Here is a 57,671-nt window from a genome sequence, read left to right as displayed (position 1 = left end):
TCCAGCTCATTATCTGACGTATCAGAGGATACTGACGCAGCACTTCCCCCGCGCCCGCGCCTGATACCAGCACAATCGCACTGGCCGCGATACATCCGCCCAGAATAGCAGGTACGGTATTTTTTACGCCAAAGTGCTGGCTGTTCGTCAGCACGAGAATATTGGTCGGCCCCGGCGTAATGGAGGCGACAAATGCGAACAACAGAAAGGGTATCAAACTCACAGGTGGCTCCTTTTTATTAGAGCCATGAATGTGCCGTTATTTTTTGGAAACGTCTGGAAGGTTTGTGCACAACCGTCGGTAGTGTGCAGGAGAGATACGGTAAGCACGCTGAAACCAACGTCCCAGATGGCTTTGATCGGCAAAACCCACTGTGGCAGCCACATCAACGGGCTGGTCCCCACGCGCCAGCAGCTGTCGGGCCTTTGCCAGACGAAGCTGAATAAGCCATGCGTGTGGCGCCAGGTTGAACTCGCGCTTAAAACAGCGCGTCAGGGTAAAGCGATCCGTGCCCGTCTCGCGCGCAAGGTCTGACAGCCCTACGTTCTCGCCGATATGAGCAAACAGATAGTCGCGCGCACGGTGCGCCACGGCAGCGCTTTGTAACTGCGACGGCAGTTTTTTACGCCAGTGGCAATGGGCGGTGATCCGGGAGAGCAGATTATCCATAGTGCTCTGCTGAACGATTTTCATCTCGTCATTATGCAGGGTGGAGAATGTCTCACCGATAGCGCGCACCAGCTGCGGCTCCCGCGTTAGCGTTCGGGCAAAGTGGAGTGAATAACTCCCGGGAGTAGATTCGTAAAGCCCTTGTAGCGCACGGGTAAGCCAGCGCTCATCCAGATAGAAGGTCAAATAGGTAAAGCCGCCCTCTACAGGCGCATCACCGTCGTGGATCTCGCCAGGTTCGAGGAGAAATGCGTCGCCCGGCTGGCTACGATGACGCTCACGGCGGCAGTGAAACTGCTGCGTGCCGGAGAGGGTTATCCCTACCAGATAGCTATCGTGCCAGTGCGGATCAAAGGCATGCCCTTCGAAATGCGCTTTAATCGTCTCAATACCCGTATCTGCATGCTGACGCAGTTCAAGCCAGTCATTCGCCATACTGTCCTCCTCTTGCTATCAGCATTGCCGTATTACGCTGGTTGTGTCTGGAAGATTTGTGCATTTTCACGGCGAAAGCGGACAGATTGCCGCAAACTTAAGCAGTTGAACAGCTTTTCCCGAAATAATGTTGACGATCGAGCGTGATTGCGGTTTAATGCGCTCCGTTGCCCGGATAGCTCAGTCGGTAGAGCAGGGGATTGAAAATCCCCGTGTCCTTGGTTCGATTCCGAGTCCGGGCACCACTATTTAAAGAACCCAGCCTATGGCTGGGTTTTTGCTTTTCTGCGTTTATACATCCCTTCTTTGTATTCTTATTTCTCTTTGCCGTGGGATCGTGCGGTCTGCGTTGCCGGATGGCGGCTTTGCCTTATCCGGCCTACTAAACGCCATCGGGCTTTTCTGCGCGCACAAAGCAAAAAACCCCGCACCTTTCGGTACGGGGTTCTTATAATTGATGCCTGGCAGTTCCCTACTCTCACATGGGGAGACCCCACACTACCATCGGCGCTACGGCGTTTCACTTCTGAGTTCGGCATGGGGTCAGGTGGGACCACCGCGCTAAAGCCGCCAGGCAAATTCTGTTAATCTGTATCAGGCTGAAAATCGTGTCTCTCTCTTCGCCGAAACAGCTTCGGCGTTGTAAGGTTAAGCCTCACGGTTCATTAGTATCGGTTAGCTCAACGCATCGCTGCGCTTACACACCCGACCTATCAACGTCGTAGTCTTCAACGTTCCTTCAGGACCCTTAAAGGGTCAGGGAGAACTCATCTCGGGGCAAGTTTCGTGCTTAGATGCTTTCAGCACTTATCTTTTCCGCATTTAGCTACCGGGCAGTGCCATTGGCATGACAACCCGAACACCAGTGATGCGTCCACTCCGGTCCTCTCGTACTAGGAGCAGCCCCCCTCAATTCTCCAGCGCCCACGGCAGATAGGGACCGAACTGTCTCACGACGTTCTAAACCCAGCTCGCGTACCACTTTAAATGGCGAACAGCCATACCCTTGGGACCTACTTCAGCCCCAGGATGTGATGAGCCGACATCGAGGTGCCAAACACCGCCGTCGATATGAACTCTTGGGCGGTATCAGCCTGTTATCCCCGGAGTACCTTTTATCCGTTGAGCGATGGCCCTTCCATTCAGAACCACCGGATCACTATGACCTGCTTTCGCACCTGCTCGAGCCGTCACTCTCGCAGTCAAGCTAGCTTATGCCATTGCACTAACCTCCTGATGTCCGACCAGGATTAGCTAACCTTCGTGCTCCTCCGTTACTCTTTGGGAGGAGACCGCCCCAGTCAAACTACCCACCAGACACTGTCCGCAACCCGGATTACGGGTCTACGTTAGAACACCAGCCATTAAAGGGTGGTATTTCAAGGTTGGCTCCACGCAGACTGGCGTCCACGCTTCAAAGCCTCCCACCTATCCTACACATCAAGGACCAGTGTTCAGTGTCAAGCTATAGTAAAGGTTCACGGGGTCTTTCCGTCTTGCCGCGGGTACACTGCATCTTCACAGCGAGTTCAATTTCACTGAGTCTCGGGTGGAGACAGCCTGGCCATCATTACGCCATTCGTGCAGGTCGGAACTTACCCGACAAGGAATTTCGCTACCTTAGGACCGTTATAGTTACGGCCGCCGTTTACCGGGGCTTCGATCAAGAGCTTCGCGTTGCCGCTAACCCCATCAATTAACCTTCCGGCACCGGGCAGGCGTCACACCGTATACGTCCACTTTCGTGTTTGCACAGTGCTGTGTTTTTAATAAACAGTTGCAGCCAGCTGGTATCTTCGACTGATTTCAGCTCCACCCGCAGGGGCTTCACCTACATATCAGCGTGCCTTCTCCCGAAGTTACGGCACCATTTTGCCTAGTTCCTTCACCCGAGTTCTCTCAAGCGCCTTGGTATTCTCTACCTGACCACCTGTGTCGGTTTGGGGTACGATTTGATGTTACCTGATGCTTAGAGGCTTTTCCTGGAAGCAGGGCATTTGTTACTTCAGCACCGTAGTGCCTCGTCATCACACCTCAGCGTTAAAAGGTACCGGATTTACCTGGAACCTCCGCCTACATGCTTAAACCGGGACAACCGTCGCCCGGCTAACATAGCCTTCTCCGTCCCCCTTCGCAGTAACACCAAGTACAGGAATATTAACCTGTTTCCCATCGACTACGCCTTTCGGCCTCGCCTTAGGGGTCGACTCACCCTGCCCCGATTAACGTTGGACAGGAACCCTTGGTCTTCCGGCGAGCGGGCTTTTCACCCGCTTTATCGTTACTTATGTCAGCATTCGCACTTCTGATACCTCCAGCACCCCTCACAGGACACCTTCAACGGCTTACAGAACGCTCCCCTACCCAACAACGCCTAAGCGTCGCTGCCGCAGCTTCGGTGCATGGTTTAGCCCCGTTACATCTTCCGCGCAGGCCGACTCGACCAGTGAGCTATTACGCTTTCTTTAAATGATGGCTGCTTCTAAGCCAACATCCTGGCTGTCTGTGCCTTCCCACATCGTTTCCCACTTAACCATGACTTTGGGACCTTAGCTGGCGGTCTGGGTTGTTTCCCTCTTCACGACGGACGTTAGCACCCGCCGTGTGTCTCCCGTGATAACATTCTTCGGTATTCGTAGTTTGCATCGGGTTGGTAAGCCGGGATGGCCCCCTAGCCGAAACAGTGCTCTACCCCGAAGATGAGTTCACGAGGCGCTACCTAAATAGCTTTCGGGGAGAACCAGCTATCTCCCGGTTTGATTGGCCTTTCACCCCCAGCCACAAGTCATCCGCTAATTTTTCAACATTAGTCGGTTCGGTCCTCCAGTTAGTGTTACCCAACCTTCAACCTGCCCATGGCTAGATCACCGGGTTTCGGGTCTATACCCTGCAACTTAACGCCCAGTTAAGACTCGGTTTCCCTTCGGCTCCCCTATACGGTTAACCTTGCTACAGAATATAAGTCGCTGACCCATTATACAAAAGGTACGCAGTCACACCACGAAGGTGCTCCCACTGCTTGTACGTACACGGTTTCAGGTTCTTTTTCACTCCCCTCGCCGGGGTTCTTTTCGCCTTTCCCTCACGGTACTGGTTCACTATCGGTCAGTCAGGAGTATTTAGCCTTGGAGGATGGTCCCCCATATTCAGACAGGATACCACGTGTCCCGCCCTACTCTTCGAGTTCACAACCTGTGTGCTTTCGTGTACGGGGCTGTCACCCTGTATCGCCGGACTTTCCAGACCGTTCCACTAACACACAAGCTGATTCAGACTCTGGGCTGCTCCCCGTTCGCTCGCCGCTACTGGGGAATCTCGGTTGATTTCTTTTCCTCGGGGTACTTAGATGTTTCAGTTCCCCCGGTTCGCCTCGTTAACCTATGTATTCAGTTAACGATAGTGCAACGAATTGCACTGGGTTTCCCCATTCGGACATCGCCGGGTCAAAGGTTCATATCACCTCGCCGGCGCTTTTCGCAGATTAGCACGTCCTTCATCGCCTCTGACTGCCAGGGCATCCACCGTGTACGCTTAGTCGCTTAACCTCACAACCCGAAGATGTTTCACTTCTGATTGCGAAAATTTGAGAGACTCGAACACACATAACATGTGTGTCGTTTCAATTTTCAGCTTGATCCAGATTTTTAAAGAGCAAATATCTCAAACGTCACCCGAAGATGAGTTTTGAGATATGACGGCAGGTGACTTTCACTCACGAACCAGCAAGTGGCGTCCCCTAGGGGATTCGAACCCCTGTTACCGCCGTGAAAGGGCGGTGTCCTGGGCCTCTAGACGAAGGGGACGTGTAAGTCTCAATCGCAAGACGCCTTGCTATTTACTTTTCATCAGACAATCTGTGTGAGCACTACAAAGGCAGGTTCTTTAAGGTAAGGAGGTGATCCAACCGCAGGTTCCCCTACGATTACCTTGTTACGACTTCACCCCAGTCATGAATCACAAAGTGGTAAGCGCCCTCCCGAAGGTTAAGCTACCTACTTCTTTTGCAACCCACTCCCATGGTGTGACGGGCGGTGTGTACAAGGCCCGGGAACGTATTCACCGTAGCATTCTGATCTACGATTACTAGCGATTCCGACTTCATGGAGTCGAGTTGCAGACTCCAATCCGGACTACGACGCACTTTATGAGGTCCGCTTGCTCTCGCGAGGTCGCTTCTCTTTGTATGCGCCATTGTAGCACGTGTGTAGCCCTACTCGTAAGGGCCATGATGACTTGACGTCATCCCCACCTTCCTCCAGTTTATCACTGGCAGTCTCCTTTGAGTTCCCGGCCTAACCGCTGGCAACAAAGGATAAGGGTTGCGCTCGTTGCGGGACTTAACCCAACATTTCACAACACGAGCTGACGACAGCCATGCAGCACCTGTCTCAGAGTTCCCGAAGGCACCAAAGCATCTCTGCTAAGTTCTCTGGATGTCAAGAGTAGGTAAGGTTCTTCGCGTTGCATCGAATTAAACCACATGCTCCACCGCTTGTGCGGGCCCCCGTCAATTCATTTGAGTTTTAACCTTGCGGCCGTACTCCCCAGGCGGTCGACTTAACGCGTTAGCTCCGGAAGCCACTCCTCAAGGGAACAACCTCCAAGTCGACATCGTTTACGGCGTGGACTACCAGGGTATCTAATCCTGTTTGCTCCCCACGCTTTCGCACCTGAGCGTCAGTCTTTGTCCAGGGGGCCGCCTTCGCCACCGGTATTCCTCCAGATCTCTACGCATTTCACCGCTACACCTGGAATTCTACCCCCTCTACAAGACTCTAGCCTGCCAGTTTCGAATGCAGTTCCCAGGTTGAGCCCGGGGATTTCACATCCGACTTGACAGACCGCCTGCGTGCGCTTTACGCCCAGTAATTCCGATTAACGCTTGCACCCTCCGTATTACCGCGGCTGCTGGCACGGAGTTAGCCGGTGCTTCTTCTGCGGGTAACGTCAATTGCTGTGGTTATTAACCACAACACCTTCCTCCCCGCTGAAAGTACTTTACAACCCGAAGGCCTTCTTCATACACGCGGCATGGCTGCATCAGGCTTGCGCCCATTGTGCAATATTCCCCACTGCTGCCTCCCGTAGGAGTCTGGACCGTGTCTCAGTTCCAGTGTGGCTGGTCATCCTCTCAGACCAGCTAGGGATCGTCGCCTAGGTGAGCCGTTACCCCACCTACTAGCTAATCCCATCTGGGCACATCTGATGGCAAGAGGCCCTAAGGTCCCCCTCTTTGGTCTTGCGACGTTATGCGGTATTAGCTACCGTTTCCAGTAGTTATCCCCCTCCATCAGGCAGTTTCCCAGACATTACTCACCCGTCCGCCGCTCGTCACCCGAGAGCAAGCTCTCTGTGCTACCGCTCGACTTGCATGTGTTAGGCCTGCCGCCAGCGTTCAATCTGAGCCATGATCAAACTCTTCAATTTAAGTTTGATGCTCGTGAATTAAACTTCGTAATGAATTACGTATGTTCACTCAGAGACTTGGTATTCATTTTTCGTCTTGCGACGTTAAGAATCCATGTCACTTTGAGTGCCCACACAGATTGTCTGATAAATTGTTAAAGAGCAGTGCAACGCGGCTTTCGCTCACCGTTGCGAGGTGGCGTATATTACGCTTTCCTCTTTCAGAGTCAACCCGTTATTTCAGAATTTTTCTCTTCAACCGAACCGCTTGTTGTGTGAAGTGATTCACATCCGCCGTGTCGATGGAGGCGCATTATAGGGAGTTCTCAGCAGGCCGCAACAGCTAAATGACAGAAAAATGACTGACTGCTGCATTCCACAGCAAAACCCCGCCTTATACCCTTTTATGCACAAAGTTATCCACAATCATGAGCGGTTCGCGATGCGATCCTACGAATTGAGCGGGAAGATCAACTATACTAGCGGCAAATAATCTCCCCTGTGCAGGCCCCCCTCATGACCACACAACGCCTCGCCCGCGACTGGCGTCTCCCTACCGCAGGTTTGATGCTGCTGGCAATCCTCTTTGCGGGTTTTACCCTGCATGCGCACTGGAACGCTTTTATCCAGTGGTGTCTCGCCACGCAAATTACGCTGCACCGCTATCTGGTGATGTATCTGCTGCAGCTTAATAACCACCAGTACAGCGGCGGATTATGGCTGTTAACGGGGGCTTTCCTTTATGGTGTCCTTCACGCCATCGGACCCGGACACGGAAAGTTCATCGTGACGACCTATCTGACCACCAATAAGGAAAGCGAACTGGCAGCCCGGTTTGTCCCCTTCCTGGGTAGCCTGATGCAGGGCGTCAGCGCCATTCTGTTTGTCTTTATTCTGGCGGTGGGGTTTAACCTCGCCTCAGGGGATATCAGCGCCAGCCGCTGGTACGTGGAGAAGATAAGCGCAGTGCTTATTGGCGCATTCGGTGCTTTTGTCATTTACCAGGCGCTGAAGAGCCTGCGCCCGCGCAGGATGACTATCTCCGCCATCAAGCCGCTTCATCAGCATGATGAACACTGTGGCTGCGGCCACCACGGCGTGGGGGTAAACCTGACACAAGGCGACTGGAAAACGCGCCTGGGCGTCATTCTGGCGATTGGCGCACGCCCGTGCAGCGGGGCGATCATGATTCTGATGTTTTCGAACGCGCTGGGCATTGTCACCTGGGGAGTGGCTGCGGTCATGACCATGTCTTTGGGCACCGCACTTTCTATTGTGGGGCTTTCCCTGGCTGTACGTTACGCCCGCGAGCGCACGGTGACCTGGTTCGGAGAAAGCGCCTCATTAAGATGGCTGGTACCGGCAGTCAAAATAGCCGGAGGGATAGTCCTGATCCTGTTCGCGACGGTGCTGTTCCTGACGGTGATCCCCGTCAGCGCCAATGGCGACTACATCGCTGCCGGATGTTAATAAAAGAAAACCCGCCGTTGGCGGGTTTCTTTATTACTCGTTGATGCGTGGATGCTGGTCCACCAGTCGGGAGCGTTTTTTCTGCAGCTCTTCAATCTCTGCGTCAATATCCTCAATCTTCTGCTCTACGTTATCGTAGTGCTCGCGCAGGATCTCTTTCGCTTCCTGGATGTCAGACGCCGCAGGCGTTGCGCCTTTCAGAGGGCGATTCGCCGTCTCCTTCATGGTAAGACCTGTAATCAAACCAATCACCGCAATCACCATCAGGTAATAAGCCGGCATCATCAGGTTCTGCGTGCTCTCGACCAGCGAGGCGGCAAGCGTCGGGGTCAGACCGGCAATCAGCACCGAGATGTTAAAGGCCGCGGCCAGCGCGCTGTAGCGAATATGCGTCGGGAACATCGCGGGCAACGTGGAGGCCATCACCCCGATAAAGCAGTTAAGGATCACCGCCAGCATCAGCAGACCGGCAAAAATCAGCCCCAGCACATCACTGTTAATCAGAATGAATGCCGGAATTGCCAGAGCAAACAGCGCAACGCTTCCCAGGATAATGAACGGTCGACGACCAAAACGGTCACTCAACAGGCCCATAATCGGCTGGACAAACAGCATACCCACCATGATGGCGATAATAATCAGCACACCGTGATCTTCCGAGTAGTGCAGGTTATGCGACAGATAGCTCGGCATGTAGGTCAACAGCATGTAGTAGGTCACGTTGGTCGAAATCACCAGACCAATACAGGTCAGCAGGCTGCGCCAGTGCTTAGTGGCAATCTCTTTGAACGACACCTTCGGACCATCCTGCAGCCCTTCGCGGTCACCCTGTTCCAGTTTTTCGACGTGCTGCTGGAAAGCAGGCGTCTCTTCCAGCGCATGACGCAGGTAAAGACCAATAATCCCCAGCGGCAATGCCAGGAAGAACGGGATACGCCAGCCCCAGTCGAGGAAGTTATCTTCACCCACCACGGTTGAAATCAGCACGACTACGCCCGCGCCCATGACAAACCCGGCAATCGAGCCGAAGTCCAGCCAGCTCCCCATAAATCCGCGCTTACGGTCCGGGGAATACTCGGCAACGAAGATCGAGGCACCGGTATATTCACCGCCTACGGAGAAGCCCTGCGCCATCTTACATATCAGCAGGAGAATGGGTGCCCAAATGCCGATGGTGGCGTAAGACGGTATAAGGCCGATACAGAATGTACTGATCGACATAATGACGATGGTGATGGCCAGGATCTTCTGACGACCATATTTATCGCCGAGCATACCGAAGAACAGACCGCCCAGCGGGCGAATCAGGAAGGGAACGGAGAACGTACCCAGTGCGGCAATCATCTGCAGGCTGGGATCGGCCCCGGGGAAAAACACTTTACCTAACGCATAGGCCACAAAGCCGTAGACACCAAAATCGAACCATTCCATCGCATTACCGAGCGAGGCTGCGGTAATGGCTTTACGCAGCTTTGCGTCATCAATAATGGTGACGTCGCGAAGCGTGATGGGTTTAATCTTTTTCCTTCTTAGCATAGCTATCCTCGTTGACTCGGCCCTGTCTGTTTCACAGTTCAGTTAGCGTTCTGTGAACCATGGGATCCGCTCCATGCGAATCGCCTTATTCAAGCGTAGCAGGTTTACTTACATTGACGTTTTACGTCGATACAACCGAACCTGTTGACGCCTGCCTGGGCAGTTAATGACCTTTTTACCCTACCAGCGTTTATATTTGTGATCAACTTCACACATATTTTCGTGTCTGGTCAACTCAGGCAAATTTTTGTCAAGGAGTGCCAATAAGTACTTCCTTACCCCACCTAAAGAACATCCTCCCGCACGTCATTATTTCTTTCGTAACAGAAAAACAAACCACGTTAATTCACATCAGGTTTACATAAATTTTCATCAGCAGGAACCGGCCTCAAGTTTTACATTGAATATGTGATAAAGATAACTAAAACGGTGTTTTATTTTCATTGAATCAATATTCCAATGATCGCATCATAAATCCGAATTCAGCGTTTTACGTGTTTAAGGAAAAGGTTAATTGAGAGCACGCATTTAATTTTGTTGCAGGGCTTTCGAAAAAACACCACAAGCAATACGAGCAATCAATTGAATTTATTGACTAATTTTTAACACCCATCCCCCGTACTGCGGGATCCGATGTGAGGTTTGTCTATGAAGATTAAAGCCACGATAGAACGTATACCCGGCGGCATGATGCTGGTTCCGCTGGTACTGGGCGCGATCCTGAATACCCTTGCTCCCAATACCGGAGCTTATTTTGGCGGTTTCACAAAAGGCATGATAACAGGCACGGTTCCCATTCTTGCCGTCTGGTTTTTTTGTATCGGCGCATCCATTAATTTACGGGCAACGGGGACAGTATTACGGAAATCCGGCACGCTGGTGATCACCAAAATAGCGGTAGCCTGGGCGGTGGCAATGATATGCGCGATGTTCATTCCGGAGAATGGAATTCAGACCGGGTTCTTTGCGGGTTTATCGGTCCTGGCGATCGTCTCGGCGATGGATATGACCAACGGCGGATTGTACGCCAGCCTGATGAATCAGTACGGGACGAAAGAAGAGTCCGGCGCATTTGTGTTGATGTCTCTGGAGTCCGGCCCATTGATGACGATGCTGATCCTGGGGTCTGCTGGCCTGGCCTCGTTTGAACCGCACCACTTTGTCGGCGCAATCCTGCCCTTCCTGGTCGGTTTCGCCCTTGGCAATCTCGACCGCGATCTGCGTGATTTCTTCAGCAAAGCCACGCCGGTGTTGATCCCGTTCTTCGGTTTCGCACTGGGGAACACCATCAACCTGAAGGTCATTCTCGATACCGGCCTGCTGGGCATTGTGCTGGGTGTCGCCGTGATCGTCATCACCGGTATTCCGCTGATTATTGCCGACCGCATAATCGGAGGAGGAAACGGCACGGCCGGCGTCGCCGCCTCTTCAGCCGCCGGTGCTGCAGTCGCAAACCCGGTGATTATCGCCCAAATTAACCCGGCCTTCGAACCGGTCGCCGCTTCAGCGACGGCGCTGGTTGCCGCGAGCGTGATCGTCACCGCAATTCTGGTCCCCATCATCACGGCGCTGTATGCGAAACGCTACGGGAATATGCAAGAGACCCTGCCTGAACCGAAGCCGATAGAAATGAATCATTAACACACAGCACCGTTCCCTCTCCCAATGGGGAGAGGGGGAGAGATTTAGCCAAAAATCTCTTCCACCATCCCGTCCACCAGCCGTTTTGCCGAACAGAGCCTCGGCATGCCCAGAGCGACGGTCTGCCAGTTTTGCGTCACTGACCAGCTCACCGGATGTTGATCCGCCTGACACCAGTCCCCCAGCCACCCCAGCATGTCTTTATGATCGATTAACCCCGGAGAGGCTGGCGTTGTCAGCCACTGGTGATAGAAATGGCGGGTCGTGGGTGACGCATTGATGCCCTGTGCCAGATAGTTAGACGCCATGCTGCGCAGGTTATCCTTAAGCATTGCCGCCACATCTTCATTCGCGAGGCGGCATGCGTCACCAAATGCCCCCCAGCGCAGCTCTTCCAGGACGATAAAACAGCGCCCGGCCAGCGACCAGCCATCATAATGCCCGGCCCGCCAGCGGGTAAAAATCTGCTCGCTATGCTCACCCGCCTGCACCGTCAGCCCGCGCTGGGTTAGCGCCTTCTCTTTATAGGCGGCGCGTTGGGTAAAATGAGAAGCGAGTTCAGCGTACTGCTGCATCAGACCGGGGGACTGCTGGGCGCGCGGGTGCGTCTGCTGGCGCAAAGCAATCAGTTTCTCTGCCATCAGCGTCAGCGCGAGATGACCCGGGTCAAGCATGCCGGCCAGTTTTTCCGCCAGCCCCAGGCGCAGCGCCGCATTTTCATTAAGCATACCCGCCATCGCCCAGGGGCGCAGCCGGGTATGCGTCATGATTTCCTGAGTCAAACGCTCACGAAACTGAAGCTGTTGTGGTCCCAGGTGAGGATGACGCGCCGCGTCCACTCCCTGAACCAGATCGACCATAAATTTTGGATTAATACACTCCAGCGTTCGCCCGGGGCCGTCCAGTAGTGGTGTTGTCATGGTTGCTCTGCCGCGAATAGAGTTTGAATATCATCGCGTAACAGTCGGGTATCTTCCTGTATCCACGCCGCAGTCGTAATACTTTGCTTCAACAGCTGGCAGAGCGCTCGGGTTGAATGCTCATTCTGTTGACGCACTGCGAGGCTATCACGCAAGCTTTCCTGTAACCCGGTCAGGCACAGCGAGAATTCTGCAAAGAACGTCGCCATTCCTGCCGTAACAGAGACATCGACCTGCGCGGACAAAGCTTTACGTATTTGTTCACAAAACAGCTCAATATGTTGCTTAAATTTGTCATGTAGCTGCGCAATATCGATAACATAGCGCGTGCGCGTTTCCACATATTCATCCCAGCCCCAGCCCGGATTATTGAGCCAGCGAGAGACCGTTTCTCGCATGCTGCTCCCGCCTGATGACGGGCCTGCCTGGCTGTCATCCTGCGCTATCGCATCGTTAAACAGCGCCCGCGTATTGAAGTTGAGCTGGTGAGCCTGAAACGCCGGGAAACTGATTCGCGCCCGAAAACCCGCATGGCTCAGATGCTCTTTAATACGCGTTTCGATGGGGCGCATGGCTTCGTTCAGGGAACGCGCCAGCGTAGATTCAAGCTGGTCGAAGCGTAACGCCAGCTCCCGGCAGATTTTCGTCTGTGCATCCAGCATCACCAATTCGCAGGAGGAGCGGATTTTACTCAGCGCGATCTGCGCCTGCCCTTCATCGTCCAGAACCAGCTGCTTCAGCTCGTCACCGTGAGGGTTCTGCCGATCGATGCCTGCCAAATCAAGAATATGCTGAGCGCTGAACACCTCGCCAATCGCCTGGTTAAGCGCGGTTTTTTGGGCGCCCATAAAGTCCGCGGTAGCGTTCAGCGCCTCCTCAACTTCATGTTTCACCTCATCGCTCACCACGCTCTGGCGCGTCTGGAGAAGCGCCATGTCCTCTTCCAGACGTGCGATATTCAGTTCCAGCGCCTCAAAGGCAACCGTCAGCCCCTGATAGCGGAAGTCGAGGTACTCCCGGGCATTTTGTGCGTAGTTGAGCAGCTTATGCGAGGCCGAACGCAGCGCGTAAAGCGAGGCATTGGCATAGGCGGCGTAAATCAGTTTGCGTATCGGTTGTTCGAAAAGCGAATCTTCCCAGAGCAAATCGGCAGCATGACGAATATGGTCTATATCGTCCAGGTCCGCCGTACGCCAGCGTCGCCCAAGCGCCGCTTCGGCAAAGTCCTGCACCCAGGGTTGCTCCTGATGATCCGGCAGTTGTCCGTGGGTACTCATCTCGTAGCGAGCGCGGTTCGCCAGATAGGCCCACATGGACGAAACGGGGTAGATCTGGCCAGGCGAAATATTGCCTTTCATTAAGGTGCCGGAGATCATCGCCCGGATCTGCTCTTCATCGTCGCTATTGCGATCTTTCTGATCGAATTTATTGACCAGCGCATACAGCGGCACGGATTTTCCCGCCGCGGAAATAGCCTGGCGGACTTCTTCATCAGAGATGGATTTAAGCTGGGTATAATCCATCACGGCCAGCACCGCCGACGCGGGGGACAACTGCTCGCTGAGCATTTTTTGCAGGTGCGGCTGTCCGGCCTCATTCGGTCCGGGCGTATCGAGCAGCGTCAGCTGTCCGAGGTGAGCATCAAGACCCGCAAGATGCACGAACTCCACTTCAATCACCGGAATATGTTCGATAGCCGCATACTCAGAGAACGGAAACTCCACCCCTAACGCCTGGGAAAGCCTCACCAGATCGTTGAGGCTTTTCAGACAATGAAATATCGGCTGCGCGCCCAGGTGATGCTTCTCAAAAGCCTCTCCTTTTTCAATGCGCTCCAGCAGCGTATTCATGTCTTTATCAATTTCCAGATGCTGGGCCAGCTTTCCGCGATCGTAATCGCATAGCTTTTTCTGAAGCAGTTGAATCAATTCATCAATGGGCGAGGCATGTGAGAAATGCAGCACCGGCTCCTTCTGACCCGGCGTGTGGCGAATCAGAGTAGGAAGCGCCGTCATCGGACGATTGCGGTTCGGCAACACTTCGGTCCCCACAATCGCATTAATGGTGGTCGATTTCCCCGCTTTCATAGTGCCAACAATAGCCAGGACCATTTCCAGCCGGGTTATTTTTCGTAATTCATTATTCAGCATCGCCTGCTGCGCTTCGACACCGCGCGCGCTAAAATGTAAAGGTAAAACGTTGTTCTTTTCACCCGTAATAGCAGCCGCGGTGCTCTCCAGCATCGCAGTCGGCATTGATTTCAACGTATCAAGGTTTTGCCGGGCGAGCTGTAGCAAACGCTCAGCTTCCTGGCTTAATTCAAAAATGGTCTGTGTGTGCATGATAAAAGCCTTTCCTTAACGCAAATTTATTACTTTTATTAAGCCACTGGTATTAATTATGTTGTTCAGGCTTATATGATCACGTGTGGAAAACATGTCCGCCGAAATATAACTGATTGATGATAATCAGAAATAATTCGCTATCCTTGCATGGCGTGTATAGCTCCCCTCCTGGCCTGACGGCCAAAGGAAAAAAGCGTAGCCCAATTTTAAGAAACTTCAGGATATATCATCATTATTTACCCACCTAAAAAGAGAGGTAATACGCCCCTGCCAAAAGATATGGATGGCAGCGAAGTCAGGAGATAAATAACAATGTGTCGCTTCACCTTATCCGAAATGAAGGAGCGTAGCAATTTGCTGCAATAAAATATTCGATATATTTAGCGTCATATCTTCCCAACGTGTTAATGAGGTAAGCATCGCTTAACTGACTGACAGGAAGTGTCACTCCCGATACGCTTTTTGCATTTTTTTAATTCACAATGTCACCGACAAACGTGTGGATTTGCGCTATACTTGCCGCCTTTTTCGGCACGCTGCCGTCATTTAGCTGGCACTTTCCAGCGCGTTTACACTTTTTGAGGATACCGATATGTCACTCCCACATTGCCCAAAATGCAATTCTGAATACACCTATGAAGATAATGGCATGTTCATCTGCCCGGAATGCGCTCACGAATGGAATGATGCCGAACCATCACACGATGCTGATGCACTTGTCGTAAAAGATGCGAACGGCAATTTGCTGGCGGACGGCGACAGCGTAACCGTGATTAAAGATCTGAAAGTGAAAGGCAGTTCTTCCATGCTGAAGATCGGCACCAAAGTGAAGAATATCCGTCTGGTTGAAGGCGATCATAATATCGACTGCAAAATTGACGGCTTCGGTCCGATGAAGCTGAAATCAGAGTTCGTGAAAAAGAACTGATTTACCCGCCCGGTGGCGCTTCGCTTACCGGGTTTTCGGGAACTACACTTAACGGGCTTTTCTTACGTGAGGTAAAGATTATGCCGTTAAGTCCCTACATCTCTTTTGCCGGCAACTGTGCAGAAGCCACTTCTTTCTACCAGCAAGCCGTCGGCGCAGAGCTTCTCTATAAAATCACCTTCGGCGAAATGCCAAAAAGCGATAACAGCGAAGAAGGCTGTCCGTCCGGTATGCAATTTCCGGATTCGGCTATCGCTCACTCCAACGTCCGCATTGCGGGCAGCGATATCATGATGAGCGACGGGATGCCGCCGGGAAGCAACGCGCAGTACGCGGGCTTCACGCTGGTTCTCGACACCCAGGACGTTAATGAAGGCAAACGCTGGTTCGACAACCTCGCCGCGGGCGGGAATATCGACATGGCCTGGCAGGAAACCTTCTGGGCACACGGTTTCGGTAAAGTCACCGATAAATACGGCGTGCCGTGGATGATTAACGTCGTTAAGCAGCAGCACTAATTTTCGGGCGGTGGGCGCTCTGCCTCCGCCTGTCATCAAACTCCGCTCAACTCTTCAAACTCCCGCAACCCAGACTTAACCCAAATGTCACATTGATGCGCCAGCATGAGGCCACATTTATCGTGAGGCCCAGCACATGCAAACCGTCATCCGCGTCGAGAAACTGAGCAAGACCTTCCATCACAATAAGGCTCTGCATGCCGTTGATCTGACCGTCCAGCAGGGCGAAATGGTGGCGCTGCTGGGGCCATCCGGTTCCGGTAAATCCACCCTTCTGCGTCATTTAAGCGGTCTTATCACCTGCGATAAAACGCCGGAAAGCCACGTCGAGCTGCTGGGCAATACCGTGCAGCGCGCGGGGCGTCTCGCCAGTGATATCCGCAAGAGCCGCGCCCAGACGGGCTACATCTTCCAGCAGTTCAACCTGGTGAACCGCCTGACGGTGCTTGAGAACGTGCTGATTGGCGCGCTCGGCAGCACCCCGTTCTGGCGCACCTGTCTGCGCTGGTTCTCCCCTTCGCAGAAGCAGGAAGCCTTGCAGGCTCTGACCCGCGTCGGCATGGCGCATTTTGCCCACCAGCGCGTCTCCACCCTGTCCGGTGGGCAACAGCAGCGCGTGGCGATTGCGCGCGCGCTGATGCAGAAAGCGCAAATCATTCTTGCAGACGAACCCATTGCCTCGCTGGACCCGGAGTCCGCCCGCATCGTGATGGAAACCCTGCGCGACATTAACCAGAACGACGGCATCACCGTAGTGGTCACGCTGCATCAGGTGGATTACGCCCTTCGCTACTGCGAACGCATTGTCGCCCTGCGTCAGGGACATGTGTTCTTTGATGGCGCGAGCCATCAGTTTGATAACGAACGTTTTGACCATCTCTACCGCAGCATTAACCGCGTCGAAGAGAACGCGCAGGCTGCTTAATTAAACCCGATCCGAGGAAAGTACATGAGCTACAAAGCCGTTGCCGCGCTGGCCTTTACCAGCATGTTCAGCCTCAGCACCCTGTTAAGCCCGGCGTATGCACAAGAGCAGGAAAAAGCGCTGAACTTCGGCATTATTTCGACGGAATCACAGCAGAATCTGAAGCCTCAGTGGGAACCGTTCCTGAAAGATATGGAAACTAAGCTGGGGATCAAAGTGAACGCCTTCTTCGCCCCGGACTACGCGGGCATCATCCAGGGGATGCGCTTTAATAAGGTGGACATCGCCTGGTACGGCAACCTCTCCGCCATGGAAGCGGTGGACCGCGCGAACGGCCAGGTCTTTGCCCAGACCGTCGCGGCAGATGGCTCCCCGGGCTACTGGAGCGTGCTGATCGTCAACAAAGACAGCCCGATCAACAACCTCAACGACATGCTCGCCAAACGCAAAGAGCTGACCTTCGGCAACGGCGACCCGAACTCGACCTCCGGCTACCTTGTCCCTGGCTACTACGTCTTCGCCAAAAACAACGCCTCCGCCAGCGACTTCAAACGCACGGTGAACGCCAGCCACGAAACCAACGCCCTGGCCGTGGCCAACAAGCAGGTGGACGTTGCCACCAACAACACCGAGAACCTCGACAAGCTGAAAACTTCCGCGCCGGACAAGCTGAAAGAGATCAAGGTTATCTGGAAATCGCCGCTGATCCCGGGCGACCCGATCGTCTGGCGTAAAAATCTCTCCGAGAGCACCAAGGACAAGGTGTACGACTTCTTTATGACCTATGGCAAAACGCCGGAAGAGGAAGCGGTCCTGGCGCGTCTGGGCTGGGCACCGTTCCGCCCGTCAAGCGACCTGCAGCTGGTCCCGATTCGCCAGCTGGCGCTTTTTAAAGAGATGCAGGGCGTGAAGGACAACAAAGGGCTGAAGGACGAGGAGAAGACCAGCAAAGTGGCCGCAATTGAGGCGCAGCTGGAAGACCTCGACCGCCTGACCGCCGCGCTCGGTGCGATGACGAGCGTGAATAAAGCGGTGCAGTAGTGCCTTTCTCCCTCTCCCCGTGGGAGAGGGCCGGGGTGAGGGCATCAGCGCGCACATTTCCCCCTCACCCTAACCCTCTCCCTCAAGGGAGAGGGGACTAAACCCAAAGGAGCCAACATGCAAACCATCACCCTCCCGCCGCCGAAGCGCAGCTGGTTCTCGCTCATAAGCTGGGCCATCCTGCTGGCGGTGCTGGTTATCTCCTGGAAGGGCGCGGAAATGGATCCGCTGCTGCTCTTCAAAGACGCGGGCAACATGGCGACCTTCGCCGCCGACTTCTTCCCGCCGGACTTCAGCCAGTGGCAGGATTACCTCAGCGAAATGGCGGTCACCCTGCAAATCGCCGTCTGGGGCACCGCCCTTGCCGTCGTTCTCTCCATTCCGTTTGGCCTGATGAGTGCCGAAAACATCGTGCCGTGGTGGGTATACCAGCCGATGCGTCGCCTGATGGACGCCTGTCGCGCCATCAATGAAATGGTCTTTGCGATGCTGTTCGTGGTCGCCGTTGGCCTGGGTCCGTTCGCCGGCGTGATGGCGCTGTTCATCCACACCACCGGCGTGCTCTCCAAGCTGCTCTCCGAAGCGGTCGAAGCCATCGAGCCCGGCCCGGTGGAAGGCATCCGCGCAACGGGCGCCAACAAAATCGAAGAGATCCTGTACGGCGTCCTGCCGCAGGTTATGCCGCTCCTGATCTCCTACTCCCTGTACCGCTTTGAGTCCAACGTCCGCTCCGCGACGGTGGTCGGCATGGTGGGCGCAGGCGGGATTGGCGTCACCCTGTGGGAAGCGATTCGCGGTTTCCAGTTCCAGCAAACCTGCGCCCTGATGGTGCTCATCATCGTCACCGTCAGCCTGCTGGATTTCCTCTCTCAACGTTTGCGTAAGCACTTCATCTGAGAAGCGAGGCTTTGTTTTCTATGCACTTATCCAGACATCCGACCAGTTATCCAACCCGCTGGCAAGAGATTGCGGCAAAGCTCGAAGTGGAGCTGCGCACGCACTACCGCTGCGGGGACTACCTGCCCGCCGAGCAGCAGCTTGCCGACCGCTATGAAGTGAACCGCCACACCCTGCGTCGCGCCATTGACCAGCTGGTCGAGCGCGGCTGGGTCCAGCGCCGTCAGGGCGTGGGCGTGCTGGTGCTGATGCGCCCGTTCGACTACCCGCTAAACGCCCAGGCGCGCTTTAGCCAGAACCTGCTGGATCAGGGCAGCCACCCGACCAGCGAAAAGCTGCTCTCGGTAGTGCGTCCGGCCTCCAGCCACGTGGCGGACGCGCTGGGCATTCAGGAGGGTGACGACGTCATTCACCTGCGCACCCTGCGTCGCGTTAACGGCGTGGCGGTATGCCAGATAGACCACTACTTTGCGGACCTCGCCCTCTGGCCCGTGCTCCAGCATTTCTCCAGCGGCTCGCTGCATGATTTTCTTCAGGATGCGACAGGCATAGCGCTCAAGCGCACCCAGACGCGCATCAGCGCCCGTCGCGCGCAGGCGAAAGAGAGCAAGGTGCTCGAAATTCCCAATATGGCCCCGCTGCTCTGCGTGCGCACCCTCAACCACCGTGACGGCGAGATCAACGCGACGGAATACTCCGTCAGCCTGACCCGCGCCGACATGATCGAATTTACCATGGAGCACTGAATGCACTTCGATACCGCCACCCGACAGCGCTGGATGCACGTGCTGGCCCACAGCCAGCCTGCTGCGCTGGCTGCCCGCATGAACGCGCTCAGCCTGACGCCAGACTACGACACCCTTCGCGCCCCGGAGATCGGCCTCGTTCAGATCCAGGCGCGCATGGGCGGCACCGGCGAGCGCTTTTTCGCCGGAGACGCCACCCTCACCCGCGCCGCGATCCGCCTGAACAGCGGCACGCTGGGCTACAGCTACGTGCTGGGGCGCGACAAAGCGCACGCCGAGCGCTGCGCGGTGATCGACGCGCTTTTACAGGAACAACCCTATTTCCAGACGTTAATGGAAACCCTTATTGCCCCGCTGGAAGCCGACCGCGCCGCGCGCATTGCCGCACGTCAGGCCGAAGTGAATACCAGCCGGGTCGACTTCTTTACGCTCGTTCGCGGAGACAACGCATGACGCTTCAACCTGCTTTTACCCTGGCCGTCCAGGATGCCCAACACAGTTTTCGTCGCCTGCTGAAGGCGATGAGCGAGCCGGGCGTGATCGTCTCGCTGCACCAGCTCTCCCAGGGCTGGCTGCCGCTGAACCTGGCGACCACCAGCGTGCTGCTGACGCTTGCCGACAACGACACCCCGGTGTGGCTTTCGGGCGCGCTGTCGAACGATATCGCCAGCCAGAACCTGCGTTTTCACACCAGCGCTCCGCTGGTCGATCAGCCCCAGCAGGCGGTTTTTGCCGTGGCTGACGAGCAAATCAGCCATGAGCAATTGAACGCCCTGAGCGAAGGCAGCGCCGTCGCCCCGGAGACCAGCGCCACGCTGATCCTGCAGGTCTCCAGCCTGAGCGGCGGCCGCATGCTGCGCCTCACGGGGGCAGGCATCGCCGACGAGCGCATGGTCGCGCCGCAGCTGCCGGAGTGCATCATTCACGAGCTGACCGAGCGCCCGCACCCGTTCCCGCTGGGCATTGACCTGATCCTGACCTGCGGCGAGCGCCTGCTGGCAATCCCGCGGACCACCCACGTGGAGGTGTGCTGATGTACGTTGCCGTCAAAGGGGGTGAGAAGGCCATCGCCGCCGCCCATGCGCTACAGGCGCACAGACGACGGGGCGATGAACGGCTTCCCGAGCTGAGCGTCGCCCAGATTGAGCAGCAGCTAAACCTCGCCGTCGACCGCGTGATGACCGAGGGCGGCATCGCCGACCGCGAGCTGGCGGCGCTGGCCCTGAAGCAGGCCAGCGGCGACAACGTAGAAGCCATCTTCCTGCTGCGCGCCTACCGCACCACGCTCGCGAAACTGGCAGTCAGCGAGCCGGTGAATACGGCGGAGATGCGCCTGGAACGCCGCATTTCTGCCGTTTATAAAGACGTTCCCGGCGGCCAGCTGCTTGGCCCCACCTACGACTACACCCACCGCCTGCTGGATTTCACCCTGCTGGCGAACGGCGAAGCGCCGCAGCTCAGCACCTCCGACGCCGGACAGGAACCGTCTCCGCACGTCTTCAGCCTGCTGGCAAAACAGGGTCTGGCGAAGACGGAAGAAGATTCAGGCGCGCAGCCGGATGACATCACCCGCACGCCGCCGGTTTACCCGTGCTCGCGCTCGTCCCGCCTGCAGCAGCTGATGCGCGGCGACGAAGGCTATCTGCTGGCGCTGGCCTACTCCACCCAGCGCGGCTACGGGCGCAACCACCCGTTTGCGGCCGAAATTCGCAGCGGCTACATTGACGTTGAAATCGCGCCGGAAGAGCTGGGTTTTGCGGTGAACGTCGGCGAACTGCTGATGACCGAGTGTGAAATGGTCAACGGTTTCGTCGCCCCGGAAGACGAAGACCCGCACTTTACCCGCGGCTACGGGCTGGTATTCGGCATGGGCGAGCGCAAGGCCATGGCCATGGCGCTGGTCGACCGCGCACTCCAGGCACCGGACTACGGCGAGCACGTTGCAGGCCCGGCGCAGGACGAAGAGTTTGTGCTGGCCCACGCGGATAACGTTGAGGCCGCTGGCTTCGTCTCGCACCTCAAGCTGCCGCACTACGTCGATTTCCAGGCCGAACTGGAACTGCTGAAACGCCTGCAACGGGAGCGCAAAAATGGCTAACTTAAGCGGCTACAACTTTGCCTATCTGGATGAGCAAACCAAACGCATGATCCGCCGCGCCATCCTCAAAGCGGTGGCCATACCGGGCTATCAGGTGCCGTTCGGCGGCCGCGAAATGCCGATGCCCTACGGCTGGGGCACGGGCGGTATACAGATCACCGCCAGCGTGATCGGCGAGGCGGACGTGCTGAAGGTCATCGACCAGGGCGCCGACGACACCACCAACGCCGTGTCGATCCGCAGCTTCTTCCAGCGCGTAACCGGCGTCAATACCACCGAAAAAACCGAAGACGCAACGCTGATCCAGACCCGTCACCGCATCCCGGAAACCCCGCTCACTGAAGATCAGATTTTGATTTTCCAGGTGCCGATCCCGGAGCCGCTGCGTTTTATCGAGCCGCGCGAAACGGAAACCCGCACCATGCACGCGCTGGAAGAGTACGGCGTCATGCAGGTGAAGCTGTATGAGGATATCGCCCGCTTCGGCCATATCGCCACCACCTACGCCTATCCGGTGAAGGTGAACGGGCGCTACGTGATGGACCCGTCGCCAATCCCAAAATTCGATAACCCGAAGATGGACATGATGCCCGCCCTGCAGCTGTTCGGCGCCGGGCGCGAGAAACGCATCTACGCCGTCCCGCCCTACACGCGTGTCGAAAGCCTGGATTTCGACGATCACCCGTTTACGGTGCAGGAGTGGGACGAGCCGTGCGCCATCTGCGGATCCAAACACAGCTATCTGGACGAAGTGGTGCTGGACGATACGGGCAAACGGATGTTTGTCTGCTCCGACACCGATTACTGCCGCCAACAGAGCGAGGCGAATAGCCAATGAAACCGCTGCTTTCGGTTAATAACCTGACTCACCTGTATGCGCCGGGCAAAGGCTTTAGCGACGTGTCGTTCGAGCTGTGGCCGGGCGAAGTGCTGGGGATCGTCGGCGAGTCCGGCTCCGGCAAAACTACCCTGCTGAAGTCCATCTCCGCGCGCCTGACGCCGCAGAACGGCGACATTTTGTATGAGGGCGCCTCGCTGTACGGCATGAGCGAGGCCGGGCGCCGCCGCCTGCTGCGCACCGAGTGGGGCGTGGTGCATCAGCACCCGATGGACGGCCTGCGCCGTCAGGTCTCTGCCGGGGGCAACATCGGCGAACGCCTGATGGCTACCGGCGCGCGCCACTACGGCAACATCCGCGCCACGGCGCAGCACTGGCTGATCGATGTGGAAATCCCCGCCTCGCGCATCGACGACCTGCCGACGACCTTCTCTGGCGGAATGCAGCAGCGCCTGCAGATTGCCCGCAACCTGGTCACCCACCCGAAGCTGGTGTTTATGGATGAACCCACCGGCGGGCTGGACGTCTCCGTGCAGGCGCGCCTGCTCGACCTGCTGCGCGGTCTGGTGGTGGAGCTGAACCTCGCGGTGGTGATTGTCACCCACGATCTGGGCGTTGCGCGCCTGCTTGCGGACCGTCTGCTGGTGATGAAGCAGGGCCAGGTGGTGGAAAGTGGGTTAACCGACCGGGTGCTCGACGATCCACACCATCCGTACACCCAGCTGCTGGTGTCGTCCGTATTGCAGAATTAAGAGGCCAACATGATCCACGTACAAAACGTAAGTAAGACCTTTGTGCTCCACCAGCAAAACGGCGTGCGCCTGCCGGTGCTGCAAAATGCCTCATTAGAGATCAGCAGCGGCGAATGCGTGGTGCTGCACGGCCATTCCGGCAGCGGAAAATCCACCCTGCTACGCTCCCTGTACGCCAACTATCTCCCGGATGAAGGCCACATTCACATTCGCCACAACGATGAATGGGTCGATCTGGTGCAGGCCCCCGCGCGCAAAGTGCTGGAAGTGCGCCGCACGACGATCGGCTGGGTCAGCCAGTTTCTGCGGGTGATCCCGCGGATCTCCGCTCTGGACGTGGTGATGCAGCCGCTGCTGGATCTGGGCGTGCCGCGAGAAGCCTGCGCCGCCAAAGCCGCCAGCCTGCTGACGCGCCTCAACGTGCCGGAGCGCCTGTGGCATCTCGCCCCGTCGACCTTTTCCGGCGGTGAACAGCAGCGCGTCAATATCGCCCGCGGGTTTATCGTCGACTACCCGATTTTACTTCTGGATGAACCCACCGCCTCGCTCGACGGCAAAAACAGCGCCGCCGTGGTGGAGCTGATCGAACAGGCCAAAGCGCGCGGCGCGGCGATCGTCGGGATCTTCCACGACGACGCCGTACGCAGCCGCGTGGCGGACAGATTGCACCCGATGGGGGTCCACGCATGATTATCAATAACGTCAGGCTGGTGCTGGAAAATGAAGTGGTTAATGGCTCGGTTGAAGTCCATGAAGGCGTTATTCGCGCCTTTGCCGAAACCCAAAGCCGTACCCCTGAAGCGATGGACGGTGAAGGCGGCTGGCTGCTGCCGGGGCTGATTGAGCTGCATACCGATAATCTGGACAAATTTTTCACCCCGCGCCCGAAGGTCGACTGGCCCGCCCATTCGGCGATGAGCAGCCATGACGCGCTGATGGTCGCCAGCGGCATCACCACCGTGCTGGACGCGGTGGCGATTGGCGACGTGCGCGACGGCGGCGATCGCCTGGAGAATCTGGAGAAGATGATCAACGCCGTGGAGGAGACGCAAAAGCGCGGCCTCAACCGCGCCGAGCACCGTCTCCACCTGCGCTGCGAGCTGCCGCACCACACCACCCTGCCGCTGTTTGAAAAGCTGGTCGGGCGCGAGCCGGTCTCGCTGGTCTCCCTGATGGACCACTCGCCGGGGCAGCGCCAGTTCGCCAACATTGAAAAGTATCGCGAATACTATCAGGGCAAATATTCTCTCAGCGATGCGGAGATGGCCCGCTACGAGGAAGAGCAGCTGACGCTTGCGGCCCAGTGGTCGCAGCCAAACCGTCTCAGGATTGCCGCGATGTGTCGTGACCGCAATATCGCGCTGGCCAGCCATGACGACGCCACGCACGATCACGTGCGCGAATCCCATCAGCTTGGCAGCGTGATCGCCGAATTTCCCACCACGTTTGAAGCGGCTGAAGCCTCCCGCAGGCACGGCATGAACGTGCTGATGGGCGCACCAAACATCGTGCGCGGCGGATCGCATTCCGGTAACGTCGCGGCAAGCAGGCTCGCCTCCCTGGGTCTGCTGGATATCCTCTCATCCGACTACTATCCCGCCAGCCTGCTGGATGCGGCGTTCCGGGTGGCCGACGACGAGAGCAACAGCTTTACGCTGCCGCAGGCGATTCGCCTGGTGACGAAAAACCCGGCCTCGGCGCTTAATCTTCAGGATCGCGGGGAAATCGCCGAGGGTAAACGCGCGGATCTGGTGCTGGCCCACCGCAAGGGCGAGCACGTTCATATCGACCACGTCTGGCGTCAGGGAAAAAGGGTGTTCTGATGGGAAGGCTCATCTGGTTAATGGGGCCCTCGGGTTCCGGTAAAGACAGCCTGCTGTCCGCCTTACGGCAGCGGGAACATCCGCAGCTGCTGGTCGCACACCGCTATATTACCCGCGCGGCCAATGCCGGGAGTGAAAACCATATCGCCCTGAGCGAGCAGGAGTTTTTCATCCGCGCCGGACAAAACCTGCTGGCGCTGAGCTGGCACGCCAACGGCTTTTACTATGGCGTGGGCATCGAAATCGACCTCTGGCTGCACGCGGGTTTTGACGTGCTGGTTAACGGCTCGCGTGCGCATCTGCCACAAGCGCGCGCCCGCTATGAGGCGGCCCTGCTGCCGGTCTGCCTGCAGGTTTCGCCGGACGTCCTGCGCAGCCGGTTGCAGAACCGGGGACGTGAATCAGCCCGTGAGATCGATCTGCGGCTTGAGCGTGCGGCCCGCTATGCCCCGTCGGACTGCCACATCCTCAATAACGACGGAAGTTTGCTACAGTCAGTCGATACCTTTTTATCGCTTATCCGTCAGAAGGAGAAACAGCATGCCTGACTGCCAGCTTCGCCCCGCCACCGCCGACGATGCGCAGAGTGTTTACGCCCTGATCTGCGAGCTCAAGCAGGCAGAGTTCGACCATCAGGCGTTCCACGCCGGGTTTCTTGCCAACCTGCAGGATCGCAACATGCGCTACCAGCTTGCGGAGAGAGAGGGACAGGTCATCGGCATGATCGGCCTGCACATGCAGTTTCACCTGCACCATGCGCGCTGGATCGGCGAGATCCAGGAGCTGGTCGTAATGCCGCAGGCGCGAGGGTTAAAGGTCGGAAGTCACCTGCTGGCCTGGGCGGAAGAGGTAGCGCGACAGGCCGGCGCGGAGCTGACCGAACTTTCCACCAGCGTGAAGCGCACCGACGCGCACCGTTTTTACGTTCGTGAAGGATACACGCAGAGCCATTTCCGATTCACCAAACCGCTGTAGAGGTGCGCTATGAGTCTGACCATCACGTTGACGGGAACGGGTGGCGCCCAGCTGGTGCCGGTCTTTGGCTGCGACTGCGCGGCGTGTCGCCGGGCGCGCCTGCAGGATAACTATCGCCGTCGCCCGTGCAGCGCGGTAGTGAAATTCAACGATGCCGTCACCCTGCTGGATGCCGGTATTCCGCACCTGATGGACGACTGGCCGGCAGGCAGCTTCCAGCAGTTTTTGCTCACCCATTACCATATGGATCACGTTCAGGGGCTTTTCCCCCTGCGCTGGGGCGTGGGGGCGACGATCCCGGTTTACGGTCCGCCGGACGACGCCGGATGCGACGACCTGTTTAAGCACCCCGGCATTCTGGATTTCAGCCACACGGTCGAACCGTTTGTGATGTTTGAGCTTCAGGGTTTGCGGGTCACGCCGCTGCCGCTCAACCATTCGAAACTGACCTTCGGGTATTTGCTGGAATCGGCCCACAGCCGCGTGGCCTGGCTTTCAGATACCGCCGGACTGCCGGAAAAAACGGTGAAGTTCCTGCTCAACAACCAGCCGCAGGCAATAATTATCGACTGCAGCCATGAGCCGCGCGAGGAAACGCCGCGAAACCATTGCGACTTAAATACCGTGATTGCATTAAACGAAGCGATTGGCTGCCCGCAGGTGATCCTGACGCACATCAGCCATCAGTTTGACGTGTGGATGATGGATAACCCGCTGCCGCAGGGCATAGAAGCGGGCTATGACGGGATGGTGCTGGTGCTGGATTAGGTTTTCTCCCTCTCCTGTGGGAGAGGGCAACAGGCCACACTTAGCCTCGATCGTAATCGTCTTCTAACCTGCGCTCATCCTCTTCCAGACGACGTCTGTCGTCATCCAGCTGACGCTGACGTTCATCTAAACGACGGCGTCTGTCTTCAAGCTGCCGACGACGATCGTCGTATTGTCGACTGTCGATTTGACGACTGCGGTCATAACGATCGTCGTCGTCATTGCTGCGGCTGCTGCTGGGGTTATAGGCATCGTTGATCGCCTGCTGAATGTTGCCAATAGCATCATCAACAATATCGGCATGAGCCAGTTGGCTGGTGAGTGACAGCAGACCGAATAACAGAGCAGTTGAGTAACGTTTCATAAGGCCAGACTCGCAGGTGAACTGGCCTTACGATAATGAACGGCGGGAAGCCGGGGTAGCGGAGGAATCTCAAATTACCATAACCTTGCGCAGCGCCTGCGCCAGCTGCACCCGCGTAAACGGCTTACGCAGTAGCGGGACGTCCGGCAGCTGAGGGTTATGCGCGGGCCGTAGGTCCTGGCCGCTGATCAGCAGCACCGGAAGCTGCGGGTAATGGCTGCGCACATGGTTAATCACCTCGGCGCCGCTGAGGCTGCCGGGCAGCATCAGGTCGCTGATAAACATGCCAATATCCGGTGAAGCCGCCAGCATATTCAGCGCCTGTTCGCCGTTGTCCGCTTCCAGCGTCAGGTAGCCGAGCTGATGCAGCTGCTCGCACAGGGTTTGCCGAACATCGGCCTCATCTTCCAGCACCAGCACCAGCCGCTCGCTATCGACGGAGGCGGTGGCTGACAGCGCTTCATCGTCTGCCGCAGCAGGCAGCACCGAGCGCGGGAGGTGAAGCCGAACGGTCGTTCCCTGCCCCGGCGCGCTTTCAATTTCCACGCGGCCGCCGGACTGACGCACAAAGCCGTAGACCATCGACAGGCCTAATCCGCTCCCGCTTCCGGTCTGCTTGGTGGTGAAGAACGGTTCAAAGACCCGGGATTTCACCTCCTGCGACATGCCGCTGCCGCGGTCAATCACCTCCAGCGCCACCATATCCTGCCTGCGCCCGTCGCTGCGGGTGACGCGCTGATTCCAGGTCCGGATTTTAATCACCCCGCTTTGCCCTTCCATCGCATCGCGCGCGTTCATCACCAGGTTGATGATGGCGTTTTCCAGCTGGCTAACGTCAATCCACGCGGGCCACGCCGGGGTTTGCGCTTCAATCTCCAGGGTGAGGGTAGCAGGCAGGGAGTGGCGCATCAGCTCCCGGAGGTTCTCCAGCAGCGGCAGCATCTCTACCGCATGCGGCGTCAGGGACTGCTTGCGGGAAAACGCCAGCAGGCGCTGCGTCAGTAAGGCACCACGCTCGGCCGCCTTCAGCGCCCGGGTAATGCGCGGCGCGTCTTTCGATTCGGGGTCGGTGAGCTCAAGGCTGCCGATGATCACCGCCAGCAGGTTGTTAAAATCATGCGCCAGCCCGCCGGTCAGCTGTCCGACCGCCTTCATCTTCTGGCTGTGCAGCAGCGCCTCTTCCAGCCCCTGACGCTCAACGCGGTCGATCTCCATCTGCGTGGTTTTCTCTTTCAGCAGGCGCGTGGTGTGCTCAAGCGAGGCGGTATTGCGGGCAAAAACGTTAAACGCGCGCGCCAGCTCGCCCAGCTCATCGCGCCGCTGGAGGGCGGGAACGGAGACATCCTGCTCGCCGTGAGCAAGGCGCGACATCGCCCGGGAAATCGCCGTCAGGTTAGAGGCCAGATTGCGGTAGATATACCAGCAAGTGCACCCGGTGATGATCAGCGCCAGCACGGCGAAGAAGCTGATAAACACGCTGATGGACTGCAGCTCGTGATGGCTCTGGGCCGTGCGAAGCCGGGAAGCCTGCGCCACCTGCCCGACGTACTGATTAATGTCGCTGTTGAGGATCGCCACCAGCGCCTTGATGTGGAACATATACCAGCTTATCGCCAGATCGCTCTCTTCCAGCTGCTTCGACAGCGGGGCGAGCTTGCCTAACTCGGCATTAAAATCAGGCAGAACCCCCTTCACGACCGGCTGTACGGCACTCCGGGGCAGCGCTGCGGCCACGGCATCCAGCTGCTGAACGGTCGCGCGCGGCGAAGGGGTGTCGATGGCGGCGGCGATCAGCCGGTCCATCTCCATCAGCTGCTGCGCATCCGGCACGTTGCTGTCGTAACGGCGGTTGATGTCCTGCAGATGACGCAGGTAGCTCTGGCTTTGATACAGCGAGCTCAGCAGCGCGTTACGCTCCAGATGGCGCCGCTGGCCGCGCTCAAGCATCTCCGTCACGCTCTGCTGTAGCTCATTGCTTCGTTGAATAATACGCGCCACCAGCGCCGGCTCCTGCTGCGCCAGCGGCGCTTCCGCAAGCTGTTCCAGCGAGCGGCGCAGCGCCATTTGCGTCTGCTTCAGGCGCTCGGCTTCGCCTTTGTACTCCAGCGCCCCGACGACCTGCGAAAGCCGCACCGCCGCCGTCGCCACGTTGGCGGTATCGCGGGCCAGGTTCATGCTGCCGGTCATATCGTCCAGCGTTTGCTGCTGAACCTGCTCCTGGATTTGACTGGCGTGACGAAAGCCGAGCACCGCCACGCCGCTCACCATTAGCGTCACGGCGACCACCAGCAGATTAAAAATCAGCAGGCGGCCTCGGGCGCTGGCGAAAAAGGGCGGACGGCGTGATGGCATGGGCTTGGGCTCCTGTGCGGTTTGGTGTCCCCTCACCCTAACCCTCTCCCCAAAGGGGCGAGGGAATGATTTGCTCCCTCTCCCTTTCAGGGAGAGGGCTGGGGTGAGGGTAGTTCAATAACTGTGATCTACATTAGCTATTCATAACTATGACAAATATGAACAGCTTCTGACATTTTGCATTTACGCACCTGTGATGAAGTGCAGATATCGGCATTCGCAGGAGATCCGCCATGAGCAGAACCCCGGTATTAGAGATGCGCAGCATTGCCAAAACGTTTGGCAGTTTCCACGCGCTCAAGGGTGTGGATTTGACGGTCTTTCCCGGAGAGATCCACGCGCTGATGGGCGAAAACGGCGCGGGAAAAAGCACGCTGATGAAAATCCTCGCGGGAGCCTATACCGCCACCAGCGGTGAGATCCTGATCGACGGTCAGCCGTTTCACATTAAAGGGCCGAAAGATGCGCTGGCCGCAGGCATTACCCTGATTTATCAGGAGATGCAGCTCGCGCCCAACCTGACCGTTGCCGAAAATATCTTTCTTGGCAGCGAGCTGTCGCGCGGCGGGATGGTGCAGCGCAAAGAGATGGCCGCCCAGGCGCAGGCGGTGATTGAGCGCCTCGGCGCACAGTTCAATGCCACCGACCTGGTGATGAAGCTGACCATCGCCGAGCAGCAGCAGGTGGAAATCGCCCGCGCGCTGCACCGCAACAGCCGCATTCTGGTGATGGATGAGCCCACCGCCGCCCTCTCCTCGCGGGAAACGCATCGTCTGTTTGAACTGATTTTGCGCCTGCGCGATGAAGGGATGGCGATCATCTATATCAGCCACCGCATGGCGGAAGTGTATGAACTTTCTGACCGCGTCAGCGTTCTGCGCGACGGGCAGTACGTCGGCAGCCTGACGCGCGACAAGCTGAACGCCTCCGAGCTGGTGCGCATGATGGTGGGCCGCCCGTTAAGCGATCTGTTCAACAAAGAGCGTGATATTCCCCTCGGCAGCCCGCGCCTCAACGTCCACCACCTCACCGACGGTAAAAAGGTACAGCCGTGCAGCCTGCAGGTCCGTTCCGGCGAAATCGTTGGGCTGGCGGGCCTGGTGGGGGCCGGGCGCTCCGAGCTGGCGCAGCTGATTTTCGGCGTGCGTAAAGCCACCGGCGGCATGATTGAGGTCGACGGCGAGCCGGTGGTGATCCACTCCCCGCGTGCGGCCATCGAAAACGGCATCGGTTTTCTCACCGAGAACCGCAAGGAGCAGGGGCTGTTTCTGGAGCTGGCGGCGCAGGAGAACATCACCATGGCGACGCTGGAGCGCGACGCCACCTTCGGTATGTTAAACCGCAAAAAAGCGCAGGCCATTTCCGATGACGCCATTGCCCTGCTTAACATCCGCGTGCCCCATTCGCAGGTTCGCGCGGGCGGGCTGTCCGGCGGCAATCAGCAAAAGCTGCTGATCTCCCGCTGGGTGGCCATAGGTCCGCGCATTCTGATTCTGGACGAACCCACGCGCGGCGTGGACGTCGGCGCGAAAAGCGAGATCTACCGCATCATGAACCAGATGGCGCGCAAAGGGGTGGCGATTTTAATGATCTCCAGCGAGCTGCCGGAAGTGGTGGGCATGAGCGACCGGGTGTACGTGATGCGGGAAGGCAGCATTGCGGGTGAACTCCACGGGCGCGACATCTCTCAGGAAAACATTATGACGCTGGCAACCGGCGTGAACGACACTCATCATCAGGCGGTGCAATCATGACAACTCCAACCCATCCGCAGCAGGTGGCGAAATCCGCCTCCGCCAAAAAAATGCTGATGAGCGATCTGATGCAAACGGTCGGCATCCTGCCGATTCTTATCCTGATTGTGGCGGTATTTGGCTTTATCGCCCCGAACTTCTTCACCGAGAGCAATCTGCTCAACATTACCCGTCAGGCGTCGATCAACATCGTGCTGGCGGCGGGAATGACCTTCATCATTTTAACCGGCGGGATTGACCTCTCCGTGGGCTCGATTCTGGGCACCACGGCGGTAGCGGCGATGGTGGTCTCGCTTATCCCTGAATTTGCGATGCTCTCCATTCCGGCCGCGCTGATGCTCGGCATGGTGCTGGGTCTGTTCAACGGCGCGCTGGTGGCCTTTGCCGGGCTGCCGCCCTTCATCGTGACGCTCGGCACCTATACGGCGCTGCGCGGCGCGGCGTATCTGCTGGCGGACGGCACGACGGTCATTAACTCCAACATCAGCTTCGAGTGGATCGGCAATAACTACCTCGGCCCGATCCCGTGGCTGGTAGTCATTGCCCTTGCGGTGATTGCTATCTGCTGGTTCATCCTGCGCCGCACCACGCTCGGCGTCCACATCTACGCGGTGGGCGGCAACATGCAGGCGGCGCGACTGACCGGCATCAAGGTCTGGCTGGTGCTGCTGTTTGTCTACGGCATGAGCGGCCTGCTCTCCGGGCTCGGCGGCGTGATGAGCGCCTCGCGCCTCTACAGCGCCAACGGCAACCTCGGCACGGGCTACGAACTGGATGCGATTGCGGCGGTGATCCTCGGCGGCACCAGCTTCGTCGGCGGGATCGGCACGATCACCGGCACGCTGGTCGGCGCATTAATCATCGCCACCCTCAACAACGGCATGACGCTGATGGGCGTCTCCTACTTCTGGCAGCTGGTGATCAAAGGGGCGGTGATCATCATAGCGGTGCTGATCGACAAATACCGTACCCGACACCATCAAAGTGCATAACAACAAAACCCTACAGCTTCGAGGAAAACAACATGCGTTTGAAACCGTTAGTGACCGCGCTCTGTGCTGGCGCGCTGCTTGCCGCAACGCCGTTTGCGCAGGCAAAAGATCTGAAGTCCATCGGCGTGACGGTGGGCGACCTGGCCAACCCGTTCTTTGTGCAGATCACCAAAGGTGCCGAGCTGGAAGCGCGCAAGCTGGCTGGCGATAACGTCAAGGTGACGCTGGTCTCCAGCGGTTACGATCTGGGCCAGCAGGTGGCGCAGATCGATAACCTCATCGCCGCGAAGGTGGACATGATCATCCTCAACGCCGCGGATTCCAAAGGGATCGGCCCGGCGGTGAAGCGCGCGAAGGACGCCGGGATCGTGGTCGTTGCGGTTGACGTGGCGGCGGAAGGGGCGGATGCGACCATCACCTCCGATAACACCCAGGCGGGCGAAATGGCCTGTAAGTACATTACCGATCGCCTGAAAGGCAAAGGCAACGTGGTGATCATCAACGGACCGCCGGTCTCTGCGGTGCAAAACCGCGTGGAAGGTTGCCAGACGGAATTCAAAAAACATCCGGATATCAAGGTGCTCTCGGATAACCAGAACGCCAAGGGCAGTCGTGAAGGCGGTCTGGAAGTCATGACCTCCCTGCTGGCGGCCAATCCGAAGATCGACGGCGTGTTTGCGATTAACGATCCGACGGCGATCGGCGCCGATCTGGCCGCGAAACAGGCTCAACGCAACGAGTTCTTTATCGTCGGCGTGGATGGCAGCCCGGACGGTGAGGAAGCGCTGAAGCGCGAAAACTCCCTGTTTGTCGCAACCCCGGCGCAGGATCCGCAGGTGATGGCGGCAAAAGCGGTGGAGATCGGCTATGACATTCTACAGGGCAAACCTGCGCCGAAAGCGCCTGTGCTGATCCCGGTGACGATGATCGATAAAAAGAACGTCGGGACCTATAAGGGGTGGACGGTTAAGTAACCTCGTTGCGGCCTGATGCCCTCACCCTAACCCTCTCCCACAGGGAGAGGGAACTTATTTCCCCCTCTCCTTGAGGGAGAGGGCCGGGGTGAGGAGGTGGCATAAAATTCAAGGAGTCCCCATGAAACGCTCCGACATCAATGAAATTCTCGGCCACACGCGACAGTTTTTTTCCATGCACGACGTGCACCTCCCGCCGTTTGCCAGCTTTCCGCCCACAAAATGGCAGCAGCTTGACCAGGCCGCATGGCAGGAAGTGTTCGACCTCAAGCTCGGCTGGGACGTGACGGCGTTCGGCGGCAACAGCTTTGCCGCTGAGGGCCTGACGCTGTTTACCCTGCGCAACGGCTCGCCCAACGGCGTGCCTTATGAAAAGTGCTATGCCGAAAAAATTATGCACGTGCGCGACGGCCAGGTGACGCCGATGCATTTTCACTGGCGCAAGCGGGAAGACATCATCAACCGGGGCGGCGGGAATCTGATTATTGAGTTATGGAATGCCGGGGCGCATGAAGAGACGGAAAACACCGACGTGACGGTCACCGTCGACGGCTGCCGTCAGACCCACGCGCCCGGCAGCCAGCTGCGCCTCACGCCAGGGGAAAGCATCTGCCTGACACCCACTCTGTACCACAGCTTCTGGGGCGAACGCGGCTTCGGCGACGTGCTGGTTGGGGAGGTGTCATCGGTAAACGACGACGAGCACGATAACCACTTTTTGCAGCCCGTTGCCCGCTATAACAACATCGAAGAAGACGAACCGGCGCTGCTGGTGCTGTGCAACGAGTACAACCTGTTTCGGATATAAGGAGTAAATGATGCCATTGATCTCTCTTGCCGATGGTCTGGAGCACGCCAGGGCGCATCGCTACGCGCTGGGCGCGTTTAACGTGCTCGACTCCCACTTCCTGCGCGCGCTGTTCGCCGCCGCGAAGCAGGAACGCTCGCCGTTTATCATCAACATCGCCGAAGTGCATTTTAAGTACGTCTCCCTGGATTCGCTTGTCGAAGCGGTTAAGTTCGAAGCCGCCCGTCACGACATTCCCGTGGTGCTCAACCTCGATCACGGCCTGCATTTCGAGGCGGTGGTGCGCGCCCTGCGCTTAGGGTTCAGCTCGGTGATGTTCGACGGCTCTACGCTGAGCTACGAGGAAAACATTCGCCAGACGCGGGAAGTGGTGAAGATGTGCCACGCGGTGGGCGTATCGGTGGAGGCGGAGCTGGGCGCGGTCGGGGGCGATGAAGGCGGCGCGCTGTACGGGCATGCGGATGAAGCGTTCTTTACCGACCCGCAGCTGGCGCGCGAGTTTGTCGATTCAACCGGCATTGACGCGCTGGCGGTTGCCATCGGCAACGCGCACGGCAAATACAAGGGCGAGCCGAAACTCGATTTCCCACGCCTGGACGCCATTCGCCAGCAGACGGGCCTGCCGCTGGTTTTACACGGCGGCTCCGGGATTAGCGATGCCGACTTCCGCCGCGCCATCGAGCTCGGCATTCATAAAATTAACTTCTATACCGGCATGTCGCAGGCCGCGCTCGCCGCCGTTGAGCAGCGCATGGCGAACCGCCAGCCGCTGTACGATGAGTTTGCCGAACTGCTGCTGGGGATAGAAGAGGCGATTGCCGATACGGTCGCCGAACAGATGCGCATCTTCGGCAGCGCGGGGCAGGCATAATGGAACGCAAAGGCATCATCGCCGCAGGCAACATGCTGGTGGATCACGTCCACCAGATCGTGCAGTGGCCGGAGCGCGGCTGGCTGGCGGAAATTACCCACAGCGAACGCTCAACCGGCGGCGCGCCGCTCAACGTGCTGCTGACGCTGGCGAAAATGCACGTTGGCCTGCCGCTGCAGGCGGTGGGGCTGATTGGCGAAGATGCCGACGGGGATTACATTCTGGCGATGCTGGACCAGTACCACGTCAACCGCCAGCGCGTCCAGCGCACCACCTTTGCACCAACCTCCATGTCGCAGGTGATGACCGATCCCAGCGGACAGCGCACCTTTTTCCACTCGCCGGGCGCCAACCGCCTGCTGGATCTTCCCGCCTTCGATCGCTTAGACGGATCGATGAAGATCTTCCATCTCGGCTACCTGCTGCTGCTCGACAGCCTGGATATGCCCGATGACGAGTTTGGCACCCGCAGCGCGCGCCTGCTGGCGCAGATGCGCGACCAGGGGTATGAAACGTCGCTCGATCTGGTTTCCCGCAAGGGCGACCCGCGCTATCAGCCGCTGGTGCTCCCAGCCCTGCGTCACCTTGATTATCTGGTGATTAACGAGCTGGAAGCCGGGGAGTTTAGCGGACTGGAGATGCGCGACGCCGACGATGCGCTGAATATCGCCCATATCGCCGATGCCGCGACGCAGCTGCTGGCGGCAGGCGTGCGTCAGCGGGTGGTGATCCACTGTCCGGAAGGCGCATGGGGCGAAGCGCCGGGTGAGCAAGGTCGCTGGATCCCCTCATGGTTACTGGAGCAGAAAGAGATTGTCGGCAGCGTTGGCGCGGGCGATGCGTTTTGCGCGGGGTTTTTATACGGCTGCCATGAATCGCTGCCGCTCACGGAGAGCATTTATCTGGCACACGCCTGTGCGCGGGCCAGCCTGCTGGCCGCCAATGCGATTGACGCCGCGAAAACGCTGGCCGAGCTGCAGCTGTTTATCAAAGAGAATACCTAGGCCGCTTTCTCGCTATGAGAAACATCGGTGGCAAACACATAGCCCAGCCCACGGATGGTTTTGATGAGCGCAGGCTGATGCGGATTAGCCTCGATCTTCCGGCGCAGGCGCATGATCAGCACGTCAATCGTGCGGTCGAACACGTCCGCGCTTTCGCTGTGGGTCAGCTCAAGCAGCCGGTCACGGCTCAGCACCCGACGGGCATTTTGCGTAAGCGCCAGCAGCAGGCCGTACTCGCCCTGGGTTAAGGGAACAGGGTTACGCTGCGGATCGCTCAGCTCACAGCGGGTGGTATCAAGCGTCCATCCGTTAAAAGCAATGCCCGCTACGGGCGCTGCGGGGACTTCCGCCGCCAGCACGCCGGTACGGCGCAATACCGCTTTTACGCGGGCGACCACCACGCGCGGGTTGAACGGTTTGCCAATATAATCGTCGGCCCCCATCTCCAGCCCCACCACCACGTCTGACTCACTGCCCAGCCCGGTTAGCATGATCACCGGTAGCGCCGGGCGCTGCTTTTGCAGCTGCAGCAAAACCTGTAAGCCGTTGATATCCGGCAGCATCATATCCAGCAGCACCAGCGCGATATTCGGCTCCTGCTGTACCTGCCGCAGTGCATCCTGGCCGTTATGGCAGACAAGCACGCTAAAGACGTGCTCGCTCAGCACGTCCTGAAGCAGTTCGCAGACTGCCGTATCGTCATCAACCACCAGGATCGCCGGTTTCATCGTATGCTTCCGTCAGGGGATTATGTTAAGTCTGAACCATTCTGCCGTCGGCTCCAGTCAAATGGTTTTTTCAGTGACGGAAATTCAACCCATGTCACATCCGCTGCCCTGTCGACACGTCAATTTTGACGATTGGCTGCTTTTTGTCAGGGTTTTCACCGCGAAGGGACCGTAAAGTCAGGGTATACCCATACAAAAAACATGGCATAGAAGCTGCATAGTGGGTGCGAATGATTCGATTAACTGGAGCAGACTGATGAAAAAAGTCGTCACGGTTTGCCCTTATTGTGCCTCAGGTTGCAAGATCCGCCTGGTGGTCGATAACGGCAAAATCGTCCGGGCGGAGGCCGCACAGGGGAAAACCAACCAGGGCACGCTATGCCTGAAAGGTTACTACGGCTGGGATTTTATTAACGATACCCAAATCCTCACCCCGCGCCTGAAAACCCCTATGATCCGCCGCGAGCGCGGCGGCAAGCTGGAAGCCGTCTCCTGGAGCGAGGCGCTGGATTACGTCGCCACGCGTCTGAGCGCTATCAAGGCCAAGTATGGCCCGGATGCGATTCAGACCACCGGCTCCTCACGCGGGACGGGGAATGAAACCAACTATGTGATGCAAAAATTCGCGCGCGCCGTTATTGGAACCAATAACGTCGACTGCTGCGCTCGCGTTTGACACGGCCCATCGGTTGCAGGTCTGCACCAGTCGGTCGGTAACGGCGCAATGAGTAATGCCATCAACGAGATAGATAACACCGATCTCGTTTTCATCTTTGGTTATAACCCGGCGGATTCTCACCCTATCGTCGCGAACCACGTTATTCGCGCCAAGCAGAACGGGGCGAAAATCATCGTCTGCGATCCGCGCAAAATTGAAACCGCGCGCATTGCGGATATGCACATCGCGTTGAAAAACGGCTCGAACATCGCGCTGTTGAACGCAATGGGGCACGTCATTATTGAGGAGAACCTGTACGACCAGGCGTTTGTCGCGACCCGTACGGAAGGTTTTGAAGAGTATCGGAAAATTGTCGAAGGCTATACGCCAGAGTCGGTGGAAACAATCACCGGCGTCAGCGCGCAGGAGATCCGCCAGGCGGCACGGATGTATGCCGGGGCGAAAACCGCCGCCATCCTGTGGGGAATGGGCGTGACCCAGTTCTATCAGGGCGTGGAAACCGTGCGTTCTCTGACGAGCCTCGCGATGCTGACCGGCAATCTGGGTAAAGCGCACGTCGGCGTCAACCCGGTACGTGGTCAGAATAACGTCCAGGGCGCCTGCGATATGGGCGCGCTGCCGGACACCTACCCGGGCTACCAGTACGTGAAGTTCCCGGAAAACCGCGCTAAGTTCGCGAAGGCCTGGGGCGTGGAAAGCCTGCCGGAACACACCGGGTATCGCATCAGCGAGCTGCCGCACCGCGCGGCGCACGGCGAAGTACGTGCGGCCTACATCATGGGTGAAGATCCGCTCCAGACCGACGCCGAGCTGTCTGCGGTGCGCAAAGGGTTTGAGGATCTGGAGCTGGTGATTGTCCAGGATATCTTCATGACCAAAACCGCGGCGGCGGCGGATGTGATTTTACCGTCGACCTCCTGGGGCGAGCATGAAGGCGTCTACACGGCGGCGGATCGCGGCTTCCAGCGCTTCTTTAAGGCGGTCGAGCCGAAGTGGGATCTGAAAACGGACTGGCAGATCATCAGCGAAATAGCCACCCGCATGGGCTACCCGATGCACTACAACAACACTCAGGAGATCTGGGACGAGCTGCGCAATCTGTGTCCGGACTTCTACGGGGCAACCTATGAAAAAATGGGTGAGCTGGGGTACATCCAGTGGCCGTGTCGCGATGAGTCAGAAGCCGATCAGGGGACGTCATACCTCTTTAAAGAGAAGTTCGACACCCCGAACGGGCTGGCGCAGTTCTTCACCTGCGACTGGGTCGCGCCAATCGATAAGCTCACCGACGAGTATCCGATGGTGCTCTCCACCGTGCGTGAAGTGGGCCACTATTCCTGTCGTTCGATGACCGGCAACTGCGCCGCGCTGGCGGCGCTGGCGGACGAACCGGGCTACGCGCAAATCAACACCGCCGACGCTGAGCGCCTCGGCATTGAGGATGAAGCGCTGGTGTGGGTGAACTCGCGCAAAGGCCGGATCATTACCCGTGCGCAGGTCAGCGATCGTCCGAACAAAGGGGCGGTCTATATGACCTACCAGTGGTGGATTGGCGCCTGTAACGAGCTGGTGACGGAGAACTTAAGTCCGATAACCAAAACGCCGGAGTATAAATACTGCGCCGTACGCGTGGAGCCGATTGCGGATCAGCACGCTGCGGAACAGTATGTCATCGACGAATATAACAAGCTGAAAGCTCGACTGCGCGAAAGCGCAATGGGCTGAAGCCGTTAATTAATCAGTGAATAAAGGGAGTGAGATATTCACTCCCTTTTTATTTCCGATTAACTCATCAAATATATGAATTATTATTCTGGAAAGCGGCTCGCAGAAATAATGTAATTTTCGCGAAAAAGAATTACATCTTTGCATTTTAATTCAGAGGGATAAGATGTGCGACGGGTGCTTAAGACTTTCTGTCTTGAGCATTGTTGAGGGACAGAAAGTAGAAAGCCCCGGGAAATTTTCATTTACCTGTACTGCACCCATTTTGTTGGACGATGAAATGGAATAGTCCCTGATATGTCAAAGCCAAAATACCCCTTCGAAAAGCGCCTTGAAGTCGTGAATCACTACTTCACAACTGATGATGGTTACAGGATCATCTCTGCACGTTTTGGTGTGCCTCGAACCCAGGTCAGGACGTGGGTTGCCCTCTATGAAAAACATGGAGAAAAAGGTTTAATTCCCAAACCTAAAGGCGTTAGTGCTGATCCAGAGTTGCGCATTAAGGTCGTGAAAGCCGTGACCGAGCAGCAGATGTCCCTCAATCAGGCTGCTGCTCACTTTATGCTTGCTGGTAGTGGTTCTGTAGCCAAGTGGCTGAAAGTCTATGAGGAGCACGGAGAAGCTGGTTTACGCGCACTCAAGATCGGCACCAAAAGAAACATTACAATGTCAGTTGATCCAGAAAAAGCGGCGTTAGCATTGGAGCTGTCGAAAGACCGACGTATTGAGGATCTTGAAAGACAAGTTCGATTCCTTGAAATGCGGCTTACGTATCTAAAAAAGCTGAAAGCCTTAGCTCATCCCGCGAAAAAGTGAAAGTACTCAACGAGCTAAGGCAGTTTTACCCTCTTGATGAGCTTCTCAAGGCAGCGGAGATACCGCGCAGTACGTTTTATTACCATCTAAAGGCTCTCAGCAAGCCTGATAAGTATGCGGATGTTAAAAAGCGTATTGGTGAGATTTATCACGAGAATAAAGGTCGTTACGGATACCGTAGGGTAACGTTGTCTCTCCATCGAGACGGGGAACGGATTAACCATAAAGCCGTTCAGCGCCTGATGGGAACCCTCTCGCTTAAGGCAGCGATTAAGGTCAAGCGATACAGCTCCTACAGAGGAGAGGTAGGGCAAACCGCCCCAATGTTCTCCAAAGGGATTTCAAGGCTACACGGCCAAACGAGAAGTGGGTTACCGACGTTACTGAATTTGCAGTCAATGGGCGAAAGCTGTATTTGTCTCCAGTAATAGATCTCTTCAACAACGAAGTTATTTCTTACAGCCTGTCGGAAAGACCTGTGATGAACATGGTCGAGAATATGCTCGATCAGGCATTCAAAAAGCTTAAGCCTCACGAGCATCCTATTCTGCACTCTGACCAGGGATGGCAGTATCGTATGAGAAGGTATCAAAACATCCTTAAAGAACAAGGCATTACACAGAGCATGTCCAGAAAAGGCAATTGTCTGGATAATGCAGTCGTGGAATGTTTCTTTGGAACCTTAAAGTCGGAGTGTTTTTATCTTGACGAGTTCAGTAATATAAGCGAACTGAAGGATGCTGTTACGGAATATATTGACTACTACAACAGCAGAAGAATTAGCCTGAAATTAAAAGGTCTGAGTCCAATTGAATATCGAACCCAGACCTATGTGCCTCGTGTTTAACTGTCCAACTTTTTGGGGTCAGTACAACCCGAGGCTACTCTCCCTCAACTCCGACAAGTTGAGAGTAGCCTCTTATTCTTTTTTTGACAAGGAGTAAAAGGCATGACGCCATTAAAAACTGCGTTAGGCATCGTCTTTATTATTTGCCTGACGATAGTGATCTTTACCTTTATTACTCGAGGTAAGTTATGCGAGTTTTCAATAAAGGGTGAACATCAGGAGGTGGCGGCAAAATTAGCCTGTAACGCAGGCTAACCTCTACGGGCGGAACCACTGTTACGCCCGGCTTGCAGGATGCTGAGGTCTTAATGCACCCATTTTTTTCTTCTGTCGCCGCGATTATACTGCGCGGCGTGTACCCCGATGATAAGAACCCATGAAACATATTTTTCTGTTGTTGTTACTTTTTACATCGCTTGTCCGTGCCGACGAGATTGGCAGTCAGTACAAAGAACAGGCTGAAGCGGGTGACGCCCGTGCCCAGTATTATTTGGCCGATACATACTTTAGCTCCGGTGACAGCAAGCAGGCCGCGCTGTGGGCCGAGAAAGCCGCTAAAGGTGGCGATGTCGACGCCATGGGACTGCTCTCGCAAATCCTCTTTACCCAGGGAAATTATGCGCAAGCTAAGGCACTGGCGCAGCAGGCAACCATCGCGGGCAGCAAACGCGGCGCGATCATGCTGGCGCGCGTGCTGGTCAACACTCAGGCAGGTACAACCGACTATCCCCAGGCCATCAAACTGCTGCAAACGGCGACCGAAGATATCGACAACGACTCTGCGGTAGATGCGCAAATGCTGCTGGGGCTGATTTATGCCAACGGCGTTGAAGTGGCTCAGGACGACGTGCAGGCCGCCTCGTGGTTCAAGCGGAGCTCGGCACTTTCACGCACGGGCTACGCCGAGTACTGGGCGGGGATGTTGTTCAGGCAGGGTGAGAAAGGCTTTATCACACCCAATAAACAGAAAGCGCTGTACTGGTTGAACCTGAGCTGCACTGAAGGGTTTGATACGGGATGCGAAGAGTTTGATGCGCTGAGCGGAGAGTAAAGCATTGCCCGGTGGCGCTGCGCTTATCGGGCCTACGGCTTGTGTAGGCCGGGTAAGGCGAAGCCGCCACCCGGCTTTTAACATTACTGGTCAGCCGTCTTATCAAAACGACCCAGCACCTCGCGTTCATACGCCAGCGCTTTTTTACGATCGAATTTGTGTTCCCACTTGGCGATAACCAGCACCGCCAGGGCATTCCCCACCACGTTCAGCGCGGTACGCGCCATGTCGAGGATACGGTCGACACCGGCGATAAACGCCAGACCTTCCAGCGGAATACCGACGCTGCCAAGCGTCGCCAGCAGCACCACGAAGGAGACGCCCGGAACGCCTGCAATACCTTTCGACGTCACCATCAGCGTCAGCACCAGCACGATCTCCTGCCACAGCGACAGGTCAATGCCGTACAGCTGCGCAATAAAGATAGCGGCGATGCTCTGGTACAGCGTCGAACCGTCCAGGTTAAAGGAGTAGCCGGTCGGTACCACGAAGCTGGTAATAGAGGCAGGCGCGCCGTAGGCTTCCATCTTCTCAATGATGCGCGGCAGCACGCTCTCAGAACTTGCCGTTGAGTACGCCAGAATCAGCTCATCTTTCAGGATGCGAATCAGGATCCAGATGCTCAGCCCGCAAAGGCGCGCCACGATCCCCAGCACCACCAGCGCGAAGAACAAAATGGCGAAGTGCACCAGGAGCACCAGCTTCGCCAGCGGCCACAGGGAGGCAAAACCGAAGTTCGCCACGGTGACGGCGATAAGCGCAAACACCCCTACCGGCGCGTAGCGCATCACCATGTGCGTCACTTTAAACATGGTTTCGGAGATAGAGCGGAACACGGTCACCAGCGGCTCACGGTGCGTCGCCGGCAGGGAAGAGAGCCCCAGACCAAACAGCACCGAGAAGAAGATGATAGGCAGCATCTCGCCCTTCGCCATCGACGCCACGATGTTGGTCGGCACCAGCGACAGGATAGTGCCCATCAGGCCATGCGCATGGCTCTGCACGTCAGCGGTCGTACTTTGGTATTTCGAAATATCCACCGTTGCCAGCTGCGACATATCGATCCCGGACCCCGGCTGGAACACGTTCGCCAGCGTGATACCGAGGATAATCGCAACCGTAGTGATCACTTCGAAATAGATAATGGTTTTCGCACCAATACGGCCTAACTGTTTCGCATCACCGACGCCCGCAATACCGACCACCAGCGTCGAGATCACAATCGGCACCACGATCATCTTGATCAGATGAATAAAGATATCCCCTGCCGGTGAAAGCAGGTTCGCAATCAGCCATTCGCGGCTGTCGCTATGATAGTGGAGGTAACTGCCCAGCAAGATGCCCAGCACAAGGGCGATTAAGATCTGCCAGGCAAGGCTGACTTTAACGTTTTTCATAGAAACTGACTTCCTCAATGAAGCGCCTTATTCACTCAAACTGCATGAACAGGGAGACATACTGAAAGGGTATGAATTGTGTTGCGTTGGTTTATGGGATTTTTTAACGCGGCGTATGAGTATCATTTGCGCGACCTGTTGCGCAAGCCTTAAAGAACGACGCGTTTCACTCACAAAAGCGACGATGACGGGAGTTTGTTCTAATTCTGATAAATAACCTTTTGTTATAAAAACGCTTTTTTAAACATAAATGTGAATAATCGTCAGCATCAATTATTTTCCTTCAAAGTTTCATTCGCTCAATTTTCATACTCTTCAAACAATGCGTGATCTGTAGCCCAAATAATAAACAAAGCTTGTAAAGCCCCTACAATTAACGTTTTTGCGACATATTATTAACATCTTACAAGGAGAAAAAAAGCCATGAGCCAAATACATAAACACGACATTCCCGCAAATATTGCGGACCGTTGCCTGATCACCCCGGAGCAGTACCACGAGAATTATCAGCAATCTATCACCGCCCCGGACACCTTCTGGGGTGAGCAGGGCCATATCCTTGACTGGATCAAACCTTATCAGAAGGTGAAGAACACCTCCTTTGCGCCCGGCAATGTCTCCATTAAATGGTATGAAGATGGCACCCTGAACCTGGCGGCGAACTGCCTCGATCGTCACCTCGCCGAGCGCGGGAATGAGACGGCCATCATCTGGGAAGGCGATGACGCCTCGCAAAGCAAACATATTACGTACAAAGAGCTGCACCGCGACGTGTGCCGCTTCGCCAACGTCCTGCTGGAAAAGGGCATTAAAAAAGGCGATGTAGTCGCTATTTATATGCCGATGGTGCCGGAAGCTGCGGTGGCCATGCTGGCCTGCGCGCGTATCGGCGCGATCCACTCGGTCATTTTCGGCGGGTTCTCGCCGGAGGCGGTAGCGGGCCGTATTGTCGATTCCAGTTCAAAACTGGTGATCACCGCCGATGAAGGCGTGCGCGCCGGACGCGGTATCCCACTGAAGAAAAACGTCGACGAAGCGCTGAAAAACCCGAATGTCAAAACGGTCAGTAACGTCATCGTCCTTAAGCGTACCGGCGGCAAAATCGACTGGACCGAGGGGCGCGACCTGTGGTGGAGCGACCTGATTGAGAACGCGAGCGACCAGCATCAGCCGGAAGAGATGAACGCAGAAGATCCGCTGTTCATTCTTTATACCTCCGGCTCCACCGGTAAGCCGAAAGGCGTCCTGCACACCACCGGCGGCTATCTGGTCTATGCGGCCACCACCTTCAAATACGTCTTCGACTACCATCCGGGCGACATCTACTGGTGTACCGCCGACGTGGGCTGGGTTACCGGACACAGCTACCTGCTGTACGGCCCGCTGGCCTGTGGCGCAACAACGCTGATGTTTGAGGGCGTACCAAACTGGCCGACCCCGGCGCGTATGTGTCAGGTGGTCGACAAACACCAGGTCAACATTCTCTACACCGCGCCAACGGCGATCCGCGCACTGATGGCGGAAGGCGATAAAGCCATCGAAGGCACTGACCGCTCTTCATTGCGCATCCTCGGTTCCGTGGGTGAGCCAATCAACCCGGAAGCCTGGGAGTGGTACTGGAAGAAAATCGGCAACGAGAAATGCCCGGTGATGGACACCTGGTGGCAGACCGAAACCGGCGGCTTCATGATCACTCCGATGCCGGGCGCCACGCAGCTGAAGGCCGGTTCCGCAACCCGCCCGTTCTTCGGCGTGCAGCCTGCGCTGGTGGATAACGAAGGCAACCCGCTGGAAGGCGCCACCGAAGGCAACCTGGTGATCACAGACTCCTGGCCGGGTCAGGCGCGTACTCTGTTCGGCGATCACGATCGCTTCGAGCAGACCTACTTCTCGACCTTTAAAAACATGTACTTCAGCGGCGACGGCGCGCGTCGTGACGAAGATGGCTATTACTGGATAACCGGGCGCGTGGACGACGTGCTGAACGTCTCCGGCCACCGTCTGGGCACCGCTGAGATTGAATCGGCGCTGGTGTCGCATCCGAAGATTGCTGAAGCCGCCGTGGTCGGTATTCCGCACAACATTAAAGGCCAGGCGATTTACGCCTATGTCACCCTGAACCACGGCGAAGAGCCGTCGCCTGAGCTTTACGCTGAGGTGCGCAACTGGGTGCGTAAAGAGATTGGCCCGCTGGCGACGCCGGACGTGCTGCACTGGACCGACTCGCTGCCGAAAACCCGTTCCGGCAAAATTATGCGTCGTATCTTGCGCAAAATCGCGGCTGGAGACACCAGCAACCTCGGTGATACCTCAACGCTCGCGGATCCTGGCGTGGTGGAAAAACTGCTCGAAGAGAAGCAGGCCATCGCGATGCCTTCCTAGTGTTTTCTCCCTCTCCCTGTGGGAGAGGGCTGGGGTGAGGGCATCAGACCGCACCTTCCTCCCCTCACCCTAACCCTCTCCCCAAAAGGGAGAGGGGACTAAAAACAAACCTACCTTACCTTTGGAGACTCTGTGATGAATAACGATATTTGTCAGCAGATAGAGAATAGTGCGCACTACAGGGAGCTCGTCGATAAGCGGCAACGGTTTGCCTTCATCCTTTCCATCATCATGCTGGTTATCTACGTCGGCTTTATTCTGCTGATCGCCTTTGCCCCGCACTGGCTGGGCACCCCGCTGCACGAGGGAACCAGCGTGACGCGCGGTATTCCGATTGGTATTGGCGTGATTGTGATTTCATTCTTGCTGACCGGCGTCTACGTCTGGCGCGCGAACGGTGAATTCGATCGACTTAATAAAGCGGTACTGCAAGAGGTAAAAGCATCATGAAGAGAGTTCTGACGGCGCTCGCCGCCACACTTCCCTTTGCCGCCCACGCGGCGGATGCCATTACCGGCGAGGTCCAGCGCCAGCCAACCAACTGGCAGGCCATTGTGATGTTCCTGATTTTCGTCCTGCTGACGCTGTACATCACCTACTGGGCGTCGAAACGCGTGCGCTCCCGTAACGATTACTACACCGCTGGCGGCAACATTACCGGCTTCCAGAACGGGCTGGCGATTGCGGGTGACTTTATGTCCGCCGCCTCGTTCCTCGGGATCTCCGCGCTGGTGTATACCTCCGGCTATGACGGCCTGATTTATTCCCTCGGCTTCCTCGTCGGCTGGCCGATCATCCTGTTCCTGATTGCCGAACGCCTGCGTAACCTGGGCCGCTATACCTTCGCTGACGTGGCCTCCTATCGCCTGAAGCAGGGGCCGATTCGCACCCTCTCCGCCTGCGGTTCGCTGGTGGTGGTGGCGCTGTACCTGATTGCGCAGATGGTCGGCGCGGGTAAATTGATCGAACTGCTGTTCGGCCTGAACTACCACGTCGCGGTGGTGCTGGTTGGCGTGCTGATGGTGATGTACGTGCTGTTCGGCGGCATGCTGGCAACCACCTGGGTGCAGATCATCAAAGCCGTCCTGCTGCTGTTCGGCGCCAGCTTTATGGCCTTTATGGTGATGAAGCACGTCGGATTCAGCTTCAATAACCTGTTCACCGAGGCGATGGCGGTCCACCCGAAAGGGGAAGCGATCATGAGCCCGGGCGGGCTGGTGAAAGACCCGATATCCGCGCTCTCGCTTGGTCTCGGCCTGATGTTCGGTACCGCGGGCCTGCCGCATATCCTGATGCGCTTCTTCACCGTGAGCGATGCGCGTGAAGCGCGCAAGAGCGTCTTCTACGCCACCGGTTTCATGGGTTACTTCTACATCCTGACCTTTATCATCGGCTTTGGCGCGATCATGCTGGTGGGGGCGAACCCGGCGTTTAAAGACGCGGCGGGCGCGCTGATTGGCGGTAACAACATGGCGGCGGTGCATCTGGCGGACGCGGTGGGCGGTAACCTGTTCCTCGGCTTTATCTCCGCCGTGGCCTTCGCCACCATTCTTGCGGTGGTTGCAGGGCTGACGCTCGCCGGCGCGTCTGCGGTGTCGCATGACCTCTACGCCAACGTTATCCGCAAAGGCGCGAGCGAGCGCGACGAGCTGAAGGTCTCGAAAATCACCGTGCTGGTGCTGGGCGTGGTCGCGATTCTGTTAGGCATTCTGTTTGAGAAGCAGAACATCGCGTTTATGGTGGGGCTGGCCTTCTCGATTGCGGCAAGCTGTAACTTCCCGATCATCCTGCTCTCCATGTACTGGTCGAAGCTGACCACGCGCGGCGCGATGATTGGCGGCTGGCTGGGGCTGCTGACGGCGGTGATCCTGATGATTCTGGGCCCGACCATCTGGGTGCAGATCCTCGGTCACGCAAGCGCTATCTTCCCGTATGAATACCCGGCGCTGTTCTCGATCGCCGTGGCGTTTATCGGCATCTGGTTCTTCTCGGCCACCGACAATTCGCCGGAGGGTAACCTGGAGCGTGAGAAATTCCGCGCCCAGTTTATCCGCTCACAAACCGGCCTGGGCGTTGAGCAGGGCCGCGCGCACTAAGCCTTTCTCCCCGGTCATTCTGGCCGGGGAGCTTAAAACATCACCCACGCCACCAGCGGCGCAATCAGCACCATCACTACGCCTGAGAGCATCATCACCAGGCTCGCGACAACGCCCTCCTGCTGCCCCAGCTCATACGAACGTGCCGTACCCGCCCCGTGCGACGCCGCGCCAAACCCCGCGCCTTTCGCCATCCCTTCCCGGATAGAAAGCCGCAGAAAGAGCATATCGCCGACGGCCATCCCAAAGACGCCCGTCACCACCACAAACAGCGCCACCAGGTCCGGCTGCCCGCCGAGCGGTTTAGCGGCCGCCAGCGCAAACGGCGTGGTTACCGAACGCACCGCCAGGCTGCGCTGAATTTCATCGGGCAGCGTAAACAGCCGCGCCAACCAGACGGAGCTGCACACCGCGACCACCGTGGCGGTGATCACGCCCGCGCTGAGCGACATCCAGTGGCGTTTGATAATCGCCAGATTGTCGTAAACGGGGACGGCAAAAGCGATGGTCGCCGGGCCGAGCAGCCACAGCAGCCAGTGGGATTCGCCAATGTAGTTTTGCCAGGAGATATGGCCGAAGACCAGCATCAGCACCAGCAGGATCGGCGTGAAGACCAGCGGCATCAGCGGCAGGGCGTGAAAGCGGCGATACAGCCGCTTGTTGGCAAAGTAGATCGCCAGCGTCGCAATCAGGCACAAGACGCTGATCTGAAAATTAGTCATGTTTGTGCCTGCTGATTTCAAAGCGATACACTTTATCCACCACCCAGGCGGTTGCCCCCAGCACCATCAGCGTACTCAGCGCAATAACCGCAAAGATTCGCCAGCCGTCCACCATCAGCAGCTGCGCATAGTTCACCACCGCCACCACCGCCGGAACAAAGAACAGCAGCATCTCCGCCAGCAGCCAGCGCGCCCCGGCGCGCACCCAGTTAAGGGGGATCACGCGGCACAGAATAAGCGTCAGCATTAGCAGCATCCCGACAAGATTGGCGGGCAGCGGCAGATGCAGCCAGCCGACAAGATATTCCGCGAAAACAAACAGTCCCGCGTAGAGCAGTACCTGCACCGGGACCTGGAGTCGTTGCACAACGGCAGGCGTAACACGGCTTAACGCCACGGCCATGGGGGTTTTCCTCAAAAATGAGACGAGGCGCCAGTATAGAGAGCGCACGGTATGGACTGAAATGAATTAAAATCATCAAAGGTATAGTTTCGAGGAATAATCATGGACATAAGAACGCTGCGCTATTTTGTCGAAGTGGTTCGTCAGCAAAGTTTTACCCGCGCAGCGGAGAAGTTGTTTGTTACCCAGCCCACCATCAGCAAAATGCTGAAAAACCTCGAAGATGAACTGAACTGTACCCTGCTGATCCGCGACGGGCGCAAGCTGTTGCTGACCGACACCGGACGCGTAGTATTCGAACGCGGGCTGGCTATTCTGGCGGAGTTTCGCCAGCTGGAAGCAGAGCTGGGCGATATCAATCATCTGAAGAAAGGTGTGCTTCGCCTCGGCATTCCGCCCATGGTGGGGATGATGATGGCCGGGCCGATTAGCCTGTTTCGCCAGCGTTATCCCGGCGTTGAGCTGAAGATTTCGGAGTTTGGTGGGTTAACCGTCCAGCAGGCCGTCACCAACGGCGAGCTCGACGTGGCAATGACCGCCCTTCCCGTTGAGGAAGAGAGCGGTCTGGCGACGCTTCCGCTCTTTAGCCACCCGCTGTGCGTGCTGGTTCCCCGCTCCGGCGACTGGCTGAAGTTGGACTCGGTGAGACCTGAACTGCTCGGCGAGCACCCTCTGCTGATCTACAACGAAGACTTCGCCCTCAGCCGCCAGCTAATGACGCTGTTTAACCAGCATAACGTCAAGCCGCGCATAGCGGTGCGCAGCGGACAGTGGGATTTCCTGGCGGCGATGGTGCAGGCCGGCGTGGGGATTGCCATCCTGCCGCAGCCGATTTGCGAGCGTCTGGATAAAAACACGCTGCGCTGGATCCCGCTGGAGAGCGACCTGCACTGGCAGCTGGGGATGATCTGGCGTGAAGGGGTGTATTTATCGCAGAGCGCGCAGGCGTGGCTGCAGTGTTGTGAGGGGTTTTGGGTGCCCTCACCCTAACCCTCTCCCACAGGGCTGAGGAATCCCCAGTAATTTTTTGCCTGAAGCGATGAACACTTCTTCTGCAAAATTAATGACTTACAGCGACGCCCTGGTCCGGCTGTAAATCGCCGAAGCGTTTCCGTAAGGCCGGGGCGAGGCGCAGGGATGCGCCGAGAGGGCGTGGCCTGCAGGGATGCAGGCTCATGCCCGACCCGATAGCCTGAAGGAATAAGCTGAGGGCACCGCGAAGCGGCGATTTACCGCCGGGAGCCCGGGTCGCCAGGGTGGTGGCGATTGAGCCACCCTGGCACGTTCACCGGTCATGTCGTTACAGAGTAGCAAGGAACATAAAGTGAACGGAATGACCTCCACAGCCGTATGTTCCCCCTCACCCCAGCCCTCTCCCTCAAGGGAGAGGGGGTCGTCCGTGCAGGCATTATTTTGTGGGAAACCCTCAGCCCACAAGGAGAGGGAACCGATCGAGCACGCAGGCCCGGTAAGCGCAGCGCCACCGGGCAAAAACGGCGCTACTGATTCTCTATCAACAGCGCTTCCAGCAGGTCCAGATCGTGCAGCAGCTTTTGCAGCGTTTCGTTGCTGATCTGCCGCGTGGCGCGCAGATGGTACAGCTCGGCGCGCTCTGAGCGCAGCGCCGCCAGGCGGAACCGGCGCTCCAGGTTTTCCTCCTGCAGCGAGCTTTCCACATCGTTACGCCCGTCCGCGCGGCGGCGCAGGTTACCAATCACGCGGGAACTGACCTCCGTCAGCAGCTGATTATCGATGTTCTCTTCCGCATCCGCGGCCAGACGCTCTTCCATCTTCTGAATCGCGACAATTGCTACTTCGGCGGTGGCCGCCCGGGCAATACGCTCCTCTTTATGCTGCTGAGTCGAATCACCGGCATCAATATGCTGGAGTAAAATCGGCAGCATAATCACGCCGACAAACAGGGAGAACAGAATCACGCCCGCCGCCAGGAAGACCAGCTCGTAGCGCGCCGGGAAGACGTCGCCCGTGGGCAGCAGCAGCGGAATGGAGAGCACACCGGCAAGGGTGATCGCCCCGCGTACGCCCGCAAAAGAGGCGATCAGCAGCTCACGCGTTGTCCACGAGCCGAACTCCATCGGCTTTTTCTTCAGGAAACGTACGCTGAAGTTTTTCATCGTCCACAGCCAGCCAAAACGCACCAGCATCAGCGCCATGTAGATCAGCACGATGTCGGTAAACAGCATCCAGACCTCAACGTTCGGATCGGCTTCCGCCGCCACCAGCGAGGATTCCATAATGCCCGGCAGCTGCAGGCCCAACAGCAGGAACACCATGCCGTTAAAGACAAATTCCAGCATGGCCCAGGTGCTGTTGGCACGCAGGCGCATGGCCAGCGGCGCGCGGCGCATTACGCCGGAACGGGTGATGGTCATCCCCGCCGCAACCGCAGCCAGAATGCCCGACACGCCGATATGTTCGGCAATCAGATAAGAGGCAAACGGCAGCAGGAACAGCAGTACGATCTGCGTTGCGGGCTCATCGCCGCCCCAGCGGCTGAGGAAGCGCAATGAGCGGCCGTACAGCCAGCTCACCACGAAGCCCGCCAGAATACCGCCAATCGCCACCTTGAAGAATTCCAGGGTTGCGCCGCCGATGGTAAAGACCATCGTGCCCATCGCAACGGCCACGGCAAACTTCAGGGCGACCAGGCCGGAGGCGTCGTTCATCAGCGCCTCACCCTGTAAAATCCCCATGATTTTCTTCGGAATACGGCCTTCACCCACAATGCCGGACAACGCCACGGCATCGGTTGGCGACAGCACGGCGGCCAGCGCAAAAGCCGGTATTAATGGAATACCCGGTACCGCCCAGTAGATCAGAAAACCAATCCCGACGACGGTGACCACCACCAGCGCCAGCGCCAGGCCGAAGATCTCGCGCCCGTGCTCAAGGAATTCGCGGGTGGGCGTTTTCCAGCCATCGGCAAACAGCAGTGGCGGGATAAACAGCACGAGGAACAGTTCGGGGTCAAATTCCACGTGCAGGCCAAACGTCGGCCAAGCCAGCAGCGCGCCGATGGCAATTTGCATTAATGGCAGGGGGACCTGAAAGGGCAGTACGCGTGTAACCACCCCGGATAGCGAGACCACAAGGGTCATGATGAGTATTGTGAAGAAGATTTCCATGCGTTCCCTGTTTGCTGTGTTGCTTATGTACTCCGGAAGGCGTCGTGCCTTTTATTCTATCTTCTCCAGAGTAACGCAAAAGGCAACAGGATGAGTCCTGAAAATAAAAACGGGCGGCCTGAGCCACCCGTTTTCGCATCAATCGACAACTTAGATTGCCCAGCCGCCCGCGTAGAACGCTACCAGCGCAACGGCGATAATCACGGTGCCGACGTTCAGCTTGCGCCATTCACCGGAGACCAGACGACCAATCACCAGCGACGCGAAGCCGATCATAATGCCGGTCACGATGTTACAGGTCAGGACGATAAAGACCGCGGTAATCAGGCCAGACATCGCGTCCACGAAGTCCGCAAAGTCGATTTTCGCCACGTTGCTCAGCATCAGCAGGCCAACGTACATCAGCGCTGGCGCGGTCGCATACGCCGGAACCAGATAGGAGAGCGGAGAGAGGAACAGGATCAGCATGAACAGCACGCCGACGGTGATCGCCGTCAGGCCGGTTTTACCGCCTGCCGCCGTACCCGCTGCGGACTCGATGTAGACCGCCGCAGGCGCCGCGCCCACCAGACCAGAGAAGACGCTGCTCAGGGAGTCGGTAGTCAGCGCTTTGCCGCCGTCAATAATCTGACCGTCTTTATCCAGCAGGTTCGCCTGACCGGCCACCGCACGAATGGTACCGGTCGCGTCAAACACGGCGGTCATGACCAGCGCCAGCACGCTTGGCAGGATCACCGGGTTCAGCGCGCCAACGATATCCAGGCTGCCAATCAGGGAGTTGCCTTTGTCATCGCTCAGCGACGGCATAGCGAAGATACCGGAGAAGTGTACGGTTGGATCGAAAATCAGGCCGACAATAGAAACGCCGATAATGGTCAGCAGAATGCCGCCAGGCACCTTCAGTTTTTCCAGACCGATAATCACCGCCAGACCGATCAGCGACATGATCACCGGGAAGCTGGCGAAGTGGCCCAGCGCTACCGGCAGACCGTCCAGCGGGTTCTTAATGACCAGACCGACGCCGTTGGCGGCGATCAGCAACAGGAACAGGCCGATACCGATGCCGGTACCGTGCGCCACGCCCTGCGGCAGGTTGCGCAAAATCCAGCTACGGATGCCGGTCGCTGAAATCACGGTAAACAGCACACCCATCAGGAACACGGCACCCAGCGCAACCGGTACGCTGATGTGCTGACCCAGCACCAGGCTGAACGCGGTAAACGCGGTCAGAGAGATGGCGCAACCAATCGCCAGCGGCAGGTTCGCCCACAGACCCATCACGATGGAGCCCACGCCGGCCACAAGACAGGTCGCCACAAAGACAGCCGCTGGCGGGAAGCCTGCTTTGCCCAGCATGCCCGGCACAACGATGACGGAATAAACCATCGCCAGAAACGTTGTCAAACCGGCAACAATTTCCTGGCGCACGGTGCTGCCGCGGGCCGAAATTTTAAACATGGCGTCAAGTGAACCGCCAGTACGCGCAGATGGCGTAGACATAGAAAACATCCCCTGAGAGTTTTTTAGGAAGTCCGTAAGCGAGGTGGAGACGCCACTGCCAGCTGAACGTCAAATCCTTGTGTTGCGTTTGTGACGAAAGGGCGTCACAAAAAAAGCAAACGTTTAGCTCCGCGCTTACAAACGGGTGGTCAAATTAAGGCAAACGATTATCTAGCGTAATCCCCGCCCTTTTCAACTGAACTTTCTCGTTTTTCGCTAAAATTCCCTTATGACGCTGAAGAAATAAACAGAGGATGCGCAAACGTTATCGTCTATGCGCAATTTGTTTACATTTCAGTCCTCGCCCGGGATAGATAACGGTCCCCCCTGTTCCAGGGTTCTTTGCCAGCCAGGGCTGTTCTCAACTTTTGTCTTCCACGCCTGAATATGCGGCAGATTAGCGATACCGCCGCGCGCCAGCAGCGCAAAGATCGGGAAGCTCATCTGAATATCGGCCATGCTGAGCGAATCCCCGGCAAACCAGCTGTTTTCGGCAAGATGTGACTCAATAAAGCGCGCATGGGTTTCCAGCTGACGGTTGAGATACGCTTTCTGCACCCCCTGCCCCAGCGCTTTGCCCAGGGTTCTGATACCAAACGGCACCGGCGGCTTGCCGAGGCTGTTGAAGACCAGCTTCATTAACAGCAGCGGCATCAGCGATCCTTCGGCGTAATGCAGCCAGAAGCGGTATTGCACCTTATGCGCCGGATCTAAAGGCTTAAGGCGTGACTCGGGATCGTACGTTTCCTGCAGGTACTCCAGGATGGCGCCCGACTCCGCAAGGATCAGTCCGTTATCTTCGATAACCGGCGATTTGCCCAACGGATGCACCTTTTTAAGAGCCTCCGGCGCCAGCATATTCTTTTCGCGCTGGTAGTGGACGATCTCATAAGGCAGGCCGAGTTCTTCCAGCGCCCAGATCGCGCGGTGCGAGCGCGACTGGTTAAGGTGGTGTACCGTGAGCATGGTTTTCTCCTGTTATTCATACTTTTTAACTATAGAAAATTGAACAACACCGCGAAAAAAATTCGTCTAAAAAACGGTCGGTGAGGCTGGCGAAAAAACGGGTCTTGCATAGAATTAAAGTGTCAGCACAATCCGGAACCTCCCCAACCAGCTCGACACTGAGGGGTGCTGATGTCGGGGGGAACCCTCCCGTGAACCAGCGGGATAGAGTGAAAGACAAAGACCGGGAAAAACTAAAGCGCCCTTATGTGGCGCTTTAGTTCTTTATAATGCTTTTGCCGGGTGGCGCTTCGCTTACCCGGCCTACGTTCCCGGTTTTGTAGGCCGGGTAAGCCCGGCAAACCGGCCGCACAATCTCAATCCTCTTCCAGCAACCGCGCCCCCGTCCCCTGCTCGCCCAGCCTGTCGCCGGGGTTACGCAACGGACAATCGCTACGCGACAGGCAGCCGCAGCCGATGCAGCCATCCAGCTCGTCACGCAGCGCGACCAGCGTATGAATACGCCTGTCCAGCTCTTCACGCCACTGGGACGACAGTTCTTTCCACTCTTTCGGGCTCAGCGTATGCCCTTCCGGCAGCACGCCAAACGCCTCGCCGATCGTGGCCAGGGGAATTCCGATTCGTTGCGCAATTTTGATAATCGCCACGTAGCGGAGCACGTCTCGGGTATAGCGGCGCTGGTTGCCGCCGTTGCGGATGCTTTTAATTAACCCTTTGCTTTCATAGAAGTGGAGCGCGGATACCGCAACGCCGCTTCGCTTCGCCACTTCACCGGGGGTTAACAGCGCTTTAATGCGCGGCAATCTCTTTTCCATAAAACCTCTTTACCTCAAGTTAACTTGAGGAATTATACTCGCCCGCAGAGAAAACGACGAATTAACCGAGATAGTTGTATCTACAGAGGGGCAACCTTATGTCGCATCAGCAGATTATTCAGACGCTTATTGAATGGATTGATGAACATATCGACCAACCGTTGAACATTGATGTGGTCGCTAAAAAGTCGGGCTATTCGAAATGGTATTTACAGAGAATGTTCCGCACGGTCATGCATCAGACGCTGGGCGAGTACATTCGCCAGCGCAGACTGCTGCTGGCGGCGCAGGCGCTACGCTCAACGCAGCGGCCCATTTTTGATATCGCGATGGATCTGGGCTATGTGTCGCAACAAACCTTTTCCCGCGTGTTTCGCCGCGAGTTTGACCGCACGCCGAGCGACTATCGCCACCAGTTGAATTAATCACCCTCAGTGCAAAGGCTGCTGCTGCCAGGTCATAAATTCCTGGGGCGGCATCGCTTTCGCGAAGTGCCATCCCTGACAAAACTGGACGCCGCGCTTCAACAGCCAGCTTACCTGCTCTGCCGTCTCTACCCCTTCCGCAATGGTTTTCAGCCGCAGGCTTTGCGCCATCTCGATAATATGCTCGGCGATCAGGTGGCTGGTACTGTTGGTCGTTAAGGTATCGATAAACGATTTATCGATTTTCAGAATATCCACGTTCAGCGAGTAGAGGTTGTGCAGGTTCGAGTAACCGGTACCGAAATCATCGATCGCGACTTCATAACCCGCCTGACGGAAAGCCTGAATCACCGGGGTGGTTTTTGGCACATCGATAAAACCGCGTTCCGTCACTTCTATTTTGATTTGCTGCGCACGGACGGCGTAGTGGCGGGCCTTGTCGGAAATCATGGCGATCAGCCGCGAGGAGTGGAAATCCGTGGCCGACAGGTTAATCGAAATATAGAGATGCGGATGCTCGGCCAGGAAATGACCCAGATCGTTGAACACCTCCTCAACGACATAGTCCGTAATCCGCTCGCTCATCCCCTCATTTTCCGCCAGCGGAATAAACTCTGCCGGGCTCATCACCTGCCCGTTAAAACCGGGCCAGCGCAACAGCGCCTCCGCGCCCACACACTGGTTATTCTTAATATCAATAATCGGCTGATAGTGAACGCAAAGCTGTCGTTTGTTCAGCGCCCGGTGCAATAAGCGCCCCGGCGAATTGAGCTCACGATGGGTACGCGACCATACCAGCAAAATAATAATGCTGCAGATCATGCCCAGCGGTAGCGTCAACGTCGCCTGGTGATAAAGCGTTTCATAAAAGCGTTTATTTGATGTCGAGACAATGGCCGCAATCGGTCTTTTGGGAGATGTTACGATCGTATAAAAGCGGTTATCTTTTTGAAATACCGATTCCTTATCCCGAATCATCGAATTTAATAAAGAAACATTGGCTTTCTGGCTGACGGAAAAGAAAGCATTGGTTACCGTGTCGTACACACCCCAGGAGAGAGAATGATCCGCGGACATGACCTCGCTGTATGAAAGCGGATTGACGACCACCACATAATTTCCGCGCTGCATATATGTCATTTTATAGCCAGTATAAAATGGGGTATCGCGATAATAATAGATAGCGACGTCAGGTTTGCGCGTGTAATTAGCGGCAGGAATGGCGTAGGGGTGATCAGGTGTAAAAACGGTCGAACAAAGAAAATTCTGACCTTCAGCGTAAATTAAATCGGCGACAAACAGGCGGCCACGAACAACGTTCAGCATATATTGACGGTGTCCCGGCGTGCAAAGCTCGCCCTGATATTTTACCGCCTCGTCCCTGGCCAGCTCAACCTGTTGAATAACCAGCTCTGTTTTGTCTAAAGCCAGTTCAGCAAATGTGCGTAGCTGGGCGCTTGTTTCAGACACGGCACGCAGTTGGGCAAACCATAGCGCAAGCATCACCGGCAGCATAACTACCATGATGATCCCTACCACCCTGAGCATTTTGCGCCGCGCGCTACGATTCATTTCCCGCCCTATATCCCTGCATGTTGTACGCCTGTAGTACTTAAGGCCGGATGCTTTGTTAAACAGGTGATTACGTTGCATGAATCATGCGAAGTTAGCAACTGACTTTTAGTATTAAAAATCTTAAATTTCGTTATGCCGATAATATTTTCCCGTAAGTTAAACTGTAAGTATTCGTTCCGTTTCAATTAAGGAAAATAATTATCCAGCTCGTCAGGCAGACGGGAAGATAACACAACAGACAATCGTTGATTAAGCCAAACGTCTGACAGCATGAAAAAAGTACAATTTCATCATGACGTTTTATGCTATTTGCTCTGAGCCATTGTGTTCGTTGATTTATAAATAGTCAGCCTACACCACAATATTTTGAGTATTGGCGGAGAATAACGCCCCTCTTATAAAAACCGAATTTGCGCTATCCCCACTTGCCCGAAGGGCATTTTCGGCACGCTGTGACTCCGCCTCCTCGTGCGCCGAAGGCAGGACCAGCCCGCGCAATCGCCTTTTCTGAGGAATAAAATCCTCTTTTTTGATCGTTCAGATA

At 56.8% G+C, this 57,671-nt stretch carries 48 protein-coding genes, 2 tRNA genes, 3 rRNA genes and 1 pseudogene (1 of these 54 cut by a window edge); 34 read left to right on the top strand and 20 right to left on the bottom strand.

The window, feature by feature from the left end; translation table 11 throughout:
* Nucleotides 1-223, bottom strand: partial view of a LysE family translocator gene (locus HB664_RS05180; RefSeq protein ID WP_219940434.1) — the 5' end (the start) only. 368 nt of this gene lie to the left of the window's left edge; 223 of the gene's 591 nt are visible here — the first part of the coding sequence; the start codon lies at nt 221-223; its stop codon lies off the left edge, out of view.
* A gap of 36 nt (nt 224-259) precedes the next feature.
* Nucleotides 260-1,105 carry an AraC family transcriptional regulator gene (locus HB664_RS05175; RefSeq protein WP_047059443.1) on the bottom strand — a complete coding sequence of 282 codons (846 nt, stop codon included), beginning with the start codon at nt 1,103-1,105 and terminating at the stop codon, nt 260-262.
* A 169-nt stretch (nt 1,106-1,274) separates the two neighbouring features.
* Here HB664_RS05175 and HB664_RS05170 point away from each other — a divergent pair.
* Nucleotides 1,275-1,350 (top strand) — tRNA-Phe (locus HB664_RS05170).
* 214 nt (nt 1,351-1,564) lie between these two features.
* Here the strand turns inward: HB664_RS05170 and rrf are convergent.
* The 4 genes from rrf to HB664_RS05150 all read right to left on the bottom strand — a co-directional run bounded on the left by rrf (nt 1,565) and on the right by HB664_RS05150 (nt 6,532).
* Nucleotides 1,565-1,680 (bottom strand): 5S ribosomal RNA (rrf, locus tag HB664_RS05165).
* A gap of 69 nt (nt 1,681-1,749) precedes the next feature.
* Nucleotides 1,750-4,650 (bottom strand): 23S ribosomal RNA (locus HB664_RS05160).
* 182 nt (nt 4,651-4,832) lie between these two features.
* Nucleotides 4,833-4,908: transfer RNA gene (locus tag HB664_RS05155), tRNA-Glu, on the bottom strand.
* Between the two features lie 85 nt (nt 4,909-4,993).
* Nucleotides 4,994-6,532 (bottom strand): 16S ribosomal RNA (locus tag HB664_RS05150).
* Together the 16S, 23S and 5S rRNA genes with 1 tRNA gene alongside form the textbook arrangement of a ribosomal RNA operon.
* Nucleotides 6,533-7,027: 495 nt before the next feature.
* Here HB664_RS05150 and HB664_RS05145 point away from each other — a divergent pair.
* Complete coding sequence (locus tag HB664_RS05145) at nt 7,028-7,981, top strand: nickel/cobalt transporter (RefSeq protein WP_219940433.1); 954 nt, start codon at nt 7,028-7,030, stop codon at nt 7,979-7,981.
* Between the two features lie 33 nt (nt 7,982-8,014).
* Here the strand turns inward: HB664_RS05145 and proP are convergent, their stop codons facing one another.
* Nucleotides 8,015-9,517 (bottom strand): glycine betaine/L-proline transporter ProP, encoded by a 1,503-nt coding sequence (gene proP, locus HB664_RS05140; RefSeq protein WP_029740241.1) that lies wholly within the window; start codon nt 9,515-9,517, stop codon nt 8,015-8,017.
* A 648-nt stretch (nt 9,518-10,165) separates the two neighbouring features.
* On the opposite strand from proP, the gene kdgT reads away from it, so the two are divergent.
* Complete coding sequence (gene kdgT, locus HB664_RS05135; RefSeq protein ID WP_048979052.1) at nt 10,166-11,158, top strand: 2-keto-3-deoxygluconate transporter; 993 nt, start codon at nt 10,166-10,168, stop codon at nt 11,156-11,158.
* A gap of 44 nt (nt 11,159-11,202) precedes the next feature.
* Here the strand turns inward: kdgT and HB664_RS05130 are convergent, their stop codons facing one another.
* The gene (locus HB664_RS05130; RefSeq protein WP_069303543.1) at nt 11,203-12,078 is read right to left on the bottom strand and encodes a diguanylate cyclase regulator RdcB family protein; all 876 of its coding nucleotides are present in this window, start codon (nt 12,076-12,078) and stop codon (nt 11,203-11,205) included.
* Complete coding sequence (crfC, locus tag HB664_RS05125; RefSeq protein ID WP_219940432.1) at nt 12,075-14,420, bottom strand: clamp-binding protein CrfC; 2,346 nt, start codon at nt 14,418-14,420, stop codon at nt 12,075-12,077. Before crfC ends, HB664_RS05130 begins: the two co-directional genes overlap by 4 nt.
* Before the next feature lie 595 nt (nt 14,421-15,015).
* On the opposite strand from crfC, the gene HB664_RS05120 reads away from it, so the two are divergent.
* The 16 genes from HB664_RS05120 (at nt 15,016) to phnP (ending at nt 26,732) form a co-directional block, all read left to right on the top strand.
* On the top strand, nt 15,016-15,351 hold the full coding sequence (locus tag HB664_RS05120; protein WP_023310096.1) for a zinc ribbon domain-containing protein YjdM: 336 nt from the start codon (nt 15,016-15,018) through the stop codon (nt 15,349-15,351).
* Between the two features lie 80 nt (nt 15,352-15,431).
* Entirely contained in the window at nt 15,432-15,869 is a 438-nt protein-coding gene (yjdN, locus tag HB664_RS05115; protein WP_033144440.1) for a VOC family metalloprotein YjdN, read from the top strand.
* A 136-nt stretch (nt 15,870-16,005) separates the two neighbouring features.
* A complete protein-coding gene (gene phnC / locus HB664_RS05110) occupies nt 16,006-16,794 on the top strand; it encodes a phosphonate ABC transporter ATP-binding protein (RefSeq protein ID WP_033144439.1) in 789 nt (262 codons plus the stop codon).
* Between the two features lie 24 nt (nt 16,795-16,818).
* On the top strand, nt 16,819-17,835 hold the full coding sequence (gene phnD / locus HB664_RS05105; RefSeq protein WP_219940431.1) for a phosphonate ABC transporter substrate-binding protein: 1,017 nt from the start codon (nt 16,819-16,821) through the stop codon (nt 17,833-17,835).
* A gap of 117 nt (nt 17,836-17,952) precedes the next feature.
* A complete protein-coding gene (phnE, locus tag HB664_RS05100; protein WP_023334213.1) occupies nt 17,953-18,732 on the top strand; it encodes a phosphonate ABC transporter, permease protein PhnE in 780 nt (259 codons plus the stop codon).
* 20 nt (nt 18,733-18,752) lie between these two features.
* On the top strand, nt 18,753-19,478 hold the full coding sequence (phnF, locus tag HB664_RS05095; RefSeq protein WP_196355187.1) for a phosphonate metabolism transcriptional regulator PhnF: 726 nt from the start codon (nt 18,753-18,755) through the stop codon (nt 19,476-19,478).
* Nucleotides 19,479-19,931, top strand: a complete 453-nt coding sequence (phnG, locus tag HB664_RS05090; RefSeq protein ID WP_219940430.1) for a phosphonate C-P lyase system protein PhnG — start codon at nt 19,479-19,481, stop codon at nt 19,929-19,931.
* On the top strand, nt 19,928-20,512 hold the full coding sequence (gene phnH / locus HB664_RS05085; RefSeq protein WP_032662532.1) for a phosphonate C-P lyase system protein PhnH: 585 nt from the start codon (nt 19,928-19,930) through the stop codon (nt 20,510-20,512). Before phnG ends, phnH begins: the two co-directional genes overlap by 4 nt.
* A complete protein-coding gene (locus HB664_RS05080; protein ID WP_219940429.1) occupies nt 20,512-21,576 on the top strand; it encodes a carbon-phosphorus lyase complex subunit PhnI in 1,065 nt (354 codons plus the stop codon). The genes phnH and HB664_RS05080 overlap by 1 nt, the downstream gene beginning before the upstream one ends.
* Complete coding sequence (phnJ, locus tag HB664_RS05075; protein ID WP_033144435.1) at nt 21,569-22,414, top strand: alpha-D-ribose 1-methylphosphonate 5-phosphate C-P-lyase PhnJ; 846 nt, start codon at nt 21,569-21,571, stop codon at nt 22,412-22,414. The genes HB664_RS05080 and phnJ overlap by 8 nt, the downstream gene beginning before the upstream one ends.
* Nucleotides 22,411-23,166 carry a phosphonate C-P lyase system protein PhnK gene (phnK, locus tag HB664_RS05070; RefSeq protein WP_219940428.1) on the top strand — a complete coding sequence of 252 codons (756 nt, stop codon included), beginning with the start codon at nt 22,411-22,413 and terminating at the stop codon, nt 23,164-23,166. Before phnJ ends, phnK begins: the two co-directional genes overlap by 4 nt.
* A 9-nt stretch (nt 23,167-23,175) precedes the next feature.
* A complete protein-coding gene (gene phnL / locus HB664_RS05065; RefSeq protein WP_143346414.1) occupies nt 23,176-23,856 on the top strand; it encodes a phosphonate C-P lyase system protein PhnL in 681 nt (226 codons plus the stop codon).
* The gene (phnM, locus tag HB664_RS05060; RefSeq protein ID WP_143346413.1) at nt 23,853-24,989 is read left to right on the top strand and encodes an alpha-D-ribose 1-methylphosphonate 5-triphosphate diphosphatase; all 1,137 of its coding nucleotides are present in this window, start codon (nt 23,853-23,855) and stop codon (nt 24,987-24,989) included. The genes phnL and phnM overlap by 4 nt, the downstream gene beginning before the upstream one ends.
* Complete coding sequence (phnN, locus tag HB664_RS05055) at nt 24,986-25,537, top strand: ribose 1,5-bisphosphokinase (protein WP_109846213.1); 552 nt, start codon at nt 24,986-24,988, stop codon at nt 25,535-25,537. The genes phnM and phnN overlap by 4 nt, the downstream gene beginning before the upstream one ends.
* Entirely contained in the window at nt 25,530-25,964 is a 435-nt protein-coding gene (gene phnO, locus HB664_RS05050; RefSeq protein WP_143346411.1) for an aminoalkylphosphonate N-acetyltransferase, read from the top strand. The genes phnN and phnO overlap by 8 nt, the downstream gene beginning before the upstream one ends.
* 9 nt (nt 25,965-25,973) lie before the next feature.
* Entirely contained in the window at nt 25,974-26,732 is a 759-nt protein-coding gene (gene phnP, locus HB664_RS05045; RefSeq protein WP_048979060.1) for a phosphonate metabolism protein PhnP, read from the top strand.
* Nucleotides 26,733-26,772: 40 nt separating this feature from the next.
* Here the strand turns inward: phnP and yjdP are convergent, their stop codons facing one another.
* On the bottom strand, nt 26,773-27,096 hold the full coding sequence (gene yjdP / locus HB664_RS05040; protein ID WP_033144428.1) for a DDRRRQL repeat protein YjdP: 324 nt from the start codon (nt 27,094-27,096) through the stop codon (nt 26,773-26,775).
* 69 nt (nt 27,097-27,165) lie between these two features.
* Nucleotides 27,166-29,448, bottom strand: a complete 2,283-nt coding sequence (locus tag HB664_RS05035) for an ATP-binding protein (RefSeq protein WP_219940427.1) — start codon at nt 29,446-29,448, stop codon at nt 27,166-27,168.
* A gap of 233 nt (nt 29,449-29,681) precedes the next feature.
* Between HB664_RS05035 and HB664_RS05030 the strand changes: the two genes are divergently transcribed.
* The 6 genes from HB664_RS05030 (at nt 29,682) to HB664_RS05005 (ending at nt 35,851) form a co-directional block, all read left to right on the top strand.
* Nucleotides 29,682-31,202 carry a sugar ABC transporter ATP-binding protein gene (locus HB664_RS05030; RefSeq protein WP_039262390.1) on the top strand — a complete coding sequence of 507 codons (1,521 nt, stop codon included), beginning with the start codon at nt 29,682-29,684 and terminating at the stop codon, nt 31,200-31,202.
* Nucleotides 31,199-32,194, top strand: coding sequence for a ribose ABC transporter permease (locus tag HB664_RS05025; protein ID WP_032662554.1), 996 nt, complete (start codon nt 31,199-31,201; stop codon nt 32,192-32,194). Before HB664_RS05030 ends, HB664_RS05025 begins: the two co-directional genes overlap by 4 nt.
* 32 nt (nt 32,195-32,226) lie before the next feature.
* The gene (locus HB664_RS05020) at nt 32,227-33,168 is read left to right on the top strand and encodes an ABC transporter substrate-binding protein (protein ID WP_219940426.1); all 942 of its coding nucleotides are present in this window, start codon (nt 32,227-32,229) and stop codon (nt 33,166-33,168) included.
* 121 nt (nt 33,169-33,289) lie between these two features.
* Nucleotides 33,290-33,976: a D-lyxose/D-mannose family sugar isomerase gene (locus HB664_RS05015; RefSeq protein ID WP_047059282.1), complete on the top strand. Its 687-nt coding sequence runs from the start codon at nt 33,290-33,292 to the stop codon at nt 33,974-33,976.
* A gap of 10 nt (nt 33,977-33,986) precedes the next feature.
* Nucleotides 33,987-34,847 (top strand): ketose 1,6-bisphosphate aldolase, encoded by an 861-nt coding sequence (locus HB664_RS05010; RefSeq protein ID WP_033144425.1) that lies wholly within the window; start codon nt 33,987-33,989, stop codon nt 34,845-34,847.
* Nucleotides 34,847-35,851, top strand: a complete 1,005-nt coding sequence (locus tag HB664_RS05005) for a carbohydrate kinase family protein (RefSeq protein ID WP_219940425.1) — start codon at nt 34,847-34,849, stop codon at nt 35,849-35,851. Before HB664_RS05010 ends, HB664_RS05005 begins: the two co-directional genes overlap by 1 nt.
* Here HB664_RS05005 and HB664_RS05000 read toward each other — a convergent pair.
* Nucleotides 35,848-36,579, bottom strand: a complete 732-nt coding sequence (locus tag HB664_RS05000) for a response regulator (RefSeq protein WP_029740750.1) — start codon at nt 36,577-36,579, stop codon at nt 35,848-35,850. The genes HB664_RS05005 and HB664_RS05000 overlap by 4 nt on opposite strands.
* Before the next feature lie 256 nt (nt 36,580-36,835).
* On the opposite strand from HB664_RS05000, the gene fdhF reads away from it, so the two are divergent.
* The 4 genes and pseudogenes from fdhF (at nt 36,836) to HB664_RS04980 (ending at nt 41,700) form a co-directional block, all read left to right on the top strand.
* Nucleotides 36,836-38,983, top strand: coding sequence for a formate dehydrogenase subunit alpha (fdhF, locus tag HB664_RS04995; RefSeq protein WP_219940424.1), 2,148 nt, complete (start codon nt 36,836-36,838; stop codon nt 38,981-38,983).
* 297 nt (nt 38,984-39,280) lie between these two features.
* Nucleotides 39,281-40,649: pseudogene (locus HB664_RS04990) on the top strand (IS3-like element ISKpn8 family transposase).
* 102 nt (nt 40,650-40,751) lie between these two features.
* On the top strand, nt 40,752-40,904 hold the full coding sequence (locus HB664_RS04985) for a Hok/Gef family protein (protein WP_032644722.1): 153 nt from the start codon (nt 40,752-40,754) through the stop codon (nt 40,902-40,904).
* Nucleotides 40,905-41,025: 121 nt separating this feature from the next.
* Entirely contained in the window at nt 41,026-41,700 is a 675-nt protein-coding gene (locus tag HB664_RS04980; RefSeq protein ID WP_048976119.1) for a tetratricopeptide repeat protein, read from the top strand.
* 83 nt (nt 41,701-41,783) lie between these two features.
* On the opposite strand, the gene gltP is transcribed toward HB664_RS04980, so the two are convergent.
* The gene (gene gltP / locus HB664_RS04975) at nt 41,784-43,097 is read right to left on the bottom strand and encodes a glutamate/aspartate:proton symporter GltP (RefSeq protein ID WP_023310067.1); all 1,314 of its coding nucleotides are present in this window, start codon (nt 43,095-43,097) and stop codon (nt 41,784-41,786) included.
* Between the two features lie 423 nt (nt 43,098-43,520).
* Here gltP and acs point away from each other — a divergent pair, with 423 nt between their 5' ends.
* The 3 genes from acs to actP all read left to right on the top strand — a co-directional run bounded on the left by acs (nt 43,521) and on the right by actP (nt 47,575).
* The gene (gene acs / locus HB664_RS04970) at nt 43,521-45,479 is read left to right on the top strand and encodes an acetate--CoA ligase (RefSeq protein WP_058842101.1); all 1,959 of its coding nucleotides are present in this window, start codon (nt 43,521-43,523) and stop codon (nt 45,477-45,479) included.
* Nucleotides 45,480-45,614: 135 nt separating this feature from the next.
* On the top strand, nt 45,615-45,929 hold the full coding sequence (locus tag HB664_RS04965) for a DUF485 domain-containing protein (RefSeq protein ID WP_023310065.1): 315 nt from the start codon (nt 45,615-45,617) through the stop codon (nt 45,927-45,929).
* Nucleotides 45,926-47,575, top strand: a complete 1,650-nt coding sequence (gene actP, locus HB664_RS04960; RefSeq protein WP_033144419.1) for a cation/acetate symporter ActP — start codon at nt 45,926-45,928, stop codon at nt 47,573-47,575. The genes HB664_RS04965 and actP overlap by 4 nt, the downstream gene beginning before the upstream one ends.
* Nucleotides 47,576-47,607: 32 nt before the next feature.
* Here actP and HB664_RS04955 read toward each other — a convergent pair whose 3' ends face one another.
* Together HB664_RS04955 and HB664_RS04950 are read right to left on the bottom strand one after the other, a co-directional pair.
* Nucleotides 47,608-48,297, bottom strand: a complete 690-nt coding sequence (locus HB664_RS04955; RefSeq protein WP_023310063.1) for an LrgB family protein — start codon at nt 48,295-48,297, stop codon at nt 47,608-47,610.
* A complete protein-coding gene (locus HB664_RS04950; RefSeq protein WP_021242769.1) occupies nt 48,290-48,700 on the bottom strand; it encodes a CidA/LrgA family protein in 411 nt (136 codons plus the stop codon). Before HB664_RS04950 ends, HB664_RS04955 begins: the two co-directional genes overlap by 8 nt.
* A gap of 102 nt (nt 48,701-48,802) precedes the next feature.
* Between HB664_RS04950 and HB664_RS04945 the strand changes: the two genes are divergently transcribed.
* Complete coding sequence (locus tag HB664_RS04945) at nt 48,803-49,690, top strand: LysR family transcriptional regulator (RefSeq protein ID WP_023310061.1); 888 nt, start codon at nt 48,803-48,805, stop codon at nt 49,688-49,690.
* A gap of 509 nt (nt 49,691-50,199) precedes the next feature.
* On the opposite strand, the gene HB664_RS04940 is transcribed toward HB664_RS04945, so the two are convergent.
* The 4 genes from HB664_RS04940 to soxR all read right to left on the bottom strand — a co-directional run bounded on the left by HB664_RS04940 (nt 50,200) and on the right by soxR (nt 55,127).
* Nucleotides 50,200-51,846, bottom strand: a complete 1,647-nt coding sequence (locus tag HB664_RS04940) for a Na+/H+ antiporter (protein ID WP_033144417.1) — start codon at nt 51,844-51,846, stop codon at nt 50,200-50,202.
* A 150-nt stretch (nt 51,847-51,996) separates the two neighbouring features.
* Nucleotides 51,997-53,346, bottom strand: a complete 1,350-nt coding sequence (gene ghxP, locus HB664_RS04935; protein WP_023310059.1) for a guanine/hypoxanthine transporter GhxP — start codon at nt 53,344-53,346, stop codon at nt 51,997-51,999.
* Between the two features lie 294 nt (nt 53,347-53,640).
* Entirely contained in the window at nt 53,641-54,312 is a 672-nt protein-coding gene (locus tag HB664_RS04930; RefSeq protein ID WP_109846225.1) for a glutathione S-transferase family protein, read from the bottom strand.
* Nucleotides 54,313-54,668: 356 nt separating this feature from the next.
* On the bottom strand, nt 54,669-55,127 hold the full coding sequence (gene soxR / locus HB664_RS04925; RefSeq protein ID WP_023331806.1) for a redox-sensitive transcriptional activator SoxR: 459 nt from the start codon (nt 55,125-55,127) through the stop codon (nt 54,669-54,671).
* Nucleotides 55,128-55,225: 98 nt separating this feature from the next.
* Here soxR and soxS point away from each other — a divergent pair, with 98 nt between their 5' ends.
* Complete coding sequence (gene soxS / locus HB664_RS04920) at nt 55,226-55,552, top strand: superoxide response transcriptional regulator SoxS (RefSeq protein WP_013095071.1); 327 nt, start codon at nt 55,226-55,228, stop codon at nt 55,550-55,552.
* Nucleotides 55,553-55,558: 6 nt separating this feature from the next.
* Here the strand turns inward: soxS and HB664_RS04915 are convergent, their stop codons facing one another.
* Nucleotides 55,559-57,124 (bottom strand): EAL domain-containing protein, encoded by a 1,566-nt coding sequence (locus HB664_RS04915; RefSeq protein ID WP_058842042.1) that lies wholly within the window; start codon nt 57,122-57,124, stop codon nt 55,559-55,561.
* Between the last annotated feature and the right edge of the window lie 547 nt (nt 57,125-57,671).

This window comes from Enterobacter sp. DNB-S2 (genome assembly GCF_019443845.1).
GTDB classification, from domain to species: Bacteria; Pseudomonadota; Gammaproteobacteria; order Enterobacterales; family Enterobacteriaceae; genus Enterobacter; species Enterobacter asburiae_B.
This window is presented reverse-complemented; position numbering and strand designations above follow the sequence as displayed.

What these genes read in the sequence shown, in the direction of transcription:
- HB664_RS05175 (WP_047059443.1), bottom strand. Translation starts at nt 1,105, where the DNA reads ATGGCGAATGACTGGCTTGAACTGCGTCAGCATGCAGATACGGGTATT.
- HB664_RS05145 (WP_219940433.1), top strand. Translation starts at nt 7,028, where the DNA reads ATGACCACACAACGCCTCGCCCGCGACTGGCGTCTCCCTACCGCAGGT.
- proP (WP_029740241.1), bottom strand. Translation starts at nt 9,517, where the DNA reads ATGCTAAGAAGGAAAAAGATTAAACCCATCACGCTTCGCGACGTCACC.
- kdgT (WP_048979052.1), top strand. Translation starts at nt 10,166, where the DNA reads ATGAAGATTAAAGCCACGATAGAACGTATACCCGGCGGCATGATGCTG.
- HB664_RS05130 (WP_069303543.1), bottom strand. Translation starts at nt 12,078, where the DNA reads ATGACAACACCACTACTGGACGGCCCCGGGCGAACGCTGGAGTGTATT.
- crfC (WP_219940432.1), bottom strand. Translation starts at nt 14,420, where the DNA reads ATGCACACACAGACCATTTTTGAATTAAGCCAGGAAGCTGAGCGTTTG.
- HB664_RS05120 (WP_023310096.1), top strand. Translation starts at nt 15,016, where the DNA reads ATGTCACTCCCACATTGCCCAAAATGCAATTCTGAATACACCTATGAA.
- yjdN (WP_033144440.1), top strand. Translation starts at nt 15,432, where the DNA reads ATGCCGTTAAGTCCCTACATCTCTTTTGCCGGCAACTGTGCAGAAGCC.
- phnC (WP_033144439.1), top strand. Translation starts at nt 16,006, where the DNA reads ATGCAAACCGTCATCCGCGTCGAGAAACTGAGCAAGACCTTCCATCAC.
- phnD (WP_219940431.1), top strand. Translation starts at nt 16,819, where the DNA reads ATGAGCTACAAAGCCGTTGCCGCGCTGGCCTTTACCAGCATGTTCAGC.
- phnE (WP_023334213.1), top strand. Translation starts at nt 17,953, where the DNA reads ATGCAAACCATCACCCTCCCGCCGCCGAAGCGCAGCTGGTTCTCGCTC.
- phnF (WP_196355187.1), top strand. Translation starts at nt 18,753, where the DNA reads ATGCACTTATCCAGACATCCGACCAGTTATCCAACCCGCTGGCAAGAG.
- phnG (WP_219940430.1), top strand. Translation starts at nt 19,479, where the DNA reads ATGCACTTCGATACCGCCACCCGACAGCGCTGGATGCACGTGCTGGCC.
- phnH (WP_032662532.1), top strand. Translation starts at nt 19,928, where the DNA reads ATGACGCTTCAACCTGCTTTTACCCTGGCCGTCCAGGATGCCCAACAC.
- HB664_RS05080 (WP_219940429.1), top strand. Translation starts at nt 20,512, where the DNA reads ATGTACGTTGCCGTCAAAGGGGGTGAGAAGGCCATCGCCGCCGCCCAT.
- phnJ (WP_033144435.1), top strand. Translation starts at nt 21,569, where the DNA reads ATGGCTAACTTAAGCGGCTACAACTTTGCCTATCTGGATGAGCAAACC.
- phnK (WP_219940428.1), top strand. Translation starts at nt 22,411, where the DNA reads ATGAAACCGCTGCTTTCGGTTAATAACCTGACTCACCTGTATGCGCCG.
- phnL (WP_143346414.1), top strand. Translation starts at nt 23,176, where the DNA reads ATGATCCACGTACAAAACGTAAGTAAGACCTTTGTGCTCCACCAGCAA.
- phnM (WP_143346413.1), top strand. Translation starts at nt 23,853, where the DNA reads ATGATTATCAATAACGTCAGGCTGGTGCTGGAAAATGAAGTGGTTAAT.
- phnO (WP_143346411.1), top strand. Translation starts at nt 25,530, where the DNA reads ATGCCTGACTGCCAGCTTCGCCCCGCCACCGCCGACGATGCGCAGAGT.
- phnP (WP_048979060.1), top strand. Translation starts at nt 25,974, where the DNA reads ATGAGTCTGACCATCACGTTGACGGGAACGGGTGGCGCCCAGCTGGTG.
- yjdP (WP_033144428.1), bottom strand. Translation starts at nt 27,096, where the DNA reads ATGAAACGTTACTCAACTGCTCTGTTATTCGGTCTGCTGTCACTCACC.
- HB664_RS05035 (WP_219940427.1), bottom strand. Translation starts at nt 29,448, where the DNA reads ATGCCATCACGCCGTCCGCCCTTTTTCGCCAGCGCCCGAGGCCGCCTG.
- HB664_RS05030 (WP_039262390.1), top strand. Translation starts at nt 29,682, where the DNA reads ATGAGCAGAACCCCGGTATTAGAGATGCGCAGCATTGCCAAAACGTTT.
- HB664_RS05025 (WP_032662554.1), top strand. Translation starts at nt 31,199, where the DNA reads ATGACAACTCCAACCCATCCGCAGCAGGTGGCGAAATCCGCCTCCGCC.
- HB664_RS05020 (WP_219940426.1), top strand. Translation starts at nt 32,227, where the DNA reads ATGCGTTTGAAACCGTTAGTGACCGCGCTCTGTGCTGGCGCGCTGCTT.
- HB664_RS05015 (WP_047059282.1), top strand. Translation starts at nt 33,290, where the DNA reads ATGAAACGCTCCGACATCAATGAAATTCTCGGCCACACGCGACAGTTT.
- HB664_RS05010 (WP_033144425.1), top strand. Translation starts at nt 33,987, where the DNA reads ATGCCATTGATCTCTCTTGCCGATGGTCTGGAGCACGCCAGGGCGCAT.
- HB664_RS05005 (WP_219940425.1), top strand. Translation starts at nt 34,847, where the DNA reads ATGGAACGCAAAGGCATCATCGCCGCAGGCAACATGCTGGTGGATCAC.
- HB664_RS05000 (WP_029740750.1), bottom strand. Translation starts at nt 36,579, where the DNA reads ATGAAACCGGCGATCCTGGTGGTTGATGACGATACGGCAGTCTGCGAA.
- HB664_RS04985 (WP_032644722.1), top strand. Translation starts at nt 40,752, where the DNA reads ATGACGCCATTAAAAACTGCGTTAGGCATCGTCTTTATTATTTGCCTG.
- HB664_RS04980 (WP_048976119.1), top strand. Translation starts at nt 41,026, where the DNA reads ATGAAACATATTTTTCTGTTGTTGTTACTTTTTACATCGCTTGTCCGT.
- gltP (WP_023310067.1), bottom strand. Translation starts at nt 43,097, where the DNA reads ATGAAAAACGTTAAAGTCAGCCTTGCCTGGCAGATCTTAATCGCCCTT.
- acs (WP_058842101.1), top strand. Translation starts at nt 43,521, where the DNA reads ATGAGCCAAATACATAAACACGACATTCCCGCAAATATTGCGGACCGT.
- HB664_RS04965 (WP_023310065.1), top strand. Translation starts at nt 45,615, where the DNA reads ATGAATAACGATATTTGTCAGCAGATAGAGAATAGTGCGCACTACAGG.
- actP (WP_033144419.1), top strand. Translation starts at nt 45,926, where the DNA reads ATGAAGAGAGTTCTGACGGCGCTCGCCGCCACACTTCCCTTTGCCGCC.
- HB664_RS04955 (WP_023310063.1), bottom strand. Translation starts at nt 48,297, where the DNA reads ATGACTAATTTTCAGATCAGCGTCTTGTGCCTGATTGCGACGCTGGCG.
- HB664_RS04950 (WP_021242769.1), bottom strand. Translation starts at nt 48,700, where the DNA reads ATGGCCGTGGCGTTAAGCCGTGTTACGCCTGCCGTTGTGCAACGACTC.
- HB664_RS04945 (WP_023310061.1), top strand. Translation starts at nt 48,803, where the DNA reads ATGGACATAAGAACGCTGCGCTATTTTGTCGAAGTGGTTCGTCAGCAA.
- HB664_RS04940 (WP_033144417.1), bottom strand. Translation starts at nt 51,846, where the DNA reads ATGGAAATCTTCTTCACAATACTCATCATGACCCTTGTGGTCTCGCTA.
- ghxP (WP_023310059.1), bottom strand. Translation starts at nt 53,346, where the DNA reads ATGTCTACGCCATCTGCGCGTACTGGCGGTTCACTTGACGCCATGTTT.
- HB664_RS04930 (WP_109846225.1), bottom strand. Translation starts at nt 54,312, where the DNA reads ATGCTCACGGTACACCACCTTAACCAGTCGCGCTCGCACCGCGCGATC.
- soxR (WP_023331806.1), bottom strand. Translation starts at nt 55,127, where the DNA reads ATGGAAAAGAGATTGCCGCGCATTAAAGCGCTGTTAACCCCCGGTGAA.
- soxS (WP_013095071.1), top strand. Translation starts at nt 55,226, where the DNA reads ATGTCGCATCAGCAGATTATTCAGACGCTTATTGAATGGATTGATGAA.
- HB664_RS04915 (WP_058842042.1), bottom strand. Translation starts at nt 57,124, where the DNA reads ATGAATCGTAGCGCGCGGCGCAAAATGCTCAGGGTGGTAGGGATCATC.